The organism is Streptomyces sp. NPDC006385 (assembly GCF_040612485.1).
In the GTDB taxonomy this organism is placed as follows: Bacteria; Actinomycetota; Actinomycetes; order Streptomycetales; family Streptomycetaceae; genus Streptomyces.
Window position 1 is genome coordinate 1 of sequence record NZ_JBEXQG010000057.1, and the last position, 57,671, is coordinate 57,671.

The following is a 57,671-nucleotide window of genomic DNA, read 5'->3' on the forward strand; positions in this document are numbered from 1 at the left end:
GGAAGCACGGTAACGTGTGGAGGTGACCGGTACTAATAGGCCGAGGGCTTGTCCATAGAGGCTCGCGTCCACTGTGTTAGTTCTGAGGCAACGACTGTTTTTTTCCGGTCTTGTTTCATAGTGTTTCGGTGGTCATAGCGTGAGGGAAACGCCCGGTTACATTCCGAACCCGGAAGCTAAGCCTTATAGCGCCGATGGTACTGCAGGGGGGACCCTGTGGGAGAGTAGGACACCGCCGAACTCCTTTTAGAGGGCTGGACCCCGAACTTCGGTTCGCGGTCCAGCCCTTTTTTGTTCTGCGTCACCTGAAGTTCACGTTGCGCAACCACCATCCCAGGTATGGGTACTGCTGCAATGCTCAGGGCCGCCGGCATAGGACTCGGTGACGAGGTCGTCGTACCGGCCTTCGGGAACGTCGAAGTCGCCGAGGCCGTGGTCCTGGCGGGGGCGCTGCCGGTGTTCGCCGACATAGATCCGGTGACGTACTGCCTGGATGCCGCCGCTGTCGAGGCGGTCGTCACCCCGCGGACGGCCGCTGTGGTCGCCGTACATCGCTTCGGTCGTTCGGCGGATATCGCGCGGTTGCACGCAACAGGGCAGCGACATGCGCTGTTGGTGCTGGAGCAGGGTGAGTCCGAGGCTCCGTACGACGAGGTCGCTCAGCGCAGGCAGCGGGCGTCGTATCTGGATGCGAAGTTGAAGGGTGTGCACACGCCCGATGGTGGTGACGGGCACACGTATCAGCAGTACGTCGTGCGCGTGCCGGGGAATGGGCGGCCGGATCGGGATGCCTTTGCTCGGGCCGTGCGGGCCAGGGGAGTTGATTGCCGGGTGCCGGTGAAGACCCCCGTGCATCGGCTGCCGGAGTTCCGGAGGTGTGTGTCCCTGCCGGAGACCGAGCGGGCCGCGGATGAGACGTTGGCTTTGCCCGTCGACGCCGCTTTGACCAAGCGGGACATGCAGCGGATAGTGTCCGCCTGCAACGCGCTCGGAGGGCTGCTCCAGCCCGCCTTCTGAGCGAGTTTGGGAGCACGGGTGTGTTCGGGGTATGATCTATTCCGTTGCCGCGAGGGGAACTTCGCAAAGGCAGCAAGCCCCTATAGCTCAGTCGGCAGAGCGTCTCCATGGTAAGGAGAAGGTCAACGGTTCGATTCCGTTTGGGGGCTCCAGACAGAAAGGCCCCGCCCTTCCGGGCGGGGCCTTTTTCGTGCCCTTCTGCGGTGCCCTTCCTCAGTCCTTGTGGAGGCCCGGCACGCGCATGGCCAAAATCGCCATGTCGTCGGAGGGGGCGTCCGAGGCGAAGCGTTCGACCGCGCGCATGATGCGGGCCGCCACCGCGCCGGCCGTGAGGCCCGTGCAGCTGGTGAGGACGTCGGCGAGGCCGTCGTCGCCCAGCATGCGGCTGCCTTCACGGCGCTCGGTGACGCCGTCCGTGACGCACAGGAGGACGTCGCCCGGGTCGAGGGTGACCGTCTGCTCGTAGAGCTCGAGGTCGTCCATGACGCCGAGGAGCGGCTGGGGTTCGGCCGCCGGCTCTACCGTGCCGTCCTGGCGCAGGCGGAGGGGGAGCGGGTGGCCGGCGCAGACCACCTTCAGCTCCGCGCTGCCGTCCTCCTGCGGCCTCAACTCGCCGTAGAGGAGGGTCAGGAAGCGGCTGCGGGCGCCCTCGTCGAGGATCGCGGAGTTCAGGCGCTCCAGCACCGCCGGGCCGCTGAGGCCCTCGCGGGCCAGGAGGCGGAGTGCGTGCCGGGCCAGGCCGGTGACCGCCGCCGCGTTCGGTCCCGTACCGCAGACGTCGCCGATGGCGAAGCCGTAGGCGCCGTCGCTGATCGGGAAGAGGTCGTAGAAGTCGCCGCCGACTTCGTTGCCCTCGCCGGCCGCGCGGTAGATGACCTCGACCTCGACGCCGCCGATCTCGGGCAGCTCGGGTGGCAGGAGGCTGCGCTGGAGGGACTGGCTGATGGCCGTGCGCTCGGAGTAGAGGCGGGCGTTGTCCAGGGCGAGGGCGGCTCGGCGGCTCAAGTCCTCGGCGAGTTCCAGGATTTCCTGGCGGAAGTGTTCGTCCGTCGGTTTGCCGAGGGTCAGCATGCCGATGACCCGGTTGCGGGCGACCAGCGGGAGGACCACCGTCTCGCCGCCCACCGCGGACGCCGTGGCCAGCGTGGGGCCGATGCCCGCGCTGATGCGGCCGACCGGCTCGCCCAGGCCCAGGCTGCGCATGGAGGTGCGCAGGGCGGCCTGGTGGGCGGACTGGGCGGGGGCCGACCAGACACGGGCGCCGGGAGTGGCGATCGGCTCCGGTGGGGGGATCTTCGAGAGCAACGACTTGATGCCGTCGATGAGTTCCTCGTCCTCGTGCAGGACGTACGAGAGGTACGGGTCCGAGGCCTGGTCGGCGATCGTGTAGACGGCGCACCAGGTGGCGAGGGTCGGGACCGTCATCTGGGCCATCAGGGCCAGGGTCTGGTCGCGGTCGAGAGTGCCGGCGAGCAGGTCGGAGGCCTCGACGAGGAAGCTGAGTGAGCCTCGGCGCAGGCGTTCGAGTTCGCCGAGGCGGGCCGACTCCACCGCCAGTGCGATGCGGTCGGCGGCGAACTGGAGGCGCAGTGCCTCTTCGTTGGAGTATCTGCCGGGGGCTTCGGCGGCGACGCCGAGGGAGCCCGTGAGGCGGCCCTCGACCTTCAGGGGGACCGTGACGACCGAGCGCATGCCGGTGCCGCTCAGCAGGGGTACGGCGCCGGGGACCATGGTGAGGTCCTCGTGGACCGACGGCATGCGGGCTGAGCCGTAGCGGCCGGGGCCGGCTTCGACGGGCACGCGCGCGAAGCGCTGGCGGGCGGAGGGCAGGCCCGTCGAGGCGCGGACCTCCAACTCCGTTTCGTCGTCGGTCGCCAGGAGCAGGAAGGCGGAGTCGCCGTCGAGCATGTCGCGGGCGCGTTCCACCGTGCGCTGGAGGAGGCCGTCGAGGTCGTCCGGGGCGGGGGAGCCGATGAACACCTCGAAGGGGTCGGTGCTCTGGGCCTCGGTGGTGGTGGAGGTGTCGGAGGCCGGGACGCGTGACGGGGTCTGCAGGACGGCGCGTTCGTGGTCGCGGACCAGGAGGCAGACGGTGGACGGCTCGCCGCCCGTGTCGCGGACGCGGAGGTGGGAGGCGTACACCGGTGTGACGCGGCCGTTGGCGCCCCTTATGCCGTAGCTGCCTTCCCAGCGGGAGAGTTGGAGGGCCTCCGCGATGCCCGTGCTGGTGCCCGGTGTGTGCGGCCAGGCCGCGAGGTCGGTCAGGGGCTTTCCGATGACCTGCTCGGCCGCATAGCCGAAGAGGTCCTCCGCGTCCTCGTTCCAGGACGAGATGGCGCCCGTACGGTCGATCTGGACCACCGCGACGCGGACGCGGCCGTCGGCGAGCGGAAGGAGGTCGGAGGGCAGTGACGGGCCCGCGGCGCGAGTGCCCACCGGGCGTTCGGGAAGGTCGAGTTGGAACCAGACCTGCTTGTGCGTGGGCGTGTACTCGACGCCCCAGCGGCCGGCCAGGGCCGCGCACAGCTGGAGGCCGCGGCCGCCCTCGCGGTCGGGACTGCCCATGTTGACGGGCGAGCCCTGGAGGGGGATCTCGCGCTCCGGATAGCGGTCGGCCACCTCGATCCGTACACCCTCGTCACTGCGCAGGCACAGGACGTCCGCGGACGTGCCCGCGTGCACCACGGCGTTCGTCACCAGCTCGCTGGTGAGGACGACGGCGTCGTCGACGATGTCGGCGAAGCCCCAGCCCTGAAGGGTGTCGCGGACGAAGGAGCGGGCGCTCGCGACCGATCGCCCGACGGGATCGAAGCTGGCTGCCGCGCGCGCGGTGATCACAGAACTCCTCGACCGGTTGTCGACGTGCAGGGCTTCCGGGCCGACCGGCTCGTGCCGCTGGTGCGGCATCCGTGTGCCGTTCGGCCCGTCCGGGGGCTGTCCCCCCGGGATCAGTCCGGTGGTCATGTCCGGCTGTCCCTCCGATGCCCGCTCGTATGTGCCACCGCCCAGGCCGGACGGACCGGTGCGGCTGGACAGCCGCATGCAAGGTTACTTACCTTCGCCGTCGATGCGGATGCCGGTCTGCAGTGTTTCCGTCCGGAGGGTGTGCGGACGGTGTGCGAAGCTGCCGAACTGTTATGGCCGGGTTCAGCCGGGGTGAAACACTGGGCAAGCTTGTTGTGAAGGTCCGGGCAGGCTGAGTGTGATCCGCGTACCGCGGGCAGCAGCACGTGGAGTGGCCTGGTATATCCGGCAGGAATACGCAGCAGTAACGGGTACGGCGAGCAGTAGGACCCGAGCACAGCAGTAACGGTCGACCCCTGCGGGAGGGACACAGTGGAGTCTGGCGCAGCGACGCGGGGCACTAAGACGCGCGCGAAAGGCGGACAGTCCCTGAAGAACGAGCGCAAGGCGCGAGGTGGGACCACTGCCGTGGACACGGCTGCCCTGAACCGGCTGCTGGCGGCTCTGGTGTCGATGCGGGACGGGAACTTCCGCAAGCGGCTCACGGTGTCCGGTGACGGCGTGATGTCGGAGATCGCCGCGGTTTTCAACGAGGTGGCCGACCGCAATCTCCACCTGACGGGTGAGCTGTCGCGGGTGCGGCGCATGGTGGGACGTGAGGGCAAGCTCACGGAACGCCTGGAGACCGGGGCCTGCGAGGGCTCCTGGGCCACCGCCATCGACCATTCGAACGCGCTGGTCGACGACCTCGTACGGCCGGTGTCCGAGGTCGGACGGGTGCTGTCCGCGGTGGCCGAGGGTGATCTGTCGCCGCGCATGGAGCTGCGGACCCAGTCGCCGGACGGCACGGGGCATCCGCTGCGGGGTGAGTTCCTCAAGGTCGGGCGGACTGTCAACAATCTCGTCGACCAGCTGTCGACGTTCACCGACGAGGTCACGCGGGTGGCCAGCGAGGTGGGCACCGAGGGCAAGCTCGGCGGGCAGGCGCGTGTGCGTGGCATGTCGGGTTCGTGGAAGGACCTCACGGATTCCGTCAACACGATGGCGTACCGGCTGACGGCTCAGGTGCGGGACATCGCGCTGGTGACCACGGCGGTCGCCAAGGGTGATCTGTCCCGGAAGGTCACGGTTCATGTGGCCGGCGAGATGCTGGAGCTGAAGAACACCGTCAACACGATGGTGGACCAGCTGTCGTCCTTCTCCTCCGAGGTGACGCGAGTCGCCCGCGAGGTGGGCACCGAGGGCGAGCTCGGCGGGCAGGCCCAGGTGCCCGGTGTGGCCGGTGTGTGGAAGGACCTCACCGATTCGGTGAACCTGATGGCCGGCAACCTGACCGCGCAGGTGCGCGGGATCGCCCAGGTGACGACCGCGGTCGCCAACGGTGACCTGTCGCAGAAGGTCACCGTGTCGGCACGCGGCGAGGTCGCCCAGCTCGCGGACACGATCAACCAGATGACGGAGACGCTGCGGATCTTCGCGGACGAGGTCACGCGCGTGGCCAACGAGGTCGGCGCCGAGGGGCGGCTGGGCGGCCAGGCGAACGTGCCGGGTGCCGCCGGGACGTGGAAGGACCTGACGGACTCCGTCAACACCGTCTTCCGGAACCTCACCATCCAGGTGCGCGACATCGCGGCGGTCACCACGGCCGTGGCCAACGGTGATCTGTCGCAGAAGGTCACCGTGGACGTGGCCGGCGAGATGCTGGAGCTGAAGAACACCGTCAACGGCATGGTCGACCAGCTGTCGTCCTTCGGCTCCGAGGTGACGCGTGTCGCACGTGAGGTCGGCGTCGAGGGTGAGCTGGGCGGTCAGGCGCAGGTGCCGGGTGCCGCGGGGACGTGGAAGGACCTGACGGACTCCGTCAACACCGCGTTCCGCAACCTCACCGGACAGGTGAGGAACATCGCCCAGGTGACGACGGCCGTGGCCAACGGTGATCTGTCGCAGAAGGTCACCGTGGACGTCTCCGGCGAGATGCTCCAGCTGAAGAACACCGTGAACACGATGGTGGACCAGCTGTCGTCCTTCGCCGACCAGGTGACACGGATGGCCAGGGACGTGGGCACGGAGGGCCGGCTGGGCGGTCAGGCGGTCGTACCGGGGGTGGCCGGCACGTGGAAGGAGCTCACCGACTCCGTCAACGGCATGGCGGGGAACCTCACCGCGCAGGTCCGCAACATCGCGCAGGTGACCACCGCGGTCGCCCGTGGTGACCTCTCCCAGAAGATCGACGTCGACGCGCGCGGCGAGATCCTGGAGTTGAAGAACACCATCAACACGATGGTCGACCAGCTCTCCGGCTTCGCCGACCAGGTGACCCGGGTGGCCCGCGAGGTGGGCACCGAGGGCCGCCTCGGCGGTCAGGCGCAGGTGCCCGGCGTCGCCGGTGTGTGGCGGGACCTGACCGACTCGGTGAACGGCATGGCCGGGAACCTCACCGCCCAGGTCCGCAACATCGCGCAGGTCGCCACCGCGGTGGCGCGCGGTGACCTCTCGCAGAAGATCACCGTGGACGCGCGCGGGGAGATCCTGGAGCTGAAGAACACGCTGAACACGATGGTCGACCAGCTGTCGTCGTTCGCCGAGGAGGTCACGAGGGTCGCCCGCGAGGTGGGCACCGAGGGCCAGCTCGGTGGTCAGGCCGAGGTGCAGGGCGTCTCCGGCACCTGGAAGGACCTCACGCAGTCCGTGAACGGCATGGCCAACAACCTGACCCTTCAGGTGCGTTCCATCGCCGACGTCACCACCGCGGTCGCCAAGGGCGACCTGTCGAAGAAGATCACCGTCGACGCCAAGGGCGAGATCCTCGAGCTCGTCACGACGGTCAACACCATGGTCGATCAGCTGTCCAGCTTCGCCGAGCAGGTGACCCGGGTGGCCCGTGAGGTGGGCACGGAGGGCATCCTGGGCGGTCAGGCGCATGTGCCCGGGGTCACGGGCATCTGGAAGGACCTGAGCGACAACGTGAACCTGATGGCCAAGAACCTGACCATGCAGGTGCGCAACATCTCCCAGGTGTCGGCGGCGGTCGCCAACGGCGACCTGACGCGTCAGGTGACGATCGAGGCGCGCGGCGAGGTCGCGCAGCTCGCCGACACCATCAACACCATGGTGAAGACGCTGAGCTCGTTCGCCGAGCAGGTCACCAAGGTGGCCCGCGAGGTGGGCACGGACGGCATCCTCGGTGGTCAGGCGCACGTTCCGGGGGTGGCGGGCACCTGGAAGGACCTCACCGAGTCCGTGAACCAGATGGCGTCCAACCTGACCGGTCAGGTGCGCAACATCGCCATGGTCACGACCGCCATCGCCAAGGGCGACCTGACCAAGAAGATCGACATCGACGCGCGCGGTGAGATCCTCGAGCTCAAGACGACGATCAACACGATGGTCGACCAGCTGTCGTCGTTCGCCGAGGAGGTCACGAGGGTCGCCCGCGAGGTGGGCACCGAGGGACAGCTCGGAGGCCAGGCACGCGTGCGTGACGTCGACGGCACCTGGCGCGACCTCACCGAGTCCGTGAACGAGATGGCCGGGAACCTCACCCGGCAGGTGCGTGCCATCGCGCGCGTGGCGACCGCGGTGACCCGCGGCGACCTGAACCTGAAGATCGACGTCGACGCGTCCGGCGAGATCCAGGAGCTCCAGGACTACATCAACAAGATGATCGCCAACCTGCGCGACACCACGATCGCCAACAAGGAGCAGGACTGGCTCAAGGGCAACCTCGCCCGGATCTCCGCGCTGATGCAGGGCCGCCGCGACCTGGAGGACGTCGCCTCGCTGATCATGAGCGAACTGACGCCGGTGGTGACGGCACAGCACGGCGCGTTCTTCGTCGCGATGCCGCTCCTGGACGGCAAGGACATGAGTGCCGAGGCCGAGGACCAGTACGAGCTGCGGATGCTCGGATCGTACGGCTACTCGATGGGCTCCATGCCGACGTCGTTCCGGCCGGGTGAGGCGCTCATCGGCACTGCCGCGGAGGAGAAGCGCACGATCCTGGTGGAGAACGCCCCCAGCGGCTATCTGAAGATCTCCTCCGGGCTCGGCGAGGCCCCGCCGGCGCAGGTGATCGTCCTTCCGGTCCTGTTCGAGGGCAAGGTGCTCGGCGTGATCGAGCTGGCGTCCTTCACACCGTTCACGCAGATCCAGAAGGACTTCCTCAACCAGATCGCCGAGATGATCGCGACCAGCGTCAACACCATCTCCGTCAACACCAAGACCGAGGTCCTGCTGAAGCAGTCGCAGGAGCTGACCGAACAACTGCGTGAGCGGTCGGCCGAGTTGGAGAACCGGCAGAAGGCCCTCCAGGCGTCCAACGCCGAGCTGGAGGAGAAGGCCGAGCTGCTGGCCCAGCAGAACCGCGACATCGAGGTGAAGAACACCGAGATCGAGGAGGCTCGGCAGGTGCTGGAGGAGCGTGCCGAGCAGCTCGCGGTCTCCATGCGCTACAAGAGCGAGTTCCTGGCCAACATGTCGCACGAGCTGCGTACGCCGCTCAACTCGCTGCTGATCCTGGCCAAGCTGCTCGCCGACAACGCCGAGGGCAACCTCTCGCCGAAGCAGGTCGAGTTCGCCGAGACCATCCACGGCGCCGGCTCCGACCTGCTCCAGCTCATCAACGACATCCTCGACCTGTCGAAGGTCGAGGCGGGCAAGATGGACGTCTCGCCGACGCGTATCGCGCTCGTCCAGCTCGTCGACTACGTGGAGGCCACGTTCCGTCCGCTGACCGCGGAGAAGGGCCTGGACCTGTCGGTGCGGGTGTCGCCGGAGCTGCCCGCCACGCTGCACACCGACGAGCAGCGGCTGCTTCAGGTGCTGCGGAACCTGCTGTCCAACGCGGTGAAGTTCACCGACTCCGGATCGGTCGAGCTGGTCATCCGGCCCGCCGGGATGGATGTGCCGCAGAAGATCCGGGAGCAGCTGCTGGAGGCCGGTTCGCTGACCGAGGCGGACGCGCCGCTGATCGCGTTCTCCGTGACCGACACCGGCATCGGGATCGCGGCCAGCAAGATGCGGGTGATCTTCGAGGCCTTCAAGCAGGCGGACGGCACGACCAGCCGCAAGTACGGCGGTACGGGGCTGGGGCTGTCCATCTCGCGGGAGATCGCCCAGCTGCTCGGCGGCGAGATCCACGCGCAGAGCGAGCCGGGACGCGGCTCGACGTTCACGCTCTATTTGCCGCTGCACCCGAGCGAACTGCCACCGCACGGCTACCAGCAGCAGCTGCCGGCCCTCGACGCGGGCGACCTGGTGGCCTCGGCGGCGGACCTGGCGGAGCTGTCCGAGGTGGAGATCGAGACGCCGGCCGAGGTGCGGTCGTACCGGGAGACGCAGAACGGCGCCGCCGCACTCTTCAGGCGCCGCCGCAGGGCGGCGACCGAACTCGAACAGCGGCCGGCGCCGGAGCAGTGGTCGGCGGCGGAGCAGGACGTGGCGCCGCAGTCGCTGCGGGGCATCCGGTTCGGCGGCGAGAAGGTGCTGATCGTCGACGACGACATCCGCAACGTCTTCGCGCTGACCAGCGTCCTGGAGCAGCACGGCCTGTCCGTGCTGTACGCCGAGAACGGCCGGGAGGGCATCGAGGTCCTCGAACAGCACGACGACGTGGCGGTCGTCCTGATGGACATCATGATGCCGGAGATGGACGGGTACGCGACGACCACGGCGATCCGCAGGATGCCGCAGTTCGCCGGACTCCCGATCATCGCGCTGACCGCCAAGGCGATGAAGGGCGACCGGGAGAAGGCGATCGAGTCGGGCGCGTCCGATTATGTGACGAAGCCGGTCGATCCCGATCATCTGCTGGCCGTGATGGATCAGTGGATGAGGGACCAGTGACAGGAACCAACGGTGTTCACACCCAGTCGCTGACTCAGTGTGCTCGAGGTCGTGTAGAAGTGCGGGATTCGGGGAACCTTCTGGTCTCCTGCCGCGTTTCTGCTACGTGCACAGTGACATCGCGGTGACAGGGTGTGGCGACAGGCGGGGTGCGGCTACCATGACCGGCACGAGGGCGGGCGGCGTAAGGGAGTCGTCCCCTGGGGCGGAGCCCGGTGCACTGCCGGGGCGAGGAGGGCGGGCCATGGTGCAGAAGGCCAAGATCCTCCTGGTCGATGACCGGCCGGAGAATCTGCTGGCGCTGGAGGCGATCCTCTCTGCGCTCGATCAGACCCTGGTGCGGGCATCGTCCGGGGAGGAAGCGCTCAAAGCACTGCTGACGGACGACTTCGCGGTCATTCTGCTGGACGTTCAGATGCCGGGAATGGACGGTTTCGAAACCGCCGCGCACATCAAGCGGCGAGAACGGACCCGGGACATCCCGATCATCTTCCTCACCGCGATCAACCACGGCCCGCATCACACCTTCCGTGGCTACGCGGCCGGCGCGGTGGACTACATCTCCAAGCCGTTCGACCCGTGGGTGCTGCGGGCGAAGGTCTCGGTGTTCGTCGAGCTGTACATGAAGAACTGTCAGCTGCGCGAGCAGGCGGCGCTGCTGCGCCTCCAGTTGGAGGGCGGTGGCAAGGCGGCGGACGCGAAGGAGCCGGCGGGTCTGCTGGCCGAGCTGTCGGCGCGGCTCGCCGCGGTCGAGGAGCAGGCCGAGGCGCTGTCCAAGCAACTGGACGACGACTCGGCGGACGCGGCGGCGGTGGCGACCGCGGCTCATCTCGAACGCAAACTCACGGGGTTGCGGCGGGCGCTGGACGCCCTGGAGCCCGGCACCGGAAGCACGTCGTCGGTGCCCTCGCAGAACTGACGACGCCGCCCGGGATGTTGGCGGGTGGCATCGACTCGTCCTGCCCGTCACCGGCCGGTGAACCGGCGTCAGTTCGCCGCCCGGGCAAGGGCGACACGAACGGGTGAAGCAGTGGGCACACGTGTCCACTGTCTTCTCCACCGGTAACCTCACCTCCATGGCCTCACGTCCCTCCGCAGCCAAGAAGCCGCCCGCGAAGAAGGCGGCCGCTTCCGCGAAGGCTCCGGCGAAGAAGGCCGCCGCCAAGAAAGCCCCCGCCAAGAAGGCGCCGGCCAAGAAGGCCGCGGCGAAGAAAGCCGCGCCGCCGAAGCCGGCACCCAATCCCACCGGGGGCATCTACCGGCTTGTGCGTGCTGTCTGGCTCGGGCTCGCGCACGCCGTCGGCGCGGTGTTCCGCGGCATAGGGCAGGGCGCGAAGAACCTCGACCCCGCCCATCGCAAGGACGGCGTCGCGCTGTTGCTTCTCGGGCTCGCCCTGATCGTCGCCGCCGGCACCTGGTCCAATCTGCGCGGTCCCGTCGGGGATCTCGTCGAGATGCTGGTGACCGGCGCCTTCGGCCGGCTCGACCTGATCGTGCCGATACTGCTCGCGGTCATCGCCGTACGGTTCATCCGGCACCCCGAGAAGCCGGAGGCCAACGGCCGCATCGTCATCGGCCTGTCCGCGCTCGCGATCGGCGTGCTCGGCCAGGTCCACATCGCCGTCGGCTCGCCCGCCCGCAGCGACGGCATGCAGGCCATAAGGGACGCCGGCGGGCTCATCGGCTGGGGCGCGGCGACTCCGCTGACGTACACCATGGGCGAAGTCCTCGCCGTACCGCTGCTCGTGCTGCTCACGATCTTCGGTCTGCTGGTCGTCACGGCCACCCCGGTCAACGCCATCCCGCAGCGGTTGCGGCTGTTGGGCGTCAAGCTCGGGATCCTGCCCGACCAGGAGGACGCCGACGAGTTCACCGAGGACGAGCAGCGCTACGACGACCAGTGGCGTGAGGCGCTGCCGGCGTCGCGCAGCCGCAAACGGGGCCCCGCCCCCCAGGCGTACGACCCCGACGGCGCCGAGCAGGAGGCCCTCTCGCGGCGTCGCGGCCGCCCGAGGCGCTCCGCGGTGCCGCAGCCCGAGATGGACCGTCCCATGGACGCTGTGGACGTCGCGGCGGCCGCCGCGGCGGCACTCGACGGTGCCGTCCTGCACGGGATGCCGCCCTCGCCGATCGTCGCCGACCTCACCCAGGGCGTGAGCGTGGGCGACCGGGCGGAGACCACACCGGTGCCCACGCCGGTTCCGGCGGCGCGGCCCAAGCAGGAGCAGCTCCCCAGGACCAAGGCCCGGGATCTCACCAAGTCCGGGACGCCTGACCCCACCGAGTCCGGGGTCCCCGACCTCACCAAGGCCGCGCCCGAGGAGATCCGCGACCTGCCTCCGCGCGCCGAACAGCTCCAGCTGTCCGGTGACATCACCTATTCGCTCCCGGCGCTCGACCTGCTCGAGCGCGGCGGCCCGGGCAAGACGCGCAGCGCCGCCAATGACGCCATCGTCGAGTCGCTCACCACCGTCTTCACCGAGTTCAAGGTCGACGCGCGCGTCACCGGATTCACGCGCGGGCCGACGGTCACGCGCTACGAGGTCGAGCTCGGGCCCGCCGTGAAGGTCGAGCGGATCACCGCGCTGACGAAGAACATCGCGTACGCCGTCGCCAGCCCGGACGTGCGGATCATCAGCCCGATCCCCGGCAAGTCCGCGGTCGGCATCGAGATCCCCAACACCGACCGCGAGATGGTCAACCTCGGCGACGTGCTGCGTCTCGCGGCCGCCGCCGAGGACGACCACCCGATGCTGGTCGCGCTCGGCAAGGACGTCGAGGGCGGCTATGTGATGGCCAACATCGCGAAGATGCCGCATGTGCTGGTTGCCGGTGCGACCGGTTCCGGTAAGTCGTCGTGCATTAACTGCTTGATCACTTCGGTGATGATGCGTGCGACCCCGGAGGACGTGCGCATGGTGCTGGTCGATCCCAAGCGGGTCGAGCTCACCGCGTACGAGGGCATCCCGCACCTGATCACGCCGATCATCACCAACCCGAAGCGGGCCGCCGAGGCGCTCCAGTGGGTCGTACGCGAGATGGACCTTCGCTACGACGACCTGGCCGCGTACGGCTACCGGCACATCGACGACTTCAACGAAGCCGTACGGAACGGCAAGGTGAAGGCGCCGGAGGGCAGTGAGCGCGAGCTTCAGCCGTACCCGTACCTGCTGGTGATCGTCGATGAGCTCGCCGACCTGATGATGGTCGCGCCGCGCGACGTCGAGGACGCGATCGTGCGCATCACGCAGCTCGCGCGCGCGGCCGGCATCCACCTGGTGCTCGCCACGCAGCGGCCCTCGGTCGACGTCGTCACCGGCCTGATCAAGGCGAACGTCCCCTCACGGCTCGCCTTCGCCACGTCGTCGCTCGCGGACTCGCGCGTCATCCTCGACCAGCCCGGCGCCGAGAAGCTCATCGGCAAGGGCGACGGGCTGTTCCTGCCGATGGGCGCGAACAAGCCGGTGCGTATGCAGGGCGCGTTCGTGACCGAGGAGGAGGTCGCGGCGATCGTCCAGCACTGCAAGGACCAGATGGCGCCCGTCTTCCGGGACGACGTCGTCGTCGGGACCAAGCAGAAGAAGGAGATCGACGAGGACATCGGCGACGACCTCGACCTGCTGTGCCAGGCGGCCGAGCTGGTGGTCTCCACGCAGTTCGGTTCGACGTCCATGCTCCAGCGCAAGCTGCGTGTCGGGTTCGCCAAGGCAGGGCGGCTGATGGACCTCATGGAGTCGCGGGGCATCGTCGGGCCGAGCGAGGGTTCCAAGGCTCGTGATGTTCTTGTGAAACCTGACGAGCTGGACGGCGTGCTCGCGGTCATCCGCGGGGAGGCATAAAGGAGTCCGGAGCGGAAACAAGGAGGCAGTGGTCGCCTTGCGGGCGGGTGGGTGATGCGTCGATGCCTGATCGTGACTCACCCGTAAGGGATCATTGAGCAACCCTTTTCCCTCGGCGTACGTCAAGTTGAGCGAAGCGTCAAACCCGCAGCCCACCATCGGCGTGTCCGGCCATTCCGATGGCGTACAAAGTCCTACCGCCCGGTTGCCCCACCCTTTCGTACCCCCCCTAGACTGAACCTCCAGCACAGGTGGCTTAAACGCTCGAAAGGCGCCCCCGTGTCCATCGGCAACTCCCCTGAAGACGAGCGTCCGTTCGAAGACGTATCCGACGAAGACCGCCCCTCGATCGGCCGTGCCCTCAAGCAGGCGCGCGTCGACGCCGGGATGACCGTCGACGACGTCAGCAGCGCCACCCGGGTCCGCATCGCCATCGTGCACGCCATCGAGGCGAACAACTTCGCTCCCTGCGGCGGCGACGTGTACGCCCGAGGCCACATCCGGACCCTGGCCAAAGCCGTCCACCTCGATCCTGCCCCCCTCCTCGCCCAGTACGACGCCTCGCACGGCGGACGACCCGAGCCGACCCCGGCCGCCCCCCTGTTCGAGGCGGAGCGCATCCGTCCCGAGCGGCGCGGACCCAACTGGACCGCGGCCATGGTCGCCGCGATCGTCGTGGTGGTCGGGTTCGTCGGTTTCACCGCGGTCAAGGGCGGAGACGAGGGCGGTAGGTCCTCGGTCGCCGAGGGCGGCTCGACCGCTACCGCCGACAAGACCAAGCCCACTCCGAAGACCGACAAGCCGAAGGACCCGAAGCCCGAGCCGTCGGACAGCGCCATCGCGGCCATCCCGCAGGACAAGGTGACCGTCAAGGTCAGCGCCGTTGACGGCAGGAGCTGGGTCGGAGTCAAGGACCACAACGGTCGGCTCCTCTTCGACGACCTGCTCAAGCAGGGTGACTCCAAGACCTTCCAGGACAGCGAGAGGATCAACCTCGTCCTCGGTGACGCGGGTGCGATCGACCTGTATGTCAACGGCAAGAAGATCGATGACGACTGGCAGCCGGGCGCCGTGGAGCGCCTCACGTACACGAAGGGCGACCCGCAGGCCGGATAAGTCCGGCTGAAGGGTCGAGCACGGACGGGGTTGGCCAAGATCGGCCAACCCCGTCGACGTGGGCTGTCAGTGAGACAAAGTAGTCTTGAGCCCATGCCTGAACGCCGTACCGTCGCACTCGTCACTCTTGGCTGCGCCCGTAACGAGGTGGACTCGGAGGAGCTCGCAGGCCGTTTGGAGGCGGACGGCTGGGACCTCGTGGAGGACGCCGCGGACGCGGACGTCGCCGTCGTCAACACGTGCGGCTTCGTCGACGCCGCCAAGAAGGACTCCGTCGACGCACTCCTGGAGGCCAACGACCTCAAGGGGCACAACAGAACCCAGGCCGTCGTGGCGGTGGGCTGCATGGCCGAGCGGTACGGCAAGGAGCTCGCCGAGGCCCTCCCCGAGGCCGACGGCGTGCTCGGCTTCGACGACTACGCGAACATCTCGGACCGCCTGCAGACCATCCTGAACGGCGGCATCCACGCCTCGCACACCCCGCGCGACCGGCGCAAGCTGCTGCCGATCAGCCCGGCCGAGCGGCAGGAGTCCGCGGCCGAGGTCGCCCTGCCCGGACACGCGCCCGCCGACCTTCCGGAGGGCCTCGCTCCGGCTTCCGGCCCGCGTGCGCCCCTGCGGCGCCGTCTGGACGGCGCCCCGGTCGCCTCGGTGAAGCTCGCCTCGGGCTGCGACCGGCGCTGCACCTTCTGCGCCATCCCGTCCTTCCGCGGCTCGTTCATCTCGCGCCGCCCGAGCGACGTGCTGAACGAGACGCGGTGGCTGGCCGAGCAGGGCGTGAAGGAGATCATGCTGGTCTCCGAGAACAACACCTCGTACGGCAAGGACCTGGGCGACATCCGGCTGCTGGAGTCCCTCCTGCCGGAGCTGGCCGAGGTCGACGGCATCGAGCGCGTCCGCGTCAGCTACCTCCAGCCGGCCGAGATGCGGCCCGGACTGATCGACGTCCTGACCTCGACGCCGAAGATCGCCCCGTACTTCGACCTGTCCTTCCAGCACTCCGCCCCGGACGTGCTGCGCGCCATGCGGCGCTTCGGTGACACCGATCGCTTCCTGGAACTGCTCGACACCATCCGCGGCAAGGCTCCCCAGGCCGGCGTGCGCTCCAACTTCATCGTGGGCTTCCCCGGCGAGAGCGAGGCCGACCTGGCCGAGCTGGAGCGGTTCCTGAACGGCGCGCGGCTGGACGCCATCGGTGTCTTCGGCTACTCCGACGAGGAGGGCACGGAGGCCGCGACGTACGACAACAAGCTGGACGAGGACGTCGTCGCCGAGCGGCTGGCCCGGGTCTCCCGACTGGCCGAGGAACTCGTCTCGCAACGGGCCGAGGAGCGTGTCGGCGAGACCGTGCAGGTCCTCGTCGAGTCGGTGGGCGCCGAGGAGTCCGCCGAAGGCGCGTACGGCCGTGGGGCGCACCAGGCGCCGGAGACGGACGGCCAGGTGCTGCTCACGAGCGGCGCGGGCCTGAGCGTCGGTCGTATGGTCGAGGCGAAGGTGGTCGGCACGGAAGGTGTCGACCTGGTGGCCGAGCCGCTGCAGGGCACGCTCGCGTGTAGTGAGGAGGCGGGCAGATGACCGGAGTTCCGGCGTCCGCCGCGGGTGGCTCCTCCCAGGCGGGCGCGGCGGGCACAGCGCGTGCGATGAGCACGGCGGGTTCGGCCGGTTCGGCGGGTTCGGCCGGTTCGTCCAAGGCCGGTGGCTCGAAGGCGACCGGCGCCGAAACCGGTGGCCCGGGCGGTGCCAAGCCCCCGCGCGGTGGGAAGATCGCGGCCGCGGCCGTCAACCAGGCCAGCGTCTGGAACGTCGCCAACCTCCTGACCATGCTCCGGCTGGTCCTCGTGCCCGCGTTCGTCGCGCTGATGCTGGCCGACGGCGGATACGACCCGGCGTGGCGCTCGCTCGCCTGGGCGGCCTTCGCCATCGCCATGATCACCGACCTGTTCGACGGTCATCTGGCGCGGACGTACAACCTCGTCACCGACTTCGGGAAGATCGCCGACCCCATCGCCGACAAGGCGATCATGGGGGCGGCGCTGATCTGTCTGTCCGCGCTGGGCGATCTGCCGTGGTGGGTGACGGGCGTCATCCTCGGCCGGGAATTCGGGATCACGCTTCTTCGTTTCATCGTCATCCGGTACGGCGTCATCCCGGCGAGCCGCGGCGGCAAGCTCAAGACCCTCACGCAGGGCGTGGCCGTCGGGATGTACATCCTGGCGCTGACGGGGTGGCTGGCCACTCTGAGGTTCTGGGTGATGGCCGTGGCGGTCGTCCTGACTGTGGTGACCGGTCTCGACTATGTGAGACAAGCCATTGTGCTGCGCAGGCAGGGGATCGCCGAGCGCAAGGCCGCGTCGGAGGAGACGGAAGCGTGAATTCCACGGCCGCCGACGTGGTGCGACTACTCATCGTGAAGGGTGAGACGCTCGCTGTCGCCGAGTCCCTGACCGGTGGGCTGGTTGCGGCGGAAATCACAGACACCCCGGGGGCGTCAAAGGCGTTCCGCGGGTCGGTGACCGCCTACGCCACCGAGCTCAAGCATCGGCTGCTCGGCGTCGACGCCACTCTGCTGGCGGAGCACGGAGCGGTGAATCCGCAGGTAGCGGCTCAGATGGCGGCCGGCGTAAGGAAGGCTCTGGGTGCCGACTGGGGTATCGCGACGACTGGTGTCGCGGGGCCCGAGGGGCAGGACGGACAGCCCGTGGGGACGGTTTTCGTGGCCGTGGACGGGCCTTTCGACCAGGGTTCCGGTTCCGCCGCTGGCGGAAAAGTAGAGGCCCTGCGGTTGAACGGCGACCGTGCGGAAATTCGTATGGAGAGTGTACGGAGCGTACTCGCACTGCTCCTGAGGGAGCTTGTGAGCGAACACACTGGGAATGAGCGGGCACAGGATACGGAACGGAACGGGGGGTTTTGATGTTTGCAGCCCTGAGTGAACACGACATCGCTCCCCGCACGGCCGCGGCGCAAGGCGGTACGGTGGGGCGTGAAGGATGCGGCTACGCGGTCCGAGGAGGGAGCCACCGATGATTCTGCTCCGTCGCCTGCTGGGTGACGTGCTGCGTCGGCAGCGCCAGCGCCAGGGCCGTACTCTGCGCGAAGTCTCCTCGTCCGCCCGAGTCTCACTCGGCTATCTCTCCGAGGTGGAGCGGGGGCAGAAGGAGGCTTCCTCCGAACTGCTCGCCGCGATCTGCGACGCGCTGGACGTACGGATGTCCGAGCTCATGCGGGAAGTGAGCGACGAGCTCGCCCTCGCCGAGCTGGCCCAGTCTGCCGCGGCCACTCCCAGCGAGCCTGTACCCACGTCGGTCCGTCCGATGCTGGGTTCCGTGTCGGTGACCGGTGTGCCGCCGGAACGGGTGACCATCAAGGCGCCCGCCGAGGCGGTGGACGTGGTCGCCGCGTGACGGTGACGCCGGTGCGCGTGGGCTGACCATGCGCTGAAGGAGTTGTGTGAGGCCCCGGCCAGGGCTTCTCCAGGGAGACCCGGAGGAGTGCGGTCGGGGTTTCGTGCTGTGCGGACCCTGCGCGGTCCGTGCGGACCTTCGCGGTCCGTTTGCCGGTACGGGGCCCGGAAGCCATCGTGGAGGGTGTGACGGCGGCGCCTGACGCGCCGTGACGACGTTGGCCCGCGCTGCATCCATGTGCCCTTGGTGCGCCCTCCCGGCGGGTGAACGGGCGGCCTAGCCTCGGGCTGGAGGTGGGTGGATGGCACGGCCGATAGCGCGCTGGGGGGTGATCCTCGGGTGCGGTGTGCTGTGGTGGTGGGCCGCGCTGCGGCTTGCGCTGGCGCCCGACGCGGGAGTGCTGGAGGGCGCCGTGGCCGCCGGAGGGTGGGGGCTGAGCCTGCTGCCGGTGCAGTGTGTGCCGAAGGCGCGGGCCGCGGGAGCCGTCGATCCACGGCGGTGGGCGCAGGCTTGGCAGGCGGGGCGGACTACCACGGCATCGCCACACCGCCGTTCGGACGCAGGATCTGACCCGTTGTGAAGGACGAGGCGTCGGACGCCAGGTGCAGCACCGCGTGCGCGACGTCCGCCGGCTCGCCGACCCGGCCCAGTGGCGACATCCGGGCCATGAACGCCTCGGTCCGGGCCTGTGCCGCGGTGTCGTGGCGGTCGGTCATGGGGGTGCGTATCCAGCCCGGGGCGACCGCGTTGACCCGGATGCCGTGCGGGCCCATCTCCGTCGCCAGCGTCTTCGTCAGCTGCACGACGGCCGCCTTGGCCGCGCCGTAGCAGAGCAGTCCGGGGCCGCCGGTGTCGACGGCGCCCGAGGCCATCGTGATGATGCTGCCCTTGACGTGCTGGGCGAGCATCGCGCGGGCGGCCTCCTGACAGGCGTACAGCACTCCCCTGAAGTTGACGTTCAGTACCCGGTCGAGGTCCTCGTCGCGGGTTTCCAGGACCGGGCTGCTGTGCATGATCCCGGCGACCGCGGCCATCACGTCGAGACGCTCGCATGAGGCGACGGCCCGGCGGAGCCGGTCGCGGTCGGTGACGTCGAGGTGGTGGGTGCGCGCGGTGCCGCCGCTCGCCTTGATCAGGGTCGCCGTGTCGTGCAGGCCCTGTGCGTCACGGTCGGCGCAGTGCACGGCTGCGCCGGCCTCGGCGAGCAGGACGGCCGAGGCGCGGCCGATGCCGCCGGCGGCGCCGGTGACGAATGCGGTGCGTCCGCTGAGGTCGTACGCCTTGACGGCCATGACGGGACGGTACGAGGAGTTCTGACGGCCCGTCAATTAGTCGGGCGGCGCTGGGTTCCGTGGGACGTGGTCCGGCTGGGCGTCGTGCTCGGGACAGGGCCCGCCTGGCAGTTCGGGCACCAGTAGGTAGGGCGCTCACGGGAGCCGTCGCCCTGGTCGGCGGCGCGGACCGGAGTGGAGCAGCGCAGGCAGGGGCGGTTGGCGCGGCCGTACACGAAGAGGTCCTGGCCGCGGCGGCCCGTCGTACTGCGGATGGGGCGCTCGCGGTTGGCTTCCAGGAGCTTCTTGGCCAGTACGGGCAGTTGGGCGGTGTGCTCGGCGGGGAGCGCGCCGACCGGGAGCCAGGGCGTGACGCGGAGCAGGAAACAGAGCTCGCTCTTGTAGACATTGCCGATTCCGGCGAGGTTGCGCTGGTCCAGCAGGGCCTCACCGAGGGCCCGGTCGGGATCCCCGAGGAGGTTGGAGAGGGCGCGCTCGGGGTCCCAGTCCGGCCCCAGGAGGTCGGGGCCGAGGTGGCCGACGGCACGGTCTTCTTCCGTGGTGCGCAGGAGTTCCAGGACGGGGAGGCGGTAGCCGACGGCCGTACGGCCGGGACGGGCGTCGGGGGCGTCCGCGTCGGGGGCGGCGACGAGGATCACGCGGATCTGGTGGGCGGGGCCGCCCGTCCAGCGCTGCTGGTCGGCGTACACCTTCCAGGAGCCTTCCATCCCCAGGTGCGTGTGGAGCGTGAGACCGCCCTCGATGCGGGCGAGGAGGTGCTTGCCGCGCGGGGTGACGTCCAGGACGGTACGGCCCGCGAGGTCGATCGTGGCGTACTTCGGGACCCGGAAGTCGCTACGAGTCAGCGTCCTGCCCGCGAGGGCGCTGTGCAGCCGTCTCGCGGTCTGCCAGACCGTGTCTCCTTCGGGCATGGGTCAAGGGTGGCATGGGGTGGGTGACACGGGGTGGGGGCGGGGCGAGGGCTGGTGTGGTGGTGTGGTGGTGTCCGGTCAGGCGCGTAGGCGCAGGCCCCGGGGTGTCGCGATGAAGCCCGCTGCTTCCAGGAGGGTGCCGAAGGGGGAGGTCAGGGCCGAGGCGCCGTTCACGCGTTCCACCGTGACCGTGCCGAGGGAGCCCGCGCGGGCCGCTGCGGCGAGGGCCTCCGCTGCCGCGTGCAGACGGGGGTCGTCGGCGGGCTCGGTGTCCGGTGCGGCGGGCCAGGCCAGCAGTGTCTTGCCGCCACGCTCCATGTAGAGGGTCAGCTCGCCGTCGACGAGCACCACGAGGGAGCCCGCCTTGCGGCCCGGCTTGTGCCCGGCGCCGGTGGGGGGCTCGGGCCAGGGGAGGGCGGCGCCGTATGCGTTGGCCGGGTCGGCGGCGGCCAGGACGACGGTTCGGGTTTCGGGGGTGGGGCGGCGGGGTCCGTAGCCGTAGCTGGGGCCGGGGCCGGGGCCGGTGCGGGGGCCGGGGCCGGGGCCGTATGGCGTGCCGCCGTTGTGCCATGCGGCGGTCTGTGGGGTGCGTCGGCCGCCCTGGGGGCCGAGGTCGCGGGGGGAGACGTAGTCGCCGGGGCCCAGGTGGGCGTCGAGGAAGTCGTGGTCGAGGTCGGGGATGTCGTACGTGGGGGACCCGTCCGGGGCGTGGTCTGTAGGGGCGTTACCCGGATCGTTCCCCCTGGAGAGGTCGTCAGGGAAGCCGTACGTGTGGCCGTCGCCGTCGGGAGCGCCGAAGCCGTCGAGGGCGCCGGAGTCGTCGGAGGTGGTCGGGCCGGGCAGGCCGTCGCCGCGTTCGCGGGCGTTGGCCACCGCGCGGAGGCGGTCCACCGCGCCGTCCATCGCGAACTGGGCGGCGCCGAGTCCCTCGACCACGTAACCGCGCCGCGCCTGGCCGGTCTCCTCGAAGGCGGACAGGATGCGGTACGTCGCCGAGAAGCCGCCCTCGACGCCCTCCGCGGCGACCGCTCCCCGGGTGACCACGCCGTGCCGGTCGAGGAGGGTGCGGGCCAGGGCATGGGCCCGCACGGTGGGGTCGGGTTCGTGCGCCGGGAGCAGAGACCAGCGGCCGGCCACGGTCGGCGGGCCGGTGCGGGAGGTGGGGCGGGCGGCTGCCGTCAACGAGCCGTAGCGTCCGCGCGGGACCGTGCGCTTCGCGCGGTGGGCCGTCGAGCCGGCGGTGCGGCCCGAGCCCAGCAGGGAGCGCATGGGGGCGAGTGTGTCGTTGGTCAGACGGCCGGACCAGGCCAGCTCCCAGATGGCGTCGGCGAGTTGGGGGTCGGTGGCGTCGGGGTGGGTGGTGGCACGGACATGGTCGGCGATCTGGCGGAAGAACAGGCCGTAGCCGCCGGACAGGGTGTCCAGGACCGACTGGTGCAGCGCCGTGAGCTCCAGGGGGTGGGGCTGGGGCAGGATCAGGGGGGCTGCGTCCGCCATGTAGAGGGAGACCCAGCCGTCCTTGCCGGGGAGGGAGCCCGCTCCGGCCCAGACGACCTCGCCGGCCGCGGTGAGCTCGTCGAGCATCGCGGGAGTGTAGTTCGCTACGCGGGACGGCAGGACGAGCTTCTCCAGGGCGGACGCGGGCACGGACGCGCCCTGCAACTGCTCGATGGCACGGACCAGCCCGTCGGCGCCACGCAGCCCGTGCCCCCTGCCGATGTGCTGCCACTGCGGTAGGAACTGGGCGAGCGCGGCCGGTGGCACCGGCTCCAGTTCATGACGCAGGGCCGCGAGGGAGCGGCGGCGCAGACGGCGCAGGACCGACGCGTCGCACCACTCCTGGCCGATGCCGGCCGGGTGGAACTCGCCCTGCACGACCCGCCCGCTCGCCGCCAGCCGCTGGAGGGCGCCCTCCGTGACCGCCACGCCCAGGCCGAAGCGGGTCGCTGCCGTGGCCGACGTGAACGGGCCGTGGGTGCGGGCGTAGCGCGCGAGGAGATCGCCGAGCGGGTCCTTGACCGGCTCGGTGAAGGCCTCGGGGACGCCGACCGGCAGGGCGGTGCCGAGCGCGTCGCGCAGGCGGCCCGCGTCCTCGATCGCCGCCCAGTGGTCGGTGCCGGCGACGCGGACCTTGATGGCGCGGCGGGCGGCGGCCAGCTCCTGAGCCCAGTGCGGTTCGGCGCCGCGCTCGGCCAGCTCGGCGTCCGTGAGCGGGCCGAGGAGGCGGAGGACGTCCGCGACGCCTTCGACGTCCTTGACGCGGCGGTCCTCGGTGAGCCACTGGAGTTCTTGTTCCAGCTCCGTCAGCACTTCGGCGTCGAGCAGCTCCCGCAGCTCCGCCTGCCCGAGCAACTCGGCCAGCAGCCGCGAGTCCAGCGACAGGGCGGCGGCGCGACGCTCGGCGAGTGGTGAGTCCCCCTCGTACAGGAACTGGGCGACGTAACCGAACAGGAGGGAGCGCGCGAACGGCGACGGTTCGGGGGTGGTGACCTCGACGAGGCGTACCTTGCGGGACTCCAGGTCACCCATCAGTTCGACGAGTCCGGGGACGTCGAAGACGTCCTGGAGGCACTCGCGGACCGCCTCCAGGACGATCGGGAACGAGCCGAACTCGCTGGCCACCTCAAGCAGTTGCGCGGCGCGCTGACGCTGCTGCCACAGCGGAGTGCGCTTGCCCGGGTTGCGGCGCGGCAGCAGCAGCGCGCGGGCGGCGCACTCGCGGAACCGGGACGCGAACAGGGCCGAGCCACCCACCTGGTCGGTGACGACCTGGTCGACGTCGCCCTTGTCGAAGACGACGTCCGCCGCGCCGACGGGTGCCTGGTCGGCGTCGTACTCCGTGCCGGCCTTTCGCGGTTCCTGGTCCAGCAGGTCCAGGCCCATGAGGTCGGCGTCGGGCAGGCGCAGCACGATGCCGTCGTCGGCGTGCATGACCTGCGCGTCCATGCCGTACCGCTCGGAGAGTTTCGCGCCGAGGGCGAGTGCCCAGGGGGCGTGGACCTGGGCGCCGAAGGGGGAGTGCACGACGACGCGCCAGTCGCCGAGTTCGTCCCGGAAGCGCTCGACGACGATCGTGCGGTCGTCCGGGACGTGGCCGCAGGCCTCGCGCTGCTCGTCCAGGTAGGACAGGACGTTGTCCGCCGCCCACGAGTCCAGGCCGGCGGCGAGCAGGCGCAGGCGGGCGTCCTCCTTGGGCAGCGAGCCGACCTCGCGCAGGAACGCGCCGACCGCGCGGCCCAGTTCGAGTGGGCGGCCCAGCTGGTCGCCCTTCCAGAAGGGAAGCCTGCCCGGCACGCCCGGGGCGGGGGAGACCAGGACGCGGTCGCGCGTGATGTCCTCGATGCGCCAGGAGCTGGTACCGAGCGTGAAGACGTCCCCGACGCGGGACTCGTAGACCATCTCCTCGTCGAGTTCGCCGACCCGGCCGCCGCCCTTCTTCGGGTCCGCTCCGGCGAGGAAGACCCCGAAGAGGCCGCGGTCGGGGATCGTGCCCCCGGAGGTGACGGCGAGGCGCTGGGCGCCGGGGCGGCCGGTGATCGTGCCGGCGACGCGGTCCCACACCACGCGTGGGCGAAGCTCCGCGAAGGCGTCGGACGGGTAGCGGCCGGCGAGCATGTCGAGGACCGCGGTGAAGGCGGACTCGGGCAGTGAGGCGAAGGGAGCGGCCCGGCGGATCATGGCGAGAAGGTCGTCGAACTGCCAGGTGTCCATCGCCGTCATGGCGACGACCTGCTGGGCCAGGACGTCCAAGGGGTTGGCCGGGACCTTGAGGGACTCGATGGATCCGGTGCGCATCCGTTCGGTGACCACGGCTGCCTGGACGAGGTCGCCGCGGTATTTCGGGAAGACCACGCCGGTGGAGACGGCACCCACCTGGTGGCCCGCGCGGCCGACGCGCTGGAGGCCGGAGGCGACGGACGGGGGCGACTCGACCTGGACGACGAGGTCCACCGCGCCCATGTCGATGCCCAGTTCGAGGCTCGACGTGGCCACGACCGCGGGGAGGCGGCCTGCCTTGAGGTCCTCCTCTACCAGGGAACGCTGCTCCTTGGAGACCGAACCGTGGTGGGCACGGGCGATGACCGGGGGTGCGCCCTGCGCCGCGCCCGAGCCGCCCATGAGCTCGGCCGGGGCGTGGTGCTCGTCCAGGGTTTCGCCGGTGGCGCGCTCGTAGGCGATCTCGTTGAGGCGGTTGCAAAGGCGTTCCGCGAGGCGGCGGGAGTTGGCGAAGACGATCGTGGAGTGGTGCGCCTGCACGAGGTCGGCGATCCGCTCCTCGACGTGCGGCCAGATCGAGGGGCGTTCCGTGCCTTCGGTGCCTTCGGCCACCGGGGAGCCGCCCAGTTCGCCCAGGTCCTCGACGGGGACCACGACCGAGAGGTCGAACTCCTTGCCCGACTTCGGCTGGACGATCTCCACCTTGCGGCGAGGGGAGAGGAAGCGGGCCACCTCGTCGACCGGACGGACGGTCGCGGAGAGGCCGATTCGGCGGGCCGGCTTGGGCAGGAGCTCGTCCAGGCGCTCCAGGGTGAGGGCGAGGTGGGCGCCGCGCTTGGTGCCCGCCACCGCGTGGACCTCGTCGAGGATCACCGTCTCGATGCCGGTCAGGGCGTCGCGGGTCGCCGACGTCAGCATCAGGAAGAGGGATTCCGGAGTGGTGATCAGGATGTCCGGGGGGCGGGTCGACAGGGCGCGGCGCTCTGCGGCGGGGGTGTCCCCCGAGCGGATGCCGACCTTCACCTCTGGCTCGGGCAGGCCGAGGCGGACGGATTCCTGGCGGATGCCCGTCAGGGGACTGCGGAGGTTGCGCTCCACGTCCACGGCCAGGGCCTTGAGGGGGGAGACGTAGAGGACGCGGCAGCGTTTCTTGGGGTCGGCGGGTGGGGGTGTGGAGGCGAGCTGGTCGAGGGCGGCGAGGAAGGCGGCCAGGGTCTTGCCGGAGCCGGTGGGGGCGACGACCAGCACGTCCGAGCCCTCGCCGATGGCCTGCCACGCGCCGGCCTGGGCCGCGGTGGGCGCGGAGAAGGCGCCCGTGAACCAGCCGCGGGTCGCGGGGGAGAAGCCGTCGAGGGCTCGGTGCGGTTTGCTGACCATGCGTCCATCCTGCACCCCGGGACTGACAATGCGGCTGAGCTGGGGAAACGTCCTCGGCTTGGCGGTGAGCGGGGGTGCGCGTCGATGCCTGCGGCGCCTGTGCGGGTTCGGTGGGGTGCGCGCCCAGCCGTTGCCGTCGTCCCGGACAATGGGGGCATGGCAGGTTCGGGCGAGCGGGCACGGCACTGGCGGTACGCCGAGTTGCCCGGCGTTGATCTGCTGCGGGCCCAGTACGTCCGGAAGACGTTTGTGCGGCACACCCATGAGACCTTTGTGATCGCCGCCATCGCCGAGGGGGTGGAGGTCTTTCACCATCGGGGTGCCGATCAGTACGCGGGGGCCGGTGCGCTCGCGTTGGTCAATCCGGATACGCCGCATACCGGGCGGGCGGGGGTTCCTGAAGGGTGGCAGTACGGGGCCGTGTATCCGTCGCCGGAGGTGGTGGCGGAGATCGCGGCCGAGACCACCGAGATCCGTGGGACGCCGGGGTTCATCAGGCCGGTGCTGGATGATCCGTACACCGTGGGGCTGGTGCATCAAGTACTGCGTGCCGCGGACGAGGGGAACGCGCTGGCTGCCGACACGTTGCTTCGGGTTGCCGTGACACGGTTGCTGCGATTGAACGGTGGGGCGCTGCCGCAGCGGAAGGTGAGGACGGCGGGGGATCGGATCGCAGTACGCGCGCGTGAGGTGCTCGAGGCACGGATGGCCGAGCCGCCGAGTCTGGAGAAACTGGCCGCCGATCTCGGTACCGGGCCGTTCGCCTTGCTGCGGGCGTTCCGGGGTCTGTATGGGATGCCGCCGCATGCCTGGTTGACCGATGCGCGGGTACGGCGGGCTCGGCGGCTGCTGGACGCGGGTGGCTCGCCGGCGGAGGCCGCCGTTGCCGTGGGGTTCACCGATCAGCCGCATCTGAACCGGCACTTCACCCGGATCGTCGGCGTGCCGCCGGGGGCCTATCAGCGGGAGCGCAAGAACGTACAAGACGCGTGGCAGGGGCCGTCCTAGCGTTGCGGGCGTGGCAGAACAGGGAGCTCTTGAAGACCTCCGCGACGTCGGGGGCAAGCCCGACATGGTTGTCGTACGGGACGCCCTGGGTGTCGGAGTCGCCGTCGGGCTGTCTGGGTTCGCCTTCGGGGTGACGTCGGCGGGCAGCGGGCTCACCGTCGTGCAGACCTGCGCGCTCAGTCTGCTGGTGTTCACCGGAGCGTCGCAGTTCGCGCTCGTGGGGGCGCTTGCGGCCGGCGGCAGCCCGTTGACCGCGGCTGCGGGGGCCTTCTTCCTGGGCGTGCGCAACGCCTTCTACGGGCTGCGGCTGTCGCAGTTGCTCAGCCTCACGCGCGCGGTGCGGCCGTTCGCCGCGCAGTGGGTGATCGACGAGACGGCTGCTGTCGCCCTGGGGCAGCCGACGCGGCGCGGTGCGCGGATCGGGTTCCTGGTGACGGGACTGAGTTTGTATGTGCTGTGGAATCTCACCACGCTGGTCGGTGCGCTGGGGGCCGAGGCCCTGGGGGACACCGATGCATGGGGGATCGATGCGGCGGGGCCCGCCGTGTTTCTGGCGTTGCTCGCGCCGATGCTGAAGTCCGCGACCGAGCGCGTTGTCGCCGGTCTGGCCGTGGTTCTGGGGCTCGGGTTGTTGCCTGTGCTGCCTGCCGGTGTGCCTGTTCTGGTGGCCGCCCTCGCGGCGCCGGTCGTGCTGTGGGCCGACGGGCGTCGCAGGGGAGACGCGCGGGAGGAGGAGCTGTGAGCATCTGGATCGCGATCGGCATCACCGCTCTCGGCTGCTACGCCGTCAAGCTGGCCGGGCTGCTTGTGCCCGCGGGTGCTCTGGAGAAGCCTCTCGTCCGGCGTCTTGCCGCCCTGTCGCCCGTCGCACTCCTTGCCGCCCTCACGGCTCAGCAGACGTTCGGCGACGGGCATGCCCTGGTGCTGGACGCAAGGGTGGCCGGAGTCGCTGCGGCCGCCGTGGCGCTCGTCCTGCGGGCACCCTTCCTGCTCGTCGTCGCGGCGGCCGTGGTGGTGACGGCGGGGGTGCGGGCGATCGGTGGGTGAGGTGGGTCAGCCGATGTGGCGGCCGTACGCCCTGAGCGTGCGCAGCGCCTCGATCGTCACCATGGGGCGTGCCTCCAGGGCGGTGCCCGGTGCCCACTGGCGCCAGTGGATGGGCCAGCCGCCGTCCTCCTGCTGTTCGCCGGTCAGGTGGTCGAGGGAGCGGCTCATCTCGTCGTCCGTGAACCACGCGCGCGCGAGGGAGCGCGGTGTCTTCGCGTAGTCGTGCGGGAAGTGGTGCTCGCCGGGGGCATAGCCGGGGGAGACCGGGTAGGTGTCCAGGTTCTCCGGTTCGAGAGCCGCCAAGCGCTGTTCGCGCACCAGACGGCCGAGGCGATCGGCGGCTGCCTCCGCGCGCGTGCGGTCGGGAGCGGAGTCCAGGAAGGCCATGGCGGCCTCGATCTCGTAGGGGTGGGTCTTCTCCAGGGACTCGACCGCCTGCCAGCAGAAGTCCGTGGCCCGGAACAGCCAGGCGTGCCAGACCTCGTTGCGGTGCAGGGAAGCGACCACCGGCCCAGTGGCCAGGAGGGAGCTGGGCGGGTCGTCCACGATCGGGATGAAGGGGGCCGCGGGGTAGCCCCGCTGGCTGGGGTGGATCGCCGGGAGGGCGCCATCCGGGGTGGAGACCGACGTGAGGTAGCGGCATACGCGGTCCACGCGCTGTCCGCCGCAGCGTTCGATGGCGTCCAGGACGTGGAGTGCGTGACCGGTGTGCAGCGGCTGGCTGACCGGGCCGCGCAGATCGGGCTCCAGGGCATGGCCGTACCCGCCGTCCTCGTTGCGGTAGGCGTCCAGCGCGGTCTCCACCGGGTCGGCCGCGCCGTTCAGGAAGTGATACGCGAAGAGGCGCTGTTCGAGCACGCGCGCGGTGAGCCAGACGAACTGCTCGGCGCGGAAGATCGGGGAGTGCGCCGGGGGCGTCGGGGGGAGTGGGGGAGCTCCTGTTTCGGCCATGCGTCAGACCGTAGGGCGGAAAGTGGTCTCGGCAAGCGGTCCCGGCGTAGGCCCACTCTCAGGGGCGGGATACTGCACGCATGCGGTTGACGGTCTTCTGGCAGCGGAAGGGCCGCCGACCTGCGGAGATCTTCGCGAGTTAGCGCTATGACCTGCACTGTTGTGCGGAATCGAAAGCCCTCCGCGTCCCGGCCCGTCCCGCGTTGAAACTTCCTGAAAACTCCCTGGATTCGTGTGACTCTCAGTGTGCTTTACCTTCTGGTACGGGGCACCTGCTGGACGCGCTGGACGACGAGGTCGTGGCCGCGGTGGTCCTGGTGCCCTCACCTGGACAGTCCGGGGCCGGCCTTCCTCTGGTTTTGTTGACGGAATCCGACACCAGTTGTCGCTCAGGGCCGAGAACACCTCGTTTCGCCGGAGGGCGATGTCCGTGAGTTCAGTTCTGGCAACACTTGAGGGCTTTGCGGTGGGAGCATCGAAGTGCTCTGCGGGATGAGGGTGTGATGGCCCCACCGAAGTCCAAGGTCGACTTGTACGCGGCGATCCGCCGTGATGCCCGGGCAGGTGTGTCGTACCGGGCCTTGATGCGTGAGCACGGAGTCGGATTCCGCACGGTGAAGGCCGCGTTGGAGTCGGTCTGCTGGAGCCCCGGAAGAAGCTGCGACTTCGTGGGACGCGCCTGGGCTCCTCGGCCACTGCTCCGGGGCCAGGCTCATCAGCACCGCGAAGGTCGGCGCAGGCAGGCGCCGCAGGGGCAGAAGCTCCAGCGTGTACGGCAGCCCCGACGACAGCAGAGCCACAGCCAGGCCGAGCCCCAGCACCCCCGGCTCAAGCAGCGTGGTTCCCGCGGAGCCAATACCCAGCGGCAGGCTCACCAGCGCAGCCACCGCCATCGCCACAGCCAGACCGTCCAGCCGCGGAAAGCGGGCACCGGCCCGGGAGTTGAAGACGATATACGCCGCCCACATGGCGCCCGCACCGAGCGCGAAAGCGACGCCCGCCGGGTTGAGCCGGCCGAAGCCGTCCTGCCCTAGGAGGAAGACGCCAGCGAGCGCCAGCCCGGCCCACACCAGGCTCACCACCCGGCGCTTGGAGATGGCCGACAGCAGGAGCGGGCCGAGAACTTCCAGGTCACCGCCGGGCCCAGCGGAATCCGGTCGATGGCCTGGTAGAAGGAAGCGGACGCCGGGCACCGCGCCGAAGTGGCTGATCGCGCGCTGGTGCTGCGTGGGAGACAGGTCGACCGCATCGATGAGCGCGCCGTGTGCAATGGCGAGATGGACTGCGTAATGGCCGGCCCCGGAGCCGACGTCCAGGACTCGCCGACCGGTGATCGGACCGAGGACCTCGTTTCCTGGGCCGACGCCGTCCCAGAACCCCCACCTGAGTTGCGTCGGCACGGAGGCATGTAGGACCGGCTGAGCTGGTGTTGGCCGTAGGTAGTCCAGGTCTTGGCGTTGCGGGATGTATCGCTCAACTCTGCTGGCCTCCCGTCATATTGTCAGCGACAGCGCCGGGTGCAGCCGACGTGGCCCTCTCGTTACTTAGGTCCCGGTCGGTGATTCGCTTCATGCGCCGAGCGAATACGGACTTGGCATCGGGGTCCATGCGGGTCAGCGCGACCATGCCGGTGACGATGACGTCGCAGACTTCGGCTTCGACGTCATCGCAGGTGTTATCTAGGGTTGTATTCAAATACCTGCTGGTCAGAGCGCTCTATGGATGCCAGTTACGTGAGGCACGTCTTCTCTCGGTGGCGGAGGTCATCACCGCGTGCTCCTACGTAGGGCCAGCAAGCTCATTAGCTTGCGAGTGAATCGGTGCATGTGGGGGTCGAGGGTGTCCTCTGGTGTGGCGAGGACCTGGTCCAAGGAGAGCCACTTGATCGCGTCGAACTCGGCTTCGTCGAAGGAAGTGACCTGGCCTGCCTCTCCCCGCAGGACGTACTACAAGGACACGTCAGTGTGCTGCCCTTGGCCGCGAGTCCGTGTGACGGTGAGGAAGATCGGGCGGTCCCCGGTGATCAAGGCGGGTACGGCTTCGATGCGCAGCTCTTCGCGGCATTCACGACGGACCGTGTGCCACGGATCCTCTGTCGGCTCGACGTGGCCGCCGCTGGGAAGCCACAAGCCGGCCTTGCGGTGGGCAACGAGTAGGAGTTCCTCGCGCGTCTCATCGAGCACGACGAAGTAGCTGACCAGGTGCTTCGCGGGGGTGGCGGGTTTCAGTGTCCTGTAGAGAGGCGCTCCGCTGGTGATCCACTCTGCTGTTGCAGCGAGGTGTGTCCGCTCCTGATCGTCCCAGGGTTCGATGCCGCTGAGCACCTGCATCAGCTGGGCGCGGAGTAGTTGGTCGGGGGCGTTTGAGGAATCCATGGTGACCACGGGCACATGATGGCAGGGGAGCCACAACCTCTCGGGGGTCAAGTCAGCCAGCGCTAGCGGACGGGGCCCTGCTCGTCGATGAAGAAGTCAGGCGTTCCACAGAACACGTCAGTGGTCACCGGTCCGTAGGCGATATTGAAGGTGTCCAGCCAGTAGGACCAGTCCCGGATCCCCAGTGCGCTGCTGAAGCGGTAGTTCAGCTGCCAACGGACCCACTGCCCGGGAACGAGTCGCACGGCCGGCAGGCGTCGCCGCCGCGGCGGCAGGGCAAACAAAGGCTGCACCCGCGGGAAGACCCGCAAGCGTCCTTCGGCTTCACGGAGTTGGACATCGACCTTGCTCAGGTCCTCTAGAGCGTCATGAGGCTGAAAACCGTCCTCCTCACGCATGCGCACCACGTGCGCCAGCGACCTCGATGCATGTGGAAGAGGGAACCCGATCGGAGCGGCATTCCTGCGCGCGGCACTCTCACCTCCCCGAGACTCCTTGGTCCACGATGTCCGTACCCACTGCACGGTGATCTCCACGCCGGCTCACTCCCCGCTCAGCTCGTCGAGGATCTCGCCGTAGTAGCGGCGCCGTTGGCTCAGTGTCTGGGCGACCTCCTCGTCTGTGACCTGGGAGATCTTCCCGAGGTGCTCCAAGAGGTTGTCCCGCTGGGGATGGTCGGAGGCTTTGACGTACTCCGTGGTGATGGACACTCCGGCGGCGAGCAGCAGGTGGTGAGGAAGGCCGCACCAGGTGTCGAAGCTTCGGCAGATGGCTTCCCACAGGAGCCAGACGTCCTCGACGTGGCGTTCTTCGGCGATCCGCAGGGCGGCGAGTTCGATGCTGTGGCTGAATCCCCAGGAGTGCCCATGCCACCGTGTCTCCTGAAGCAACAGGAACCGGGCGAAGTTCCCGTCGTCCTGACCAGGGTCCCGGACCAGGGCTTCGAGGACCTGCTGCCTGTCCTCCCAGCGGGCGTCCATGGGCAGCCCATCCTCAGTGTGCTGCCCGTCGAACTCCAGAAGTTCCCATCGCTCGGGGTCCCCGCGCCACCATGCCAGGTCGGGTATCGCGGGACGGCTCATTGGCGTGTCTTTTCCGTGCGGGGAGGGGGCGTCGTTGCATGTGCGTGATCAACGTCGGCAGGGGCGACCCCAGCTTCGCACGGCTGCTGCTGGTATTGGGCCGCCTGCGAGCCACATGAGGGCGATCACGTTGAGTCGCGGTTCTGGTCGCGCATCATGTTCCGTAGGGCCGTCCGGGCGGCAGCCAGGTCGTTCTGTGCCTCGGCCAAATCATGGGCCGCCCTCGCCTGGTTGGCCACCACCGGAGGCGGCCCGATCTGCCCAGGGTCGATGTTCACAAGGACGGGAGGCCCCCCGCGGTCGGCCGCCTCCCCCGTGCGGGGGAGGCGGCCGCGACCTTCGGACGATCCCCGGACACCGGATCGGCGGCGACGATCGACGCACATGCCATCACACGTCAAGATCGGAGCATCATCGTGCTGAAGTGGACCCTGCGCGGTGCCGCCATTCTCGCCATCGCCGCCGCAATCGCTACCCCGGTCGCTGTGCCCGCCCCCGAAGCCGCCGTCGCCACACCGGCTGTCGCCGTCGTCGCGCCCGCATCCGGCCCCGACGCCCCGGGGGCCAAGCTCGTCTCCGCCGTCAAGGTGAAGGCGAGGTTGGATCACCTCGTCGCCTAGTTCCAGAGGCAGTCGCCGGTCCAGGTGGAAGGCCCCGAGCGAAGCGAAGGCGAAGGACCTGGAGGAGCGGGGCGACGGCCGCACTCTGCCCGCCAGGGAGGCCAGGCGCTGTCGGAACTTGCGCACATCTTGTTCTGGTCCGACACCTCAGTGCCTCCCGAACCGGTGTCGAAGTGCTGCCCCTTCTGGTGTACGAAGCCAGCGGGGCCGTCAGCCACTCCATCAGGACACGACTGACATCAGGACACGACTGACTCCCCCGGCTCGTCAGGTGTGGACGAGTCCTGGAGGTGCGGTGGGGCGCACCACATCCCCTCCGATGTGGGCAGTCTCGCCGGTGGGGAGGGCCTGCAATCCCACGAGGGCCCGTAGTCGGCCCTTTGGTGTCAGCTTGTCGATGACCTGCATGGTGGGCAGTACGCGCACATCGGCGCGTGGGTCGCGGTAGGTAAGGTGCCCGACCTCCATGCGGGTCATCGGCTCCGTCGCCAGTACGTGCGTGATGACCTTCCGGCGGCGCATCTGTACCCAGGCCAGGGCCACGCGCCGCGTGACGGGGAGGCCGCCCGGAGCGCCATGAAGCACACCCTGGGCTGCCTGCTCTGGAGTCTGGCCATCGTGCACAGCGCCGGTGGGCATCATGACGCCGCCGAGGAGGCCAACGACGACCAGTGCGTCCGCGCCCACCGGGACGAGTAAGGACACCCTGACGATCGGCGGTCGCCAGTCTTCGTACGGGGCCGTCTTCCGTACAGGCGCGGGACCGGCGCTGCGAGTCGTGGGGACGGGTGCCGTGATCGTGGACATCAGGATTCCTCTGCCACAGCGGCGACGATCTGTTCGAGGTGCTGCGGTTGGCTCGTGCTCGGTATGGGGGCTACGTGGTCGCCACGGTTGAGCGGTCAGTGAAGCGGGTCCTGTACTCCCGCCGTGCGCGCCAGCGAGCCGGCGTCGAGCGGCCGGTAGGGCACGTAGGGGATGCCCAGGCCCCGGCAGAGGTCCAATGCCGGATCGAAGCTGTCGGTCATGTTGAGGACGTTCTGAACGGCGGCCACAGTGATGTTCTTGCCTGCCGTGCGAATGGCCTCGGGGGTGACCTTCGACAGGCCGATGTGCCCGATCTGGCCGTCCTCCTGGAGGGCCTGGAGGACGGCGATCTGATCGTCGAGCGCCACCTCGGGGTCGATGCGGTGCAGGTAGCACAACTCCAGTCGTTCGACCTTGAGGCGGCGAAGGCTCGCTTCGACGCAGGCCCGCAGGTAGTACGGGTTGCCGAGCGGATACCAGTGTCCCGGCGCGGGGCGGACCATGCCGACCTTCGTGGCGATCAGCACGTGCTCGGGGTACGGGTAGAGCGCGTCGCGGATCAGGTGCTCGACGGTCTCCATTCGAGCCGGGACGGTTCAGGTGGGTACGTACCGGACTCGGCACTGAGGTGCCGGGAGAACGGTTCCCGAGCTCGGCTGACGCTCAGCGCGGACCACTGCCCTTATTGAAAACGATTTTCGAGACCGGTACTGTGTGTACGTCGTATACCTCGGGCATCCGGTCGTTCCGCTGCCTGGGGGTCGGTGTGTGCAAGGGGAGAGGGAACCGGCGTGATAGGTCGGCGTGCCGCGCTGCGCGGTGTCGTGGGAGGGGCGGCGGTGGTCGCCGTCGGCGGAGGGCTCGCGGGCTGCGGAAACAGTGGAGGGAAAGAGCAGCCGACCGGCGCCGAGGCGTCCGTCACTCCTCGCAAGGGCGGGAAACTGCGGGCGGCGTTCATCGGGGGGAGCGCGGAGTCCACCGACCCCACGCTCGCCGCCGGCGTCGGCGTCGACTACGTGCGAGCCCGGGTCGTCTGGGACGCCCTCGGTGAGCTGGACGGCGGCAAGCCCGTGTGGCGGCTGGCGGAGACCGTCGAGCCCAACTCCGACGCGACGAAGTGGACCGTGCGGGTCAGGAAGGGCGTCACCTTCAGCGACGGACGCCAACTCACCGCCCGCGACGTGCTGTTCAGTCTGCGCACGCTCGTCGAGAAGCGGAGCCCGCAGGGCGGCTTCGTCACGCACCTCGACCTCAAGAACGCCCGCGTCCGTGACGAGCGGACCGTCGAACTGCCCCTCACCATGGCCGACGGGTTCTTCGATCTCGCCCTCGCCCATTCGATGTTCGTGTTCCCCGACGGCACCAAGAACCTCGCCAAGGCCGTGGGCAGCGGGCCGTACGTGCTCAAGCAGTGGCAGGCCGGGCGCAGCAGTGTGCTGGTCCCGCGCAAGGACTACTGGGACGCGGACAATGGTGGGCCCCACCTCGACGAGCTGGAGCTGATCTCCGTCACCGACGCGGCCGCACGGCTCAGCGGCCTGAAGTCGGGCCAGTTCGAGTACGCCGGCGGGCTCGCCCTGACTGCCGTACGCACCGAACGCGGCAACAGTGCGCTGCGCATCGAGACGCCGCCCAAGGATCTGTGGGTCGACCTCAACCTCCCCATGAACCTCGGGCTGAAGCCCTTCACGGACGCGCGTGTCGTGCGCGCCGTGAAGCTGGCGCTGGACCGCGAGTCCCTGGTGCGGACCGTGACGCTCGGTCAGGGCGAGGTCGGCAACGACCTGGTGGGCGCGCACCAGCCGTACTACGACGACGGCATCGCGCAGACCGCGTACGACCCCGAGCAGGCGAAGAAGCTCCTCGCCGAGGCCGGGCAGGAGGGGCTCGCCGTCACGATCCGCACCTCCGACTACGACTACGGCACCGAGGAGAGCGCCACCGCGATGGTGCCGATGCTGGCGAAGGCCGGGGTCAAGGCGACGCTCGACAAGGTGCCTGCCGCGGACTACTACAGCGACTTCAAGACCATCCTCAGTACGCCCATCCAGACGGCCGCCTACCACCCCAACCCGCTGCCGCTGGCGATCCGTACGTACTACGGCTCGACGGCTTCCTTCCCGCTCACCGGCACCAAGGGCGCCGCCGAACTCGATCCGCTGATCGCCGCCATGAACCGCGCCACGCGGGAGGCGGATCGCCGGGCGCGCGTGGCGGACGTACTGCGGCATCTGCACGAACACGGCGGCGACGCGCTGTTCGCCCGGGTGCCGACGGTGTCCGGGTCGGCCGCGAAGGCGCACGGGGTGAAGTCGCGGGGCTACGCCGACTTTCCGAGTCTGCGGGACGCGTTCGTCGAATGAGATCGCAGCAGTCCCGGGTCTGTCGGCGCCCGCGCTCACACCCGTGGCCGGCGCGGAGCGCGGCCGCGCTGCTCGTGCTGTTCGCCGTGTCCGTGCTGGTGTTCGCCGCCACCGAGGCGGCGCCCGGCGACGCGGCCACCGCCCGGCTCGGCCCGCAGGCGTCCGCGCAGTCCGTGGCGGAGCTGCGGGCTCAGCTGGGCCTGGACCGGCCCGCGCCGCTGCGGTACCTCGACTGGCTCGGGCACGCCGTGCGCGGCGACTTCGGTGCCAGCTACGCGAGCGGGCGGCCGGTCGGCGAGGTGATCGCGGACCGGTTCGGCAACTCCCTCGTGCTGGGGCTCGCCGCCACGGCCGTGCTGGTGCCGCTCGCCGTGGGACTGGGGCTGTGGGCGGGGCTGCGGGCCGGGCGGCGCGGTGACCGGGTCGTGTCCGGTGCCGCGCTCGGGCTGGCCGCCGTACCGGAGTTCGTGACGGGTGCTCTGCTGATGGCGGTGTTCGCGGCCGGTCTTGGCTGGCTGCCCGCCGTGTCCCTGCTGGGCGCCGGGCAGGGGCCGCTCGACGAACCGTCCGTGCTCGTCCTGCCGGTGCTCACGCTGGTCTCGGTGTGCCTCGCCCAGAACCTGCGGCTGGTACGGGCCGGTGTGGCCGAGGCCGCCCGCTCACCGGCGGTGGAGGCCGCGCGGCTGAACGGGGTGCCCGAGGTCCGGGTCGCCCTGCGCTACGTCCTGCCCGCCGGGCTCGGCCCCGCCGTCCCGATGCTCGCCCGCTCCACCGCCTACCTGCTGGGCGGGGCGCTGGTCGCGGAGTCCCTCTTCGCCTACCCGGGCATCGCCGCGCTCCTGGTGGACGCCACGGCGGCCCGGGACGTCCCGGTGGTGCAGGCGGTCGCCCTGCTCGGCGCGGCCGTCGCGGTGGCCGCGAACCTCGTTGCCGACCTGGCCGTACCGCTTCTCGATCCTGTGCAGAGGCGGGCGCGATGACCCTGATCTCCGAACGTCCGCCCGCCGTGGCGGCCCCCGAGTCCGACCGGCCGGTGCGGCGGCGATGGCGTGGGCGGGCCGCGCTGGTCGTCCTGCTGCTGGTCGCTGCCGTCGCGCTGCTCGGACCGCTGTTCGCGCCTCACCCGGTGACCGAGCCCGTGGACATCCCGTACGCGCCAGGCAGCGGCCAAGCCCCGCTGGGAACCGACCGGTTGGGCTCCGACGTGCTCAGCCGGGTGCTGTCCGGTGGCCGCTCCCTGCTGCTGAACGGGCTCGCCGTCACGGCCGCGGTCTGTGCACTGGGCGCGGTCGCCGGGATGACCGCCGCCTGCCGCAAGGGATGGACCGACACCCTCATCCTGCGTCTCGCCGACGTCCTGCTGGGGCTGCCCGCCTTCCTGCTGCTGAGCGTGGTGGTCGTGGCCACCGGGCGCGGCACGACGGGCGTCGCACTCGCCGCCGGGCTCGTCCTGCTGCCGGAGAGCATCCGCGTGGTCAGGGCCGCGACCCTGCGCATCCTCTCCCAGGACTACGTGGAGGTCGCCGTAGCCCGCGGCGAGCGCACGGTGAGCGTTCTGGGGCGCGAGGTGCTGCCCAACCTCGCGCCGGTGCTCGCCGCCGACGCCGGGGTGCGTTTCCTCGGCGCGGTCACCGTCGTCGCCACCGCCGCCTTCCTCGGATACGGCGCCCAACCACCCGCCGCCGACTGGGGGTTGATGGTCCTGGAGAACCGCGACGGCCTCACCCTCCAGCCTCTCGCGGTCCTCGTGCCGGCGGTGCTTCTCCTGGTCCTCCTGCTCGCCACGAATCTCCTGCTCGACTCGGCGTTCCCCGGACCGGACGTGCGGGCCGTCGGCCGTCGACGCAAGGCCGCGCCGGGTGGTGTGGAGGCGGCGGGGACTCTGCTGTCCGTGCGGGGGTTGCGTGTTGAGCGTGACGCAGGACGCGCAGTACTCGACGGTGTGGATCTCGACCTCCCGCCCGGCGAACTCCTCGCCGTGGTGGGGGAGTCGGGCAGCGGCAAGACCACGCTCGTCCTCGCCGCGCTGGGGCACATCGCCCCGGGGCTGCGGCACGCGGGCGGTTCCGTACGGCTCGACGGTCAGGACCCCCTGACACTGGACGAGCGTCGGCTACGGCGGCTGCGCGCATCTGTATGCGGATACGTCGCCCAGGATCCGCGCACCGCGCTCGCCGCGCACTTGCGAGTCGGCACCCAGATCAGCGAGGTGCTTCGGGCCCGCCGAATACCCAAGGAGCGGTGGCCGGAGCGGATCGAAAGGGCGTTGCGGCTTGCGGGACTCGACCGGCCGCAGGAGGTCGTTCACCGCCTGCCGCATCAGCTCTCCGGCGGTCAGCGTCAGCGGGCCGCGCTGGCAGCCGCACTAGCCGCGGAGCCCCGGCTGCTCGTCCTCGACGAACCGACCAGCGCCCTCGACACCGTCACCGCCGCCGCGTTCCTCGCCGACCTGACCCGGCTGCGGCGCGAGACGGACACCGCTGTCCTGCTCGTCTCGCACGACCTCGCCTCGGTCGCCTCCGTGGCCGACCGGGTGGCCGTCATGGACGGCGGGCGGATGGTCGAGATCGGGCCCGCCGAGACCGTGCTCAGGGATCCGGCGAGTGAGCGCGGGAAGGCGCTGGTCGCGGCGGCCCGTCCGGGCGCTCCCACAACCGCGGACTCCACAACCGCGGACTCCACGGGCGAGGGCGCACTGCTGCGCGCGTCCGACATCTGGCTCGTCCGCGACAAGCCCGTACTTGACGGGGTTGGTCTCACCCTCGACCCGGGAGACTGCCTGTCCGTGGTCGGCCCCTCCGGCTGCGGCAAGACCACCCTGCTGCGCTGTCTCGCCGGACTCGACATCCCCACGCGAGGCGACATCCACCTCCACGGTGCGGTGCTCGCCGGGGACGTACGCCACCGCGAACCCGGACAGCGCCGCCGAGTGCAGCTCGTCCCCCAGGACCCGTACGCCTCACTCAACCCCCGCCACACCGTGGCCGCGATCGTCGGCCGGCCGCTCGTGTTCCGTCCTGACATACCGGCGGTACGGCGATCGGCGGAAGTGGAGCGGCTGCTCGCCCAGGTCGGCCTGGACCCGGAGCTGGGCGGACGGCTCCCCGGAGCCCTGTCGGGAGGTCAGCGGCAGCGGGTGGCCCTGGCACGTGCGCTGGCCGCGGGACCCGAGGTGCTGCTCTGCGACGAGGTGACCAGCGCGCTGGATCCGTCGGTGGCGGCCGCGGTCACCGAGCTGATCGCGGGTCTGCGGGCGGAGTTGGGGATCGCCGTCGTCATGGTCACGCACGACCTGTCGGTCGCCGCCCGTCTCGGCGGCCGGGTTGCAGTGCTGCACGAGGGGCGGATCCGTGAGACGGGGCCGGCGGCCCGGGTGCTGAGCCGGCCCGGGCATGACGTGACCCGTGCCCTGGTGGCGGCGATGCCGAAGAGGGCGCGGGCCGCTGGAGAGGACGTGACACGGTGACCTTAGGGTGGCGGTATGCCGAGCTCGACGACCGACAGCGACGGAACGCGCCCCGGGAACGGGAAGCGCCGCGCCCCGCTGAACCGGGCGACCGTCGTGGCCGCCGGACGGCGGGTCGCCCGCGACGAGGGGCTGTCGGCGGTCACCCTGCGCCGTGTCGCGGCGGAACTCGGCGTGACGGCCATGGCGTTGTACCGGCACGTGGGCGACAAGCGGGAGTTGCTGGTCGCGATGCTGGACGACGTGGCCGAGCAACTGGTGCTCCCGGACCGCGACGGCTCGCCCTCGGACCGGCTGGTCCTGGCCTTTCGCGCGCTGCACGACCATCTGACGGCCGAGCCGTGGGTGGCCGAAGTCCTCAAGGCCGGCGAGCTGTTCGGGCCGCGCGCCTCGCGGTTCGTCGAGCATGTGCTCGCCCTGCTGGAGGAGGCGGGGCTCAGCGACGACGAGGCGGCCGACGCCTACTGGGCGCTGTGGTGGTACACCTTCGGGCACCTGTCGTACCTGCCCGCGCTGCGGCCCGAGGGCCGCCCGGCCCGGCATGAGCTGATGACCCGAGTCCGCATGACCGAACATCCCCGGCTGGCCCGGATGCTGGCCCGCCCGCCGCGCCAGGCGGCGGCGGAGGACGCGTTCGTGCCCGGCCTGAAAGCCCTTCTGCGGGGCCTGTTGCCGCCGAACTGAGCCGGGGGCCGCCGGATCGAGCACGCGGTGTACCGCTGCCGTCCGCCCGCATGTATACGTCGTATACCCATGTCTGCAAGGGGTTTGCCCATGACCCAGGACGTACGCCAGGAGCCGGCCGCCGACGAGACCGGCCCGCCGGCCGGCAACGGCTGGCTGCTCGCCACGACATCACTGGCCGCCGTGCTGATGACGCTGGACATCACCGTCGTCAACGTCGCCCTGCCCGAAGTCGCCGCCGATCTCGACGCCGGACTGACCGGCCTCCAGTGGGTGGTGAACGCCTACACGCTGGTGTTCGCGGCGCTCCTGCTCCCCGCGGGGGCGCTGTCCGACCGGATCGGGCGCCGGAACATGTTCCTCACCGGCGTCGCGGTCTTCACCGTCGCGTCGGCGGGCTGCGGCGCCGCACCCGGCGTCGGGACGCTGATCGCCTGCCGCGCCGTGCAGGGCCTGGGCGGTGCGATGGTGATGTCGACCGCCCTCGCCCTGATCGCCGGGGCCTACGAGGGCCCGCGCCGCCAGTCGGCGATCGGGATGTTCTCGGCGGCGGGCGGCGCCGCGGCCGCCCTCGGCCCGCTGGTGGGCGGTGCCGTGGTCGAAGGTCTCGACTGGCGGTGGATCTTCTACGTCAACCTGCCGGTCGGTGCCCTCATCATCGCCGGCGCCGCGCTGCGCGTACCCCGGGAGCGCAAGGGCGAACGGCCGCGCCCCGAGGGCCGGTTCGACCTCGTCGGGCTGCTGCTCGCCGCCGGGGCGCTGCTCGGTCTCAACTACGGCCTGGTGACCGGCCCCGAGGACGGCTGGACCTCGGCCTCCGCCCTGCTGCCCCTGGTGGCCGGGGCGCTGCTCGTCGCCGGGTTCACGGCGTGGGAGACACGGCGCCGGGACGCGGCGATGTTCGACGTACGGCTGCTGCGAGTGCCGTCGTTCACCGGCGCGATCGTGCTCAGCTTCGTCTGCCGCGTCGTCAGCTTCGGTGTGCTGCCGTATCTGATCCTGTGGCTGTCCGGGATGCTCGGTCACAGCCCGCTGGGCACCGGGCTGCGGCTGCTGGCGATGACCGCCTTCATCATGCTCGTCGCCCCGTTCAGCGGGCTTTTCCTGAAGCTGATGCCGACGCGCGGCGTCATGGCGCTCGGCACGGGCATCACCGCTGTCGGGCTGCTCACCATGGCGCGCGTCGGGCCCGACGACTCGTGGCTGGTCATGCTGCCCGGCCTGGTGCTCCTCGGCATCGGCGGGGCGATCGCCTTCCCGCCGCTGATGGGCATAGCCGTCGGGGTGGTGCCGCCGGAGCGGGCCGGGATGGCGTCCGGGATGACCAACACCTTCTTCCCGCTCGGCACGGCGGCCGGAGTGGCCGCCTTCGGCGCCGTGTTCAGCACCCGCATCGACAGCGACCTCGACGACACGCGGCTCGCCGCGCTGAACGTCCCGGAGGGGATGCGGCAGCAGGTCCGGGACGCTGTGGCCGCCGGGCAGTTCGGCTCGCTCGAACGGGCTCTGCCCGCCGCGGCACGCGAACCGGTCCTGGACGCGGCCCGCTCCGCGCTCACCGGTGGCCTGGCGACCATCTGCGTCGCGGCGGCCGTGGTCAGCCTGCTCGCCGCCCTCGCCTCGTGGACCCTCATCCGCGACCGGGACCAGCTGACCGCGAAGGAGGCGGCGGATGGCCCTGCCTGACACCACCGAGCGCGACGTCCCTGACACCACCGACCACGACCTCTACGGTCCGGCCGCCGAGTTCTACGACCTCCTCGCCGCCCCCGCCTGGGCGCGGCTCGGCCCGCTGCTGCGCCGGGCACTCGACCGCGTCGATCCCGGGCACGGGCCCCTGCTCGACATCGGCGCGGGCACCGGGCTGTCCACCGAGGCCGCCGCCGACGCCGTTCCCGGCGCCCAACTGCTGGCGGTGGAGCCCTCCGCCGGGATGCGCATCGCGCTGTCCACCCGGCTCGCCTGCCGTCCCGAACTCGCCTCGCGCGTCACCGTCACCGCGGGCACGGTGAACGACGCGCGGCTGCCGCCCCGCCTGTGCGCGGCCGTCGCCCTCGGCGTCGTAGGACACCTCGGACCTGCTGAACGCGCCGCCCTGTGGCGGCTGTTGAGCGAGCGGCTGGCGCCCGGAGCTCCCGCCGTCGTGGACGTCCTCGACCGCACCGCACCCCCGACCCGGGCCCCGCTCCGTCTGGCGACCCGTCGCGTCGGCGCCCTGGACTACGAGTCGTGGAGCGAGGGCGCCGACGACGGCTGGACCCTCACCTACCGCGTGCGCGACGGGGAGACGGTCGTCCGTGAGCACGCCGTGCCGCTTCCCTGGTCGGGGATCGGCATCGACGACCTCGCCGAGGAAGCCGGCGCCGCCGGGCTCGTCTGCACGCCGCTCGGCCCCGATTTCGCCGTACTCCGATCCACCACCACCCGAGAGGAACTCTCATGACCGGCGCGGCCCTCGCGGACTCGCGAGCGGGCACCCCCGACACCGCCCCCCAGCCACCCGAGGACCCCGGCAAGCCGCCCGGCCTCGGAGACTTGCTCGCCCCCGTACGCGGGCGCCTGATCGCCGCGGTCGTCGCCCAGGCCGCCGCCGCTGTCTGCTCGATGATCCCGTTCATCGCGGTCGCCGAACTCGCCCGCGCCCTGCTGGCGTCCGGCGGCCCGGACGAAGGCCGTGCCTGGGCCGCGGCCTGGACCGCCGTGGCCGCCCTGGTGGCCCGGCTCGTGCTCTACGCGACCGCCGGCGTCCTCACCCATCACGCCGACGCCGACCTCCAGTTCGGGCTGCGCCGCCGCATAGCCGGGCACCTGGGGCGGCTGCCGCTCGGCTGGTTCACCGAGAACAGCTCGGGCGAGGTGAAGAAGGCGGCGGGCGACAACATCTCCGCCCTGCACCACTTGATCGCGCACACGGCGCTGGAGGTCACCTCGGCGATCGTGGCGCCGCTGACCGCCCTGGTCTATCTGCTGACCGTGGACTGGCGCCTCGCCCTCGTCGCCCTGCTCCCGCTCCTGCTCGGCGGCTACTTCTTCAAGCAGGCCATGTCCGGCGGCGAGGAGGTGACGGCACGGTTCTTCGGCGCGATGGGCGCCGTCAACGCGGCCGTCGTCGAACTCGTCCACGGCATCACGGTGATCAAGGCGTACGGCCGCACATCCCGCGCCCATCGCGCCTACGACGACGCCGCCGACAGCTTCTCCGTCTTCTTCCGTGACTGGATCATGAGCACGACGCGGGCCAGTACGTCGGCCGCGCTCGCCCTGTCCGGCCCGGCCGCCCTGCTCCTCGCCACCGCGGCCGGCACCCTGTTCGTCACCCAGGGCTGGACCGACGCGCTCGACCTCGTGCCGTTCGTCCTGCTGGGCCCGGCGCTGACCGGGTCCGTGATGGGGCTGGCCCAGTCCGGGCACGCCGTCCAGGGCGGCATGCAGAGCGCCCGCGAGCTGCAAGCACTGCTGTCCGTACCGGCCCTCCCCGAGGCGTCCGAGGCCGCGGCGCCGGGACAGGACGGCGGTGTCGAGCTGACCGGCGTCGGCTTCAGCTACAACGGCGCCACGGACGTCGTGAGCGGCATCGACCTGACCCTGCGGCCCGGCACCGTCACCGCCCTGGTCGGCGCCTCCGGCTCGGGCAAGTCCACCCTCGCCAGACTGGTGCCCCGCTTCTGGGACCCGACCGCCGGAACGGTACGGATCGGCGGCACGGACGTACGGGACATCGCCCCGAACGACCTGTACCGCCAGGTGTCCTTCGTCTTCCAGGAACCCCACCTGCTGCGCACCACCGTCCGCGACAACATCCGCCTCGGCCGCCCGGACGCCGACGAAGCAGCCGTGGAGCAGGCCGCGCGCGCCGCGCACATCCACGAACGGATCCGCGCCCTGCCGCGCGGCTACGACTCGGTGATCGGCGAGGACGCGCTGCTCTCCGGCGGCGAGTCCCAACGCCTCTCCGTGGCCCGCGCGTTGCTCGCCGACGCCCCCGTCCTCGTCCTGGACGAGGCGACCTCCTTCGCCGACCCCGAGTCCGAGGCCGCAGTCCAGCGGGCCCTGTCCGCGCTTGCCGCGGGCCGCACCCTGCTGGTCATCGCCCACCGGCTCGCGACGGTACGGGACGCCGACCACATCGTCGTCCTGGACGGCGGACGCATCGCCGAACAGGGCACCCACGCCGAACTGCTGGCCCTGGACGGCCGCTACGCCCGCATGTGGGCCCTCCAGCAGAAGGGAGCCGCGCGATGACCGCGCTGCTGACACGCGTACTGGGACGGGAGCAGACGGAGGGGCTGCGCCGCGTCCTGCTGTGGGCGGCCGTCGCCGCCGCCCTCCAGGGAGTGGCTTACGCGCTCTTGGTACCGCTGCTGACCCGGCTCCTCGGCGACGACCCCGAGGCGGCCTGGCCCTGGGTCGCCGCCCTCGCCGTCGCGACGGTCGCCTACGGGGCCGTCGCCTTCACCGCGGCTGTGCGCGGCAACCGCTTCAGCGCCGACCTCGGGCGCACGCTGCACCACCGCATCGGTGACCATGTCGTCGCCCTTCCGCTGGGCTGGTTCGGCGGCGAACGCACCGGTGCGCTGGGCCAGTTGGCGGGACAGGGCGTGGTCCAGGTGATGAACGCCGCCGCCAACCTGTTGCGGCCGCTGTGCAACGCCTTCGTCACGCCCGCCGTCGTCGTTCTCGCCACGTTCGTCTTCGACTGGCGGCTCGCGCTGGCCATGGTGGTGGCGGCGCCCGTCGCGGCCGCCGCGTACCGCTGGTCCGGGCGGCTGATGTCCCGCGTCGACCGGCAGTCCCATGCCGCCGCCGTCGAGACCGCGGACCGGCTGGTGGAGTTCGCCCGGCACCAGCCCGCGCTGCGCGCCTTCGGGCGGACCGCCGAGGATCACGAACTCCTCGACGCCGCCCTGCGCGAGCAGCAGGCCAAGGCCCGCGCCGCCGTACGTATCGGCGTACCGGGCATCGCGGGCTTCGCGCTCGCCGTGCAGCTCTGCTTCACCTGCGTCCTGCTGCTCGGCACGGTTCTGGCGGTGGGTGGATCGGTCGGTGCGGGTGAGCTGATCGCGGTCCTTGTGCTGGCCGTGCGCTTCGTCGAACCCATGGGTGCGGCGGCCGAGTTGGGGGGCTCCCTGCGGGTCGCCCGCGGCACGCTGGAGCGCCTGGACGAGGTGCTCGCCGCCGATCCGCTGCCGCAGCCGGAGACCGAGGCGCCGCTCCCGGAGGCGTACGGCATCGAAGTCGACGGTGTCTCCTTCGGCTACGGCGACGGGCGCACCGTGCTCGACGGACTCGACCTGCGTGTCCCGGCCGGGAAGACGGTGGCGCTGGTCGGTCCCTCCGGCTCGGGCAAGACCACGGTGACCAGGCTGATCGCCCGTTTCTGGGACGTGACCGCGGGCACGGTCCGTGTCGGCGGGGCGGACGTCCGTGACCTGACGACGGATCAGCTGATGGCGCGGCTCGCCATGGTCTTCCAGGACGTGTACCTCTTCGCGGGCACGATCGAGGAGAACATCCGCGCCGGACGGGAGGACGCCACGGACGAGGAGGTGCGCGAGGCCGGTCGGCTCGCGCGGGTCGACGAGATCGCCGAGCGGCTCCCGGACGGCTGGAACGCCCGCGTCGGCGAGGGCGGCGCGGCCCTGTCGGGCGGGGAGCGGCAGCGGATCTCGCTGGCCCGGGCCCTGCTCAAGCAGGCCCCGATCGTGCTGCTCGACGAGGCGACCTCGGCGCTCGACGCGGAGAACGAGGCCGCGGTCCAGCAGGCGCTGGGAGCACTCACCGCGGATCGGACGGTTCTCGTCGTGGCCCACCGCCTCGACACCATCCGGGGCGCCGATCTGATCGCGTTCCTGGATGGCGGGCGGATCGTCGAGCAGGGGACGCACGAGGAACTGCTGGCACTCGGCGGGCGCTACGCGGCGTTCTGGGGTGAGCGGGAGCAGGCGAGCGGGTGGCGGCTGGCGGTGCGTTCCTGAACAGTGCCCGAGTAGGCGGAAGGGCGGCACGGTGGGTTACCGTGCCGCCCTTCCGCCTGTGGGTCACCCGGTGGGCGCGCAGGTCACCAGGTGGATGCCGGTTCCCGTGACCTGGCGGCCGGTGATCCGCAGCCCGGCCCGGGCCACCAGGTCGTCCAGCTGCCGGGGCGTACGTTCCCGGCCGCCGAACAGCACCAGCAGCCGTAGATCCATGGCCGCGGCGACGTCGGCGCGGCGCCCGTCGGTGACCAGGTTCTCCACGACAAGGACCCGGCCGCCCTCGCCGGCCGCTTCGGCACACCGGCGCAGGATGTGTTCGGCCTCTTCGTCGCTCCAGTCGTGCAGCACCCAGGTGAGCAGATACAGGTCCGATCCCGCCGGCAGCGGGTCGAAGAAGCTGCCGGGATGCACCGAGGCACGCTCCGCCAGCCCGGCCGACGCCAGCGCGCGCCGCGCCTCCTCGGCGGCCTCGGGGAGGTCGAGCAGCGTGCCGCGCAGCGCGGGGCGCGCGGTGAGCAGCCGGGCGAGCAGGGATCCGGAACCGCCGCCGACGTCCACCACGTGCCCGCGCTCGGGCCAGGCGTACGCCGCGACGACCTCCGGGGCCGCGAACCTGGTGTGCGCGGCCATCAAGTCGGCGTAGGAGCAGGCGAGTCCGGGGTCCTCCAGGGTGTCCTGCCACAGGGACCGGCCGTGCACGAGAGGGTAGGCGGGCTCCCCGGTGCGCACGGTGTCCAGCAGGCGCCCGAACGCCTGGTCCATGCGTCCGCCCATGCCGTCCAGATCGTACCAGGCGCGCAATCCGAACGCCCCGCTGTCCTTGAGGAGTTCGGCTGCGGGCGTCAGGGCGTACGTGTCCTCCTCCGGCTCGGCGAAGACGCCCCGGCCGGTGAGCACGCGCAGCATGCGGCGCAGGGCGTCCGGGTCGGCGTCCGCGGCCCGGGCGAGGTCGGGCAGTGCCGTGTGACCGGCGGCGATGTGGTCGGCCAGGCGCAGGGTCGCCGCGACCCTGATGGCCCACGGGGTGACGAGGTCGGCGAGCGCGGCCAGGTCGACCCGCGAGGGGGCGGCTTGGGGAAGGGTGGTCATGTCGTTCAGCTCCAGCTCCAGCTTCGGCTTCAGGGGAGTACGGGGTGCACGGCGGCAGGGGCGGACGCACCGCAGGCGTCGAGCACGGTTGCGACAACCCGCTCCACCTCCGCGACCAGGTAGAAGTGACCGCCCGGCAGCACCAGACTGCCGAACGCCCCCGACGTGGCGCTCTGCCACGCCGCCATCTCCGCCTCCGTCGCCTCCTCGTCGCGGTCCCCGGTGAGGGCGGTGAGAGGGCAGCGCAGCCGGGCGGCGGTGTCCGGACGGTACGTCTCGATGAGGCGGTAGTCGGCCCGTACCGCGGGCAGCAGCACCGCCCGCACCTCGGGGTCGTCGAGCAGGGTGGCGTGGGTGCCGTCGAGGCGGCGCAGTTCGGCGGCGAGGCCGTCGTCGTCCCGCAGGTGGACCGTGCCGGGGCGCTGGCGGCGCGGTCCGGGACGCCCGGAGACGACCACGTGCCGTGGGCCCGTGCCCGATGCCTCCAGCCGCAGGGCGGTCTCCCAGGCGACCGAGGCGCCCATGCTGTGCCCGAACAGGACGTGTTCCCGGCCCGGCCGGTCGGCGCGCAGCGCTTCGGCCACGGCCCCGGCAAGCTCGTCCATGGACTCGGCGGCGGGTTCCGTGAGCCGGTCCTGGCGGCCCGGGTATTGCACGGCGACGAGCTCCACGTGCGGCGGCAGCAGCCGGGCCCACGCGGTGTAGAAGGCGGCGCTGCCGCCGGCGTGCGGACAGCACACCAGCGACACATGTGCCGTGGGGCGGGGCAGCGGGCGGCGGAGCCAGGAGGAAGCAAAGCTGGTCACAGGAGTCACTCCAGGTGGACGGGAAGCGCGGCGGGGCCGCGGCTCATGAAGTCGCCGGCACGGCGGAAACGGAAGCCGGGCGCGAGCCGCAGCTTCGGATACCGCCCGATCAACACCTCGGCCACCACCCGTAGTTGGAGCCGGGTGAGGGAGGCGCCGAGGCAGGCGTGCGGGCCCTTGCCGAACGCCAGATGGGCGCGCAGTCCCGGCCGGCCGGGCCGGAACGCGTCGGCGTCCGCACCCCAGCGGACCGGGTCGCGATTGGCGGAGGCGACGACGGCGACCACCCGTTCCCCGGCCCGTACGGGCGTGTCGCCCACGGTGGTGTCACGGGTCGCAGTGCGCATCTGCCACAGCGCGGGCGGGTCCAGGCGCAGCGACTCCTCGATCGCCTCCGCCAGCCCCTCGGCCCGCCAGTGGTCTTCGCTCAGCAGCCGCAGCACCAGATTCCCCAGCGCATGGCGGAGGTTGGGCGCTCCGGCCACGATCAGGAAGTGCAGGAAGGTCACCGCCTCGGCGCGGTCCAGCCGCTGCAGGACACCGCTCAGCCCGCCGGAGCCGTCGGTGGTCCGCAGCGCCCAGCGCTCGAAGGCGGGCCACTCGGCGTGCGCCCGGTGGCCCAGCAGGTCGGTGAAGGTGCCGGCCCAGCGGTCGTAGTCCGCCGCGTCGATGTCGTCCACTCCGCAGAACGCGGCCAGGACGGCGCGTGGCAGCGGCGCGGTGAACGCGGGGACCAGGTCGGTGTCCTGCTGGAATCGGTCCGCGTCCTGCTGGAGGCGGTCAGCCAGCGCCCCGGCCCGTTCCCGCACGACGGGTTCCAGCTCCGCGACGACGGTCCGGGCGAAGGCGGGGGAGAGGAGCCGACGCAGCCGCGTGTGCGCGGGCGGGTCGAGCTGGGAAAGGGCCAACTCCCGGTCCGCTTCGGGTGTGTCGGGTACGGAGGTGTTGTTGCGGCGGCTCGACCAGAGAGCCGGGTCCGCCAGCACCGCCCGCACGTCCGCGTCGCGGACCACCACGTGCCAGCCGGGCAGCGGCGTGGAGACCGGCCGTTCGCGGCGCAGCGCGGCCAGCCGGGGATACGGGTCGTCGGTGTGACTCAGGTCCAGCGGGTTGAAAGCGGCCGTCGAGGTGGTCATGGGTGCCCCAGCCCCTCGCGCTCACGCACCGCCGCGACCAGGTCGGGCGCGGTGACCGGCTCCGGCGCGGGGCGGCGTACCAGGTCCGGGTAGCCGAGCCGGGCCGTGAGGTCCTGCCAGATCTGGCTGAGGGTGAGGTGGTACTGGCCCGCGCGCATCGGGTCCTCTCCCGCCCCGGCCGCTTCCGCCGTGGCCCGCAGCGCCCGCCGGACGCCGTCCGGCCACACGTCGGCGTACACCTCCCGGTGCGTGGGCGCCTCGGCCGGGCCGACCGGCTGGACGCTCGGCAGGTGCACCAGGCGGTGGGCCTCGGCGTCGAAGTCCAGCTCGCCGTCGTCCCCGCGCGGGGCGGGCAGCGCCGGGCTCCACAGGACCGGGCCGTGCGTCCCGGCCAGGATCAGCGTGCCGCCGCTGAAGCCCAGGGTGGCCCGGTGCAGCAGGTGGGTGTGGTTGTCGGGGTCCTCCGGGTCGAGCTGGTTCAGGACACGCAGGGTGAGGGGGACCCCGGAGAGCCGGCCCTCCAGGGTGGTGAACGGCCCGCCACTGGACACGGGGTCCCCGAGCTGCCAGGGCCGCAGTCCGCCGAGCGCCTGGCCGAGGATGTCGATCAGGTCGTACGACACATGGACGGCACACCACCCCTCCGCGTACAGCACGTCCTGCCGCTCGGCCAGATGGCGGGCCGCCGCGAGGAAGCGGCGCACGGGAGCCAGGTGCGGATAGAACGTGTTGAGCCGGTAGTGGACGTTGTGGCGGCGGGCGGTGCGCAGGCAGGCGGCCAGTTCCACCTGGTGGATCGGATGCTCGTGCAGCACGTGCACCCCGTGCGCCATCAGCCGCTGCGCGAGCGCGGCCCCCTCCCCGCCGCCGACCCCGTTGGGCACCACCACGCAGGCCAGGTCGGCGTGCCGGGGCACCTCGTCCGGGTCGGTGAGCAGGGGGACGCCGTAGCTTTCCGCGCATGCCTTGGAGCGGGCGCTGCCCCGGCCGAGGACGCCGGTCAGCCGGAACGGGAAGTCCGCCGAGGGCTTCCGGAAGGCACTGAGGTACACGCGGCCGAAACCGGTGCCGCAGACGACGACTCGGTTCACGGGAGTCACAGGATTCCTTCTTCCAGGGGGAGTTCGGCGAGCGGCCTGTCCAGCAGCCGAAGCCCGGTCACGGCCGGGGCCTGGGCGATACGCCGGGTGAGGTGCGCCGGATCGGGGAGTTCGGCGAAGTGCAGCTGTCCGGGCGGGAGTTCACCGTTCAGCACGGCCGATGCCGCGTGGGCGGCGGTGGTTCCGGTGAGGGCGGAAGAGTCCGTGCCGGTGAGGACGAGCGCGCGTCCGTCCAGCTCGCAGGTCACGGCCTGGTACGGCGCGCGGCCCGCCAGATCGGTGAGCGTGGCACGCGACAGCTCGTCCGCCGCTTCGTCCACGGCCCGGCCGCCCGGCGCCAGTCCCGCGCGATAGCGGTCGAGAACCGCGCGGGTGTGCTCGCCGCCGAACACCGTGTACCAGCGCACCTCGCCGAGCCCGTATTGACGGGCGACGGCCACGGCCTCCTCGGTGAGGTACGGGATCGCCGTCACGGCCCCGGGGAAGTACGGCAGCCTCGCCTCCCGCTCCACCGCGAGCGCCCCCGGCACCCGGCGCCCGTCGCGCCAGACGGCCGTCACCTCGCCACCGGGGCGGGCAAGCCGGTCCATGAAGTCCCGGGCCGCGGCGGGCGGGAAGTGGGGGAGCCCGCCGACACGCACGGTGAGGGTGCCGCCTTTGCCCTCCCAACCTTGTGTGAGAAGCCCGGGCAGCAGCCCCGCCAGCCCCGGCATCAGCCCCGCCCCGATCACCGCCGTCCGCCACCGCAACAGCCGCTCGTACGGCGGCGGTTCGGACAGTTCGGCCGTGTCGTTGACGTCGACCAGATCCGCGCCCGCCGCGAGGGCCGCGGCCGCCACCCGGTGGCCCACGGCCCGGACCGGCCCGGTGGCGTTGACGACGACACGGCACTGGGCGCAGAACGCGGCGAGGGCCGACGTGTCGGTCACGTCCACCGGGTCCGGCCACAGCCCGGCCTCCGCGGGCAGGGGCAGGCCGGGCCGACGGCGCACCGCCGCCCGCACCGGCCCCACCCCGAGCCGCAGCAACTCGTCCAGCACGGCCCGGCCCACCGCCCCGGCCGCCCCGACCACGCCCACCGCGACCGGCGCGGTACGGCCTCGGTTCACGGTGTGCCTCCGGCAGCCGCGGCCACCTGGTCGGCGTGCGGCGCGCGCAGGCAGCTGAAGTGGTCGCCGTCGACCTCGACCACCGTCAGATCACCGAGGCACACCTCACGCCACAGCTCGTCCGCCTCCTGCCCGAAGCCCGCGAGGAACCGCAGCCGGCCCCGCGGCTGGACGAGGGTGATGTCGCCCGCGTACGGCTGGGTGCTGTGCAGCGACGCGGCGGCGAAGGCGTGCCGGAACACCCGGTACAGACCCGGCACGTGGGCGGCGTCGCCGTCCCCGCCGAGGGTGCGGGCGATCGCCGCGAGCCGCTCCGCCTGAGGCACGTCGGCCAGGGACCGCATGCGGCGGGCCACCGCCTCCAGGCGCGGCTCACCGCACAGGGCGGCGAAGGCGCCGGACGGCACCCGGCCGGGGGTGGCGTCGAGGACGGCCCGCAGCGCCGCCCCCAGCTCCTCCTCCTCGTCCGGGTAGCCGGCCGCCGCCGGGTCCGCGCCGAGGACGCGGGCGAAGGCGTGCTCGATCAGCAGCTCGTCCTCGCACACGAAGGCGGGCGGGCTGCTGCTGACCACCGTCAGCCGCTCGACGTGCGCCCCGCCCTCGGTGAGCTGCCGGGCGATCTCGGTGGCGAGCTGCCCGCCCAGGCAGTACCCGGTGAGCCGGAACCGGTCGGCACCGGTCGCGGTCAACCGCCGTACGTGCTCGGCCGCGAGCCGCTCCACGAACTCCTGAGCCGGTATCTCCGTGCACGCCTCGACATCGCCGACGGCCAGGCCGACCAGCGGTCCGTACGCGGTGAGCCGGGCCGCGAGGTCCCGGTACGGGGCCATGGTGCCGATGCCCTCGTGCACCAGAACGTGCAGCACCCCGCCGTGTGGCGCTTCGCCGAGGGGCAGCAGCGCACTCGCCTCGCCCGTACCGGCCCCGGAGACCTCCGTCCCGCGCAGATGGCGGGCCAGGTCGGCGACCGTCGGGCGGTTGAGGAGCTCCCGCAGCAGGGTGTCGAACTGCTGGTCAGCCGCCTGCGGCACCTCCTCGATCAGCCGCGCCGACAGCTGGGCGAGCAGCAGCGAGTCCGCGCCCAGGTCGAACAGGCTTCGGTCGCGCGGGACGACCGTCACCCCGAGTGCCACGGCGGCCACCGCGGCGAGCCGCTCCTCCAACTCGTCGGCGGGCTCGGCGGTCTCCGCCACGGCGACGGTGTGCTGCTCCTCGGCCGTGACGGCCGCCCGGGCCCCGAGGGCCTTGCGGTCCACCTTGCCGTTGGACGTGAGAGGGAGCGCGTCGAGGACGTGCAGCGCGGCGGGCAGCATGTAGACCGGCAGCCGCGCAGCGAGGTGGTCGAGGGCGTCCGCGGGATCCACCAGGGCTCGGTCGGTCTTGAAGCGTACGGCGAAGACGTGCTGGCCCAGCGGCTGAAGCGGGTGGCCCTGCTCGGGCAGGCAGAGCGTGTTCTCGCCGCCGGCCTCGGCGAAGAGGCGCAGCCACTGCTCGCGGGTGACGAAGGTGGCGTCCGTGTCGTCCGCGCGCCGCAGGTCCTCCGCCCCGGTCATCATGAACGCCTGCGAGATCAGGATCTCGTAGTGCTCCCGCGTCGGCTCGGTGACCAGCAGCAGCCCGCCGGGCACGAGCAGCGAGCGCAGCGCGGTGAGCGCCGCCGCCGTGTCCCGGGCGTTGTTCAGCACGCCCGCGCACACCACCGCGTCGAACGAGTTCGCCGCCAGCCCCTGCTCGGCCGGGTCACGGTCCACGTCGTACAGCCCGTACCGCAGCCTCGGATCGTCCCCGAAGCGCTCGCGCGCCTTGTCCAGGAAGAACGGGCTCACATCGGTGAACAGCCACTCCACCTCCCGCCCGTCCAGCGCGGCCAGCGCCCCGGCGGTACTCGCCCCGGTCCCGGCACCCACCTCCAGCACCCGCAGCGGCCGTCCGGGCGCCCGCTCCTCGGCCGCCGTGCGCAGGGCTTCGGCGACGACACGGTTGAGGTAGGCGGACATGACGTTCTCGCGGTAGGCCGCGTCGGCGGTCTCCATCCGGGCCGCGGGGAAGAGGAGGTCGACCGCGGCGACCCGGTCGTCCATCAGCGCACCCAACTGGTCCGCGTTGGCGCGGAGATAGTCCAGCAGGTCGCGCGGACCCAGCTCGTCGCTCCATACGGCGGCGACCCGGTCCCAGGCGTCGGCGGCCGAGGGCGGCGTGGCGCTCAGCCGGTACCGGCCGGCGTCCTGCTCCAGGACACCGTCCGCGTGCAGGACGCGCAGCCAGCGCCGGAGCAGGCGGTGGTGGCGCGGTACGGCGGCTGCCTGCGCCACCTCGTCGGCCGTGTGGGCCGCCCCGGGCCCCGTGAACAGGCCGCGGGCGTGCAGCGCGTCGAGCATGGACGCCAGCGACGCCTCGTCCAGCAGCCGTGCGAACTCGGCGATCCGCTCCGGCTCGGCCACCTCGAACGCGTCGGCCGCCTCCCGGGCCCGCCGCACGACGACACCACCTGCCTCGGCGACCGGGGCCACCCGTGCCGGTTCCGCGAAGGCGACCAGCCGGCGTTGCAGCGGATCGTCGCCGACGGCGAGCACGGCTGCCCCGCCGACGGCCGGATGCCCCGTCAACGCGGCTTCGATCTCGGCGAGTTCGATGCGATGGCCCCGGATCTTGACCTGCCCGTCCTCGCGCCCCAGGAACTCGATGTCCCCGCTGGGCAGCCACCGGCCCAGATCACCGGTCCGGTAGAGCCGCTCCCCGGTGACGGGATGGGTGACGAACCGCCGTGCGGTCGTCTCCGGGTCCCCGTGGTAGCCGAGCGCCAGGCCGCTGCCGCCGATGCACAGCTCGCCCGGCACCCAGTCCGGCCGCGGCCGCAGGGCCTCGTCCAGGACGTGGAAGGTCTGGTTGGCGAGCGGCCTGCCGTAGAGGATGCTCGGCCGGTCCGGATCCACGGGCTGCTCGATCGGATGGTGGATGGACCAGATCGCCGCCTCCGTCGCCCCGCCCAGGCTGATCAGCCGCAGCTCCGGCAGCAGTTCCCGTACCCGGTCCGGCAGGCGTACGGGGATCCAGTCGCCGGACAGCAGCCCGAGCCGCAGCCCGGACAGCCCCGCCACGGCGGCCTGACCGGCGCCGGAGGCCAGGTAGTCGTACAGCATCTGGAGCTGCGCGGGCACCGAGTTCCACAGGGTCACCCGGTGGCGGGCCGCGAGGTCGGCCCAGTGCGAGGGGTCGCCGCGGCGCTCGGCGTCCGGTAGGACGACCGCCCCGCCGTGCGCGAGCGGCCCGAACAGGTCGTAGACGGACAGGTCGAAGCCCAGCTGGGCGAGGCCGAGGACCCGGTCGCCGCGGCCCACGCCGAACCGCTCGTCGATGTCGGCGACCGTGTTGAGCGCGGCCCGGTGGGAGACCACCACGCCCTTGGGCTCGCCGGTCGAGCCGGAGGTGTAGATGATGTACGCGGCCTGGTCGGGGCCCACCGGTCGCGACTCCACGACCTCCGACGGCTCAAGCGTGTCGACGGTGATCGTCGGCAGCTCGTACGAGTCGTCCAGGCCCGACCGCGTGAGTACGGCGACTGCCCCGCTGGACGCCAGGACCTTCGTGCGGCGGGCGGGCGGGTGGACGGTGTCGACCGGCACGTACACGCAGCCCGCGTCCAGCGCGCCGAGCACGGCCGGGACCTGCTCCCAGCCCTTGTCCATCACGATCGCGACCCGGTCGCCCGGCGCGACCCCGGCCGCCCGCAGCCGGGCGGCCACCGCCCGGGCGTACCCGGCGAGTTCGGCGTAGGTGAGGGTGCGGTCGGGGGCGATGACCGCCGGGCGGTCGGTGTGCGTGACGGCAGCGGCGAACACGCGCTCGTGCAGCAGCCCTTCGGGCAGGGGCCGCCCGGTGGCGTTGACCTCCGCATGCCGGGCCGCCTGCGCCTCGGGCAGCCGCACCGGGTCGGTGCTGTCCCACGGAGCGTCCGAGACGGCCAACTCCCTTACGAGAGAGGCGAACGCGCCGAACGCGTCATCGGCCAGGCCCTCCGGCAGGACGCCCTCCCGCACGTCCCAGCCCAGCAGGATCTCCCCACCCGACTCCATCACCTGGCAGTCGATCCACACCTGCGGCGTCTGCGTCACGCCGTACACGACCCTGCCGGGACCCGTGACCGGCACCTGAGTGCCCTGAAGGGTGCTGGTGAACACGACCGGCATCAGCGCCTGCCGGTCCGAGCGGCGGGCCGCCTCGCGCAGCACCTCCACGCCCGAGTACAGCCCGTGGTCCAGGTCCTCGAAGAGTCGCCCGCCGAGCGCTCGGGCCCGTTCCGCGAACCCCTTCTCGGCGTCGGGCTCGACGGCCAGCAAGGTCACGGACGTGAAGTCGCCCACGACCCGGCCGATGTCGGGGTGCACGGGGCGCTTGGCGAACACCGGCAGGTTGAGCGTGAAGCGCGGCTTGGCACTCCACCGGCCGATCACCTCGGCGTAGGCGGCGAGCAGCACGGTGGACACGGTCAGGTCGCGCCCGGCGGCCCGCCGCCGCAGCGCCGCCGACTCCTCGGCGGTCAGCCGGTCGGCCAGCCGCCGGAACCGCACGATCCCGCCCGACTCCTCATTCAGCACGGGGAGTTCGGGCGCGGACGGCAGATCATCGAGCCGGTCCAGCCAGTAGGCGCGGTCGCGGGCCCAGCGGGCGCTGTCGCGCAGCCGCCGCTCGGCGAGCACGTGATCGCGGAAGGACACCGGTACGGGTTCCAGGGCACGGTCGGGCGCGAGGCACAACTGCTCCAGCTCGCCGAGCAGTTGCTGCACCCCGGAGAAGTCCGTGACGAGCAGGTCGACGGAGAGGTGCACGAGCAGCCGCTCGGGGGCGTGCGTGAGCCGCACGTCGAACAGCGGCCAGGCAGCCGGGTCGTAAGTCCGCTGTGCCAGCTCGCCACGGAACCGCTCCGCGTGCTCGGCACCCGCCACCGGGATGTCGTACGGCGGCAGGTCCTTGAGCACCTGCTGCCCGTCCGGGTGGTACACCGTGCGCAGCGCGTCGTGCCGCTCGACGAGTGCCCGCCACGCGTCGGCGGCCCGCTCGGGGGCGACGCCGCCCGGCAGTTCGTACTCCAGGTAGGCGTGGCAGCCGATCCCGCCGTAGGGGAAGGCGTCGGTGCGGCCCAGCAGGTACGAGGACTGCACCTCCGTCAGCGGGAACGGCAGGTGCCGGCCGTCCGGGTCAGGTACCAGCGGCTCGGCGAACGGGTCCCGCAGATACGTGAGTACGGCGTCCCGGTCGGCGCGCAGCCGCTCGCGCAGTTCCTCGGTGAGGGCGCCCTGCGGCGCCCGGAAGCGGATACGGCCGTCCTCCTCCCACAACTCGACTCCGGCGGCGGCCAGTTCCGATACCAGCTCGGCGGCGCTCACAGCTCCCCCTCTTCCCAGTTCTGATCGGTGGTGCGGTCGGTGATGCCGGCCACGGCGGCGGCGAGCGCGGCCACGGTCGGGGCGGCGAAGAACTCCCGCAGCGGGACCTCCACGCCGGTGCGTTCGCGCAGCCGCGCGATGAGGCGGGTGGCGAGCAGGCTGTCGCCGCCGGCCGCGAAGAAGCCCTGCGCGCGGCCTGGGAACGGGGCGTCGGGCAGCAGCTCCGACCAGAGCGCGGCGACGAGTTCCTCGGTGGCGCCGCGCGGAGGGCCGCCCCCGTCGGCTTCTGCTTCGGCAGCCGTCGGTGCGGCAACGGCGGACTGCTCTCCCGCCCGGAGACCCGTGGTGAGGATCAGCGCCTCCCAGTCGTCGGCCGTGACCAGGTCTTCCAGCAGGCCGAGTTGTCGTGCCATCAGCGATTCGGTGAGGTCGTCGGGCAGCAGCCCGGTCACCGCGTCCCAGGTGAGCCGGAGCCCCTCGGCGTCCTCCAGCACCTGGTGGTCGAGCCAGACCTGCGGGGTCTGGGACACCGACCAGTGCGGCGGGGTCAGCAAGCGGGCCCGCTCGTCGTCGATGCCGAGCGCGCTGGTGAACACGACCGGCATGGCCGCCTGATCGGGGCCGCGCTGCTGGGCGAGCTGCCGCATCACCCACACCGCCGACACCGCCCGGTGGTCGAGGTCGGTCCACAGGCGGGCCTGCAGGCCCCGCAGCCGGGCGAGCCAGGACTCGCCCGCCGCCGGGTGGTGGGCGGCCAGGAGCAGCGACGTGAAGTCACCGGCGATCCGGTTGATGTCCGGGTGGATCTCCTGCCGGTCGAAGAGGGTGAGGTTGACGGTGAGTTCAGGACTTCCGGCGTGCTCGCCGAGCGCTTCGGCGTACACGGCGAGCAACAGCACGGAGGGCGTGATGCCGTAGCCCCGGGCCCGTTCCTTCAGCCGCTCCCACCTCGCGTACGGCAGATGCGTGGCGCGGCGCTCGAAGCGCGGGCGGCCGACCGCCGACGGCTCGCGCAGCAGCGGCAGCCGGGGCGCCGGGGGCAGCGAGGCGAGCCGGTCGCGCCAGTACTCCTGGTCGGCCGCCAGCGCTTCGTCCGGCGGCTGGGCCGAGGCGAGGTAGTCGCGGAACGTCACGTCCACCGAAGGGAGTTCGGCGTTCGGGTCCTCCCGCAGCTGCCGCAGCTCGGTG

General features: G+C 71.4%; 39 protein-coding genes, 1 tRNA gene, 1 rRNA gene and 2 pseudogenes (1 of these 43 running past the window's edge). 25 read left to right on the plus strand and 18 right to left on the minus strand.

Translation table 11 applies throughout. The features are described 5' to 3' along the window. Positions 1-124: 124 nt before the first annotated feature. The 3 genes from rrf (at position 125) to ABZ078_RS32455 (ending at position 1,169) form a co-directional block, all read left to right on the plus strand. Positions 125-241: ribosomal RNA gene (rrf, locus tag ABZ078_RS32445) — 5S ribosomal RNA — on the plus strand. Between the two features lie 113 nt (positions 242-354). Then, on the plus strand, positions 355-1,017 hold the full coding sequence (locus tag ABZ078_RS32450) for a DegT/DnrJ/EryC1/StrS family aminotransferase (protein ID WP_356581309.1): 663 nt from the start codon (positions 355-357) through the stop codon (positions 1,015-1,017). Positions 1,018-1,093: 76 nt separating this feature from the next. Then, positions 1,094-1,169 (plus strand) — tRNA-Thr (locus ABZ078_RS32455). Between the two features lie 61 nt (positions 1,170-1,230). On the opposite strand, the pseudogene ABZ078_RS32460 reads toward ABZ078_RS32455, so the two are convergent. Further along, positions 1,231-4,000 (minus strand): annotated as a pseudogene (locus ABZ078_RS32460) (SpoIIE family protein phosphatase). A 353-nt stretch (positions 4,001-4,353) separates the two neighbouring features. Here ABZ078_RS32460 and ABZ078_RS32465 point away from each other — a divergent pair. From ABZ078_RS32465 to ABZ078_RS32505, 9 genes are all read left to right on the plus strand, one after another. Next, a complete protein-coding gene (locus ABZ078_RS32465; RefSeq protein WP_356581237.1) occupies positions 4,354-9,825 on the plus strand; it encodes a HAMP domain-containing protein in 5,472 nt (1,823 codons plus the stop codon). A gap of 244 nt (positions 9,826-10,069) precedes the next feature. Continuing rightward, a complete protein-coding gene (locus ABZ078_RS32470) occupies positions 10,070-10,744 on the plus strand; it encodes a response regulator (protein ID WP_356581239.1) in 675 nt (224 codons plus the stop codon). Between the two features lie 157 nt (positions 10,745-10,901). Beyond that, a complete protein-coding gene (locus ABZ078_RS32475) occupies positions 10,902-13,664 on the plus strand; it encodes a DNA translocase FtsK (protein WP_356581241.1) in 2,763 nt (920 codons plus the stop codon). A 279-nt stretch (positions 13,665-13,943) separates the two neighbouring features. After that, positions 13,944-14,780 (plus strand): RodZ domain-containing protein, encoded by an 837-nt coding sequence (locus ABZ078_RS32480; protein WP_356581243.1) that lies wholly within the window; start codon positions 13,944-13,946, stop codon positions 14,778-14,780. A gap of 93 nt (positions 14,781-14,873) precedes the next feature. Next, positions 14,874-16,355 carry a 30S ribosomal protein S12 methylthiotransferase RimO gene (gene rimO, locus ABZ078_RS32485; protein WP_356581245.1) on the plus strand — a complete coding sequence of 494 codons (1,482 nt, stop codon included), beginning with the start codon at positions 14,874-14,876 and terminating at the stop codon, positions 16,353-16,355. Further along, a complete protein-coding gene (pgsA, locus tag ABZ078_RS32490; RefSeq protein WP_356581247.1) occupies positions 16,352-17,152 on the plus strand; it encodes a CDP-diacylglycerol--glycerol-3-phosphate 3-phosphatidyltransferase in 801 nt (266 codons plus the stop codon). Before rimO ends, pgsA begins: the two co-directional genes overlap by 4 nt. Beyond that, entirely contained in the window at positions 17,149-17,694 is a 546-nt protein-coding gene (locus ABZ078_RS32495; protein ID WP_356581249.1) for a CinA family protein, read from the plus strand. Before pgsA ends, ABZ078_RS32495 begins: the two co-directional genes overlap by 4 nt. A 109-nt stretch (positions 17,695-17,803) precedes the next feature. After that, complete coding sequence (locus ABZ078_RS32500; RefSeq protein ID WP_110631461.1) at positions 17,804-18,184, plus strand: helix-turn-helix transcriptional regulator; 381 nt, start codon at positions 17,804-17,806, stop codon at positions 18,182-18,184. A 301-nt stretch (positions 18,185-18,485) separates the two neighbouring features. Beyond that, a complete protein-coding gene (locus ABZ078_RS32505) occupies positions 18,486-18,764 on the plus strand; it encodes a hypothetical protein (protein ID WP_356581252.1) in 279 nt (92 codons plus the stop codon). Here the strand turns inward: ABZ078_RS32505 and ABZ078_RS32510 are convergent. The 3 genes from ABZ078_RS32510 to ABZ078_RS32520 all read right to left on the minus strand — a co-directional run bounded on the left by ABZ078_RS32510 (position 18,712) and on the right by ABZ078_RS32520 (position 25,481). Next, entirely contained in the window at positions 18,712-19,476 is a 765-nt protein-coding gene (locus ABZ078_RS32510) for an SDR family NAD(P)-dependent oxidoreductase (RefSeq protein ID WP_356581254.1), read from the minus strand. The two genes, ABZ078_RS32505 and ABZ078_RS32510, sit on opposite strands and share 53 nt — an antisense overlap. Before the next feature lie 32 nt (positions 19,477-19,508). Beyond that, a complete protein-coding gene (locus tag ABZ078_RS32515) occupies positions 19,509-20,387 on the minus strand; it encodes a DNA-formamidopyrimidine glycosylase family protein (protein ID WP_356581255.1) in 879 nt (292 codons plus the stop codon). Between the two features lie 78 nt (positions 20,388-20,465). Further along, complete coding sequence (locus ABZ078_RS32520) at positions 20,466-25,481, minus strand: ATP-dependent helicase (RefSeq protein WP_356581257.1); 5,016 nt, start codon at positions 25,479-25,481, stop codon at positions 20,466-20,468. Positions 25,482-25,637: 156 nt separating this feature from the next. On the opposite strand from ABZ078_RS32520, the gene ABZ078_RS32525 reads away from it, so the two are divergent. From ABZ078_RS32525 to ABZ078_RS32535, 3 genes are read left to right on the plus strand one after another with little or no spacing between them, the layout of a single operon-like run. After that, the gene (locus ABZ078_RS32525; RefSeq protein ID WP_356581259.1) at positions 25,638-26,489 is read left to right on the plus strand and encodes an AraC family transcriptional regulator; all 852 of its coding nucleotides are present in this window, start codon (positions 25,638-25,640) and stop codon (positions 26,487-26,489) included. Between the two features lie 10 nt (positions 26,490-26,499). Continuing rightward, positions 26,500-27,231: an AzlC family ABC transporter permease gene (locus ABZ078_RS32530; RefSeq protein ID WP_356581261.1), complete on the plus strand. Its 732-nt coding sequence runs from the start codon at positions 26,500-26,502 to the stop codon at positions 27,229-27,231. Then, entirely contained in the window at positions 27,228-27,536 is a 309-nt protein-coding gene (locus ABZ078_RS32535) for an AzlD domain-containing protein (RefSeq protein WP_356581263.1), read from the plus strand. Before ABZ078_RS32530 ends, ABZ078_RS32535 begins: the two co-directional genes overlap by 4 nt. Before the next feature lie 6 nt (positions 27,537-27,542). On the opposite strand, the gene ABZ078_RS32540 is transcribed toward ABZ078_RS32535, so the two are convergent. The 5 genes and pseudogenes from ABZ078_RS32540 to ABZ078_RS32560 all read right to left on the minus strand — a co-directional run bounded on the left by ABZ078_RS32540 (position 27,543) and on the right by ABZ078_RS32560 (position 31,944). After that, complete coding sequence (locus ABZ078_RS32540; RefSeq protein WP_356581265.1) at positions 27,543-28,487, minus strand: hypothetical protein; 945 nt, start codon at positions 28,485-28,487, stop codon at positions 27,543-27,545. A gap of 701 nt (positions 28,488-29,188) precedes the next feature. Beyond that, positions 29,189-29,661, minus strand: a pseudogene (locus tag ABZ078_RS32545) (EamA family transporter); the annotation flags it as partial. 772 nt (positions 29,662-30,433) lie between these two features. Beyond that, positions 30,434-30,862, minus strand: coding sequence for an NUDIX domain-containing protein (locus ABZ078_RS32550; protein WP_356581311.1), 429 nt, complete (start codon positions 30,860-30,862; stop codon positions 30,434-30,436). 62 nt (positions 30,863-30,924) lie between these two features. Beyond that, complete coding sequence (locus ABZ078_RS32555; protein ID WP_356581267.1) at positions 30,925-31,398, minus strand: hypothetical protein; 474 nt, start codon at positions 31,396-31,398, stop codon at positions 30,925-30,927. A gap of 6 nt (positions 31,399-31,404) precedes the next feature. Beyond that, positions 31,405-31,944, minus strand: coding sequence for a hypothetical protein (locus ABZ078_RS32560; protein WP_356581269.1), 540 nt, complete (start codon positions 31,942-31,944; stop codon positions 31,405-31,407). A gap of 416 nt (positions 31,945-32,360) precedes the next feature. On the opposite strand from ABZ078_RS32560, the gene ABZ078_RS32565 reads away from it, so the two are divergent. Next, entirely contained in the window at positions 32,361-32,564 is a 204-nt protein-coding gene (locus ABZ078_RS32565; protein WP_356581271.1) for a hypothetical protein, read from the plus strand. Positions 32,565-32,831: 267 nt separating this feature from the next. On the opposite strand, the gene ABZ078_RS32570 is transcribed toward ABZ078_RS32565, so the two are convergent. Then, the gene (locus tag ABZ078_RS32570) at positions 32,832-33,086 is read right to left on the minus strand and encodes a hypothetical protein (protein WP_356581273.1); all 255 of its coding nucleotides are present in this window, start codon (positions 33,084-33,086) and stop codon (positions 32,832-32,834) included. Positions 33,087-33,140: 54 nt separating this feature from the next. On the opposite strand from ABZ078_RS32570, the gene ABZ078_RS32575 reads away from it, so the two are divergent. After that, the gene (locus tag ABZ078_RS32575) at positions 33,141-33,263 is read left to right on the plus strand and encodes a hypothetical protein (protein WP_356581275.1); all 123 of its coding nucleotides are present in this window, start codon (positions 33,141-33,143) and stop codon (positions 33,261-33,263) included. A gap of 203 nt (positions 33,264-33,466) precedes the next feature. On the opposite strand, the gene ABZ078_RS32580 is transcribed toward ABZ078_RS32575, so the two are convergent. After that, positions 33,467-33,952 (minus strand): aldo/keto reductase, encoded by a 486-nt coding sequence (locus tag ABZ078_RS32580; protein WP_356581277.1) that lies wholly within the window; start codon positions 33,950-33,952, stop codon positions 33,467-33,469. A 210-nt stretch (positions 33,953-34,162) separates the two neighbouring features. Between ABZ078_RS32580 and ABZ078_RS32585 the strand changes: the two genes are divergently transcribed. The 8 genes from ABZ078_RS32585 to ABZ078_RS32620 all read left to right on the plus strand — a co-directional run bounded on the left by ABZ078_RS32585 (position 34,163) and on the right by ABZ078_RS32620 (position 45,859). Continuing rightward, a complete protein-coding gene (locus tag ABZ078_RS32585) occupies positions 34,163-35,734 on the plus strand; it encodes an ABC transporter substrate-binding protein (protein ID WP_356581279.1) in 1,572 nt (523 codons plus the stop codon). Then, a complete protein-coding gene (locus tag ABZ078_RS32590) occupies positions 35,731-36,714 on the plus strand; it encodes an ABC transporter permease (RefSeq protein ID WP_356581281.1) in 984 nt (327 codons plus the stop codon). Before ABZ078_RS32585 ends, ABZ078_RS32590 begins: the two co-directional genes overlap by 4 nt. Further along, positions 36,711-39,200, plus strand: coding sequence for an ATP-binding cassette domain-containing protein (locus ABZ078_RS32595; RefSeq protein WP_356581283.1), 2,490 nt, complete (start codon positions 36,711-36,713; stop codon positions 39,198-39,200). The genes ABZ078_RS32590 and ABZ078_RS32595 overlap by 4 nt, the downstream gene beginning before the upstream one ends. 15 nt (positions 39,201-39,215) lie before the next feature. After that, a complete protein-coding gene (locus ABZ078_RS32600; RefSeq protein WP_356581285.1) occupies positions 39,216-39,884 on the plus strand; it encodes a TetR/AcrR family transcriptional regulator in 669 nt (222 codons plus the stop codon). 90 nt (positions 39,885-39,974) lie between these two features. Beyond that, entirely contained in the window at positions 39,975-41,570 is a 1,596-nt protein-coding gene (locus tag ABZ078_RS32605; protein WP_356581287.1) for an MFS transporter, read from the plus strand. After that, positions 41,557-42,327 (plus strand): methyltransferase, encoded by a 771-nt coding sequence (locus tag ABZ078_RS32610; protein ID WP_356581289.1) that lies wholly within the window; start codon positions 41,557-41,559, stop codon positions 42,325-42,327. Before ABZ078_RS32605 ends, ABZ078_RS32610 begins: the two co-directional genes overlap by 14 nt. After that, on the plus strand, positions 42,324-44,126 hold the full coding sequence (locus ABZ078_RS32615) for an ABC transporter ATP-binding protein (RefSeq protein ID WP_356581291.1): 1,803 nt from the start codon (positions 42,324-42,326) through the stop codon (positions 44,124-44,126). The genes ABZ078_RS32610 and ABZ078_RS32615 overlap by 4 nt, the downstream gene beginning before the upstream one ends. Next, entirely contained in the window at positions 44,123-45,859 is a 1,737-nt protein-coding gene (locus ABZ078_RS32620; protein WP_356581293.1) for an ABC transporter ATP-binding protein, read from the plus strand. The genes ABZ078_RS32615 and ABZ078_RS32620 overlap by 4 nt, the downstream gene beginning before the upstream one ends. A gap of 63 nt (positions 45,860-45,922) precedes the next feature. On the opposite strand, the gene ABZ078_RS32625 is transcribed toward ABZ078_RS32620, so the two are convergent. From ABZ078_RS32625 to ABZ078_RS32655, 7 genes are all read right to left on the minus strand, one after another. Beyond that, complete coding sequence (locus tag ABZ078_RS32625) at positions 45,923-46,948, minus strand: methyltransferase (protein ID WP_356581295.1); 1,026 nt, start codon at positions 46,946-46,948, stop codon at positions 45,923-45,925. Between the two features lie 29 nt (positions 46,949-46,977). Beyond that, positions 46,978-47,754, minus strand: coding sequence for an alpha/beta fold hydrolase (locus ABZ078_RS32630; RefSeq protein WP_356581297.1), 777 nt, complete (start codon positions 47,752-47,754; stop codon positions 46,978-46,980). A gap of 5 nt (positions 47,755-47,759) precedes the next feature. Further along, complete coding sequence (locus ABZ078_RS32635) at positions 47,760-48,890, minus strand: cytochrome P450 (protein ID WP_356581299.1); 1,131 nt, start codon at positions 48,888-48,890, stop codon at positions 47,760-47,762. Then, complete coding sequence (locus tag ABZ078_RS32640) at positions 48,887-49,981, minus strand: Gfo/Idh/MocA family oxidoreductase (protein WP_356581301.1); 1,095 nt, start codon at positions 49,979-49,981, stop codon at positions 48,887-48,889. The genes ABZ078_RS32635 and ABZ078_RS32640 overlap by 4 nt, the downstream gene beginning before the upstream one ends. Positions 49,982-49,986: 5 nt before the next feature. After that, positions 49,987-51,099: a saccharopine dehydrogenase NADP-binding domain-containing protein gene (locus tag ABZ078_RS32645; RefSeq protein WP_356581303.1), complete on the minus strand. Its 1,113-nt coding sequence runs from the start codon at positions 51,097-51,099 to the stop codon at positions 49,987-49,989. Beyond that, positions 51,096-56,483, minus strand: coding sequence for an amino acid adenylation domain-containing protein (locus tag ABZ078_RS32650; RefSeq protein ID WP_356581305.1), 5,388 nt, complete (start codon positions 56,481-56,483; stop codon positions 51,096-51,098). The genes ABZ078_RS32645 and ABZ078_RS32650 overlap by 4 nt, the downstream gene beginning before the upstream one ends. Next, the coding region annotated (locus ABZ078_RS32655) for an amino acid adenylation domain-containing protein (RefSeq protein ID WP_356581307.1) crosses the window boundary (this coding region is incomplete at its 5' end): on the minus strand, positions 56,480-57,671 show 1,192 of its 4,542 nt. The annotated region continues 3,350 nt past the right edge of the window. The genes ABZ078_RS32655 and ABZ078_RS32650, both read right to left, overlap by 4 nt.

What these genes read in the sequence shown, in the direction of transcription:
- ABZ078_RS32450 (WP_356581309.1), top strand. Translation starts at nt 355, where the DNA reads ATGCTCAGGGCCGCCGGCATAGGACTCGGTGACGAGGTCGTCGTACCG.
- ABZ078_RS32470 (WP_356581239.1), top strand. Translation starts at nt 10,070, where the DNA reads ATGGTGCAGAAGGCCAAGATCCTCCTGGTCGATGACCGGCCGGAGAAT.
- ABZ078_RS32475 (WP_356581241.1), top strand. Translation starts at nt 10,902, where the DNA reads ATGGCCTCACGTCCCTCCGCAGCCAAGAAGCCGCCCGCGAAGAAGGCG.
- rimO (WP_356581245.1), top strand. Translation starts at nt 14,874, where the DNA reads ATGCCTGAACGCCGTACCGTCGCACTCGTCACTCTTGGCTGCGCCCGT.
- pgsA (WP_356581247.1), top strand. Translation starts at nt 16,352, where the DNA reads ATGACCGGAGTTCCGGCGTCCGCCGCGGGTGGCTCCTCCCAGGCGGGC.
- ABZ078_RS32500 (WP_110631461.1), top strand. Translation starts at nt 17,804, where the DNA reads ATGATTCTGCTCCGTCGCCTGCTGGGTGACGTGCTGCGTCGGCAGCGC.
- ABZ078_RS32505 (WP_356581252.1), top strand. Translation starts at nt 18,486, where the DNA reads ATGGCACGGCCGATAGCGCGCTGGGGGGTGATCCTCGGGTGCGGTGTG.
- ABZ078_RS32510 (WP_356581254.1), bottom strand. Translation starts at nt 19,476, where the DNA reads ATGGCCGTCAAGGCGTACGACCTCAGCGGACGCACCGCATTCGTCACC.
- ABZ078_RS32515 (WP_356581255.1), bottom strand. Translation starts at nt 20,387, where the DNA reads ATGCCCGAAGGAGACACGGTCTGGCAGACCGCGAGACGGCTGCACAGC.
- ABZ078_RS32520 (WP_356581257.1), bottom strand. Translation starts at nt 25,481, where the DNA reads ATGGTCAGCAAACCGCACCGAGCCCTCGACGGCTTCTCCCCCGCGACC.
- ABZ078_RS32525 (WP_356581259.1), top strand. Translation starts at nt 25,638, where the DNA reads ATGGCAGGTTCGGGCGAGCGGGCACGGCACTGGCGGTACGCCGAGTTG.
- ABZ078_RS32540 (WP_356581265.1), bottom strand. Translation starts at nt 28,487, where the DNA reads ATGGCCGAAACAGGAGCTCCCCCACTCCCCCCGACGCCCCCGGCGCAC.
- ABZ078_RS32550 (WP_356581311.1), bottom strand. Translation starts at nt 30,862, where the DNA reads ATGGATTCCTCAAACGCCCCCGACCAACTACTCCGCGCCCAGCTGATG.
- ABZ078_RS32560 (WP_356581269.1), bottom strand. Translation starts at nt 31,944, where the DNA reads ATGAGCCGTCCCGCGATACCCGACCTGGCATGGTGGCGCGGGGACCCC.
- ABZ078_RS32570 (WP_356581273.1), bottom strand. Translation starts at nt 33,086, where the DNA reads ATGCGCCGCCGGAAGGTCATCACGCACGTACTGGCGACGGAGCCGATG.
- ABZ078_RS32575 (WP_356581275.1), top strand. Translation starts at nt 33,141, where the DNA reads ATGAAGCACACCCTGGGCTGCCTGCTCTGGAGTCTGGCCATCGTGCAC.
- ABZ078_RS32580 (WP_356581277.1), bottom strand. Translation starts at nt 33,952, where the DNA reads ATGGAGACCGTCGAGCACCTGATCCGCGACGCGCTCTACCCGTACCCC.
- ABZ078_RS32590 (WP_356581281.1), top strand. Translation starts at nt 35,731, where the DNA reads ATGAGATCGCAGCAGTCCCGGGTCTGTCGGCGCCCGCGCTCACACCCG.
- ABZ078_RS32595 (WP_356581283.1), top strand. Translation starts at nt 36,711, where the DNA reads ATGACCCTGATCTCCGAACGTCCGCCCGCCGTGGCGGCCCCCGAGTCC.
- ABZ078_RS32600 (WP_356581285.1), top strand. Translation starts at nt 39,216, where the DNA reads ATGCCGAGCTCGACGACCGACAGCGACGGAACGCGCCCCGGGAACGGG.
- ABZ078_RS32605 (WP_356581287.1), top strand. Translation starts at nt 39,975, where the DNA reads ATGACCCAGGACGTACGCCAGGAGCCGGCCGCCGACGAGACCGGCCCG.
- ABZ078_RS32610 (WP_356581289.1), top strand. Translation starts at nt 41,557, where the DNA reads ATGGCCCTGCCTGACACCACCGAGCGCGACGTCCCTGACACCACCGAC.
- ABZ078_RS32615 (WP_356581291.1), top strand. Translation starts at nt 42,324, where the DNA reads ATGACCGGCGCGGCCCTCGCGGACTCGCGAGCGGGCACCCCCGACACC.
- ABZ078_RS32620 (WP_356581293.1), top strand. Translation starts at nt 44,123, where the DNA reads ATGACCGCGCTGCTGACACGCGTACTGGGACGGGAGCAGACGGAGGGG.
- ABZ078_RS32625 (WP_356581295.1), bottom strand. Translation starts at nt 46,948, where the DNA reads ATGACCACCCTTCCCCAAGCCGCCCCCTCGCGGGTCGACCTGGCCGCG.
- ABZ078_RS32635 (WP_356581299.1), bottom strand. Translation starts at nt 48,890, where the DNA reads ATGACCACCTCGACGGCCGCTTTCAACCCGCTGGACCTGAGTCACACC.